We start from the raw sequence: 57,671 nt of genomic DNA on the forward strand, positions 1-57,671 counted from the left end.
AGATTATTTATTCACAATAGAAGAAGTACCACCAAATTTGACGAAGAACCCAAATCATTACTAGTGGACGTGCGTTTGGGAGGTGTCAAATTTGTTTATACGGGATATTAACCGTACATTTGTCTGTGGTAATAATCGCCCTACAAACACATGCAGGACAAATAAATTAATTAAGCAATGAGAATAACATTGGTAAGAGACGATGGCAAGGTGAACACTATGCGTACGTTAAGAATCGAACAGCTCGTAGAGCAAATGAAAGTGGAAACCAAAGCACAGTCTGTTTCAAAAATGAGAGAAGTCCTGCCTTTTATGCTTCCGGGTGATAAAAATGACTATGTGCAGAAAGTGCAGAAGGTGATACCTGCAGCGGCCTTTTTCCGCAAAGACGGAATAACGACCATGAGTGAATACAACGGAATTGTGATGATTCAGGTGAATAACTTATCCGGGAATATGGAAGCGGATGAAGTGAAAGAGCGGGTGAGGGAGCTGCCGCAAACTTATTTAGCTTTCACCGGTTCTTCCGGAAAGTCAGTGAAGATATGGGTCCGTTTTACTTATCCCAATGACCTTTTACCGGAAACCCGTGAACAGGCAGAGCTTTTTCATGCACACGCCTATCGGTTGGCTGTGAAATTCTATCAGCCCCAACTTCCTTTTGATATCGAACTGAAAGAACCTTCATTGGAACAATATTGTCGCTGGACTTTTGATCCGGATTTGTATTTTAATCCCGAAGCGATGCCTATTTATATGAAACAACCTGTGGCTATGCCGGGCGAAACCACTTATCGTGAACGGGTGCAAACGGAAACTTCACCATTGCAACGGCTTGCACCGGGGTATGAAAGATGTGATGCGCTTTCTGTTCTTTTTGAAGCAGCCTTCGCACGTGCACTGGATGAGGAGGATGGTTATCAACCGGAAGAAGGTGATAAACAGTCTTTGTTGATAAATCTGGCCGGGTATTGTTTTCGCGCCGGTATTCCTGAAGAAGATACGGTGCGATGGTGTCGGGCGCATTATCGTTTGCCAAAAGATGATACATTGGTTCGGGGGACTGTACGGAATGTATATCGGACTTCAGAGGGATTTGCGAGTAAGAGCAGCCTGTTGCCGGAACAATTATTTGTCATGCAGATGGATGAGTTTATGAAACGGCGTTATGATTTCCGTTTCAACCAACTAACGTCACAAGTGGAATGTCGCGAACGGAATAGCTTTAATTTTTATTTTCTTCCGGTGGATAAACGGTTGATGGCAAGCATTACAATGAATGCACAATATGAGGGGCTTAAACTTTGGGATAAAGATGTCGTGCGTTTCCTGAATTCGGATCATGTACCGGTTTATCAACCTATTGAAGAGTTTCTTTATGACCTTCCTCGTTGGAACGGTAAGGATTATATTGGCAATTTAGCCAAACGGGTTCCTTGTGACCATCCTTATTGGACTCAATTGTTTCGTCGTTGGTTTCTTAGTATGGTCGCACATTGGCGTGGGATGGGTAAGAATCATGCGAATAGCACTTCGCCTATATTGATAGGCCCGCAAGCTTATCGTAAGTCTACATTTTGCCGCTTGATCTTACCACCATGTTTACAGGCATATTATACGGACAGTATCGATTTCAGTCGGAAACGGGATGCTGAACTGTATTTGAATCGCTTTTTATTGATTAATATGGATGAGTTCGATCAGATTGGCATCAGTCAGCAGTCTTTTCTCAAGCATATTCTGCAAAAGCCTGTTGTCAATACGCGACGTCCGAATGCTTCGGCAGTGGAGGAACTCCGCCGGTACGCTTCTTTTATAGGCACAAGTAATCATAAGGATCTGTTGACGGATACTTCCGGCAGTCGCCGTTTTATCGGTGTCGAGGTGACGGGAGTGATAGATGTGGTCCGCCCTATTGATTATGAGCAGTTATATGCACAGGCAATGGCTGCATTGCGGAGTAATGAGCGCTATTGGTTTGATGAAAAAGAGGAGGCGATTATGACGGAGGCTAACCGGGAGTTTGAACAGTCGCCGGCGATTGAACAATTGTTTCAGGTATATTACCGGGCAGCGGAAGAGGAAGAAGAGGGAGAATGGTTGCTTGCTGCGGATATATTGCAGCGGATACAAAAGGCAAGTAAAATGAAATTCTCTGCCGGACAAGTTAATTATTTCGGACGTATATTGCAGAGGCTGAGAGTAAAGTCGTTTAGGAAAACACGTGGGGTTTATTATCATGTGATGCCTGTAGAGTAAGGATGATGATGAAATAATGTATAGTAGATGGCTTTTATTATTTTATAATAATTATCTTTGCGTAATAACGTGAGATGTATGAAGACTATGATAAGAAATCCTTTTATAACAAGCGGATATGTCTCTGCTGATTATTTTTGCGATCGCCGTTTTGAGAGCGAACAGTTGGTGCGCGAGGTGATGAATGGGAATAATTTGGCTCTTGTCTCTACCCGGCGAATGGGAAAAACAGGGCTGATCCGTCATTGCTTTCAGTTTCCTGAAATTAAACAGGGTTACTATACCTTTTTTATTGATATATATGATAGCCGTTCATTGCGTGATTTGGTCTTTGCACTTAGTAAGGAGATTTTGGAAGTACTGAAACCTATGGGGAAGAAAGCTTTGCATGGCTTTTGGGAATGTGTAAAATCTTTGCAGGCTAGTATCTCTTTTGATGTGAATGGTATGCCTTCTTTGAATCTGGGATTAGGAGATATACAAGCTCCGGCTACTACGCTTGATGAAATCTTCCGGTATTTAGAGCAAGCGGATAAGCCTTGTTTGATTGCTATTGATGAATTTCAGCAGATTACTGGATATGTGGAGAAAAATGTAGAGGCTACTCTCCGGACTTATGTGCAGCATTGTAATAATGCGCGTTTCATTTTTGCCGGGAGCCAGCGACATGTGATGGGGAATATGTTTTTGACGCCTTCCAGACCTTTTTATCAAAGTGTGTCAATGATGCATTTGGAAAGTATTCCTTTAGAAGAATATATTCGTTTTGCAAGTATGCATTTCAAACGTGCAGGCAAAGAAATAGAGGAAAGTGCTGTTACCACAGTTTATCAACAGTTTGAAGGAATCACATGGTATATACAAAAAGTATTGAATACACTTTATGATATGACCCCGGAGTACGGAGTTTGTAAAGTGGGAATGGTGTCAGGGGCTATTCGGCAGATTATTGATTCATTCAGATATACTTATTCGGAAATTCTTTTTCGTTTGCCGGAGAAACAAAAGGAACTGCTAATTGCTATCACTAAAGAAGGAAGGGCTAAAGCTCTCACTTCCGGCACTTTTATTAAAAAATACAAACTGGCTTCTGCTAGTTCAGTTCAGGCAGCACTAAAAGGGTTGCTGGAAAAGGATTTTGTGACTCAGGAAATGGGTATTTGTCAAATATATGATCGTTTCTTGGGTATTTGGCTGAAAGAGAATTATTAAGTCATATTTCATTTATTGAAGAGGGCTTTTCGATAAATCGCGTTAATAATTAATAGAAACTGCTGCCTGTTAATCTGTTTTATTGTATCTTTGCGGTCTTAACTTTTTTAATGGTAAATAATGAAGGAATTTCTACAACTAATGCGACGTTTTGTGTCGCCTTATAAGAAGTATATCGGCTGGGCTATTTTGCTGAATATTTTGTCTGCTGTATTCAATGTGTTCTCATTTACTTTTTTGATTCCTATCTTGAGTATTCTGTTTAAAACAGAAGGAGCAGATAAGGTGTACCATTTTATGGAATGGGGTAGTGGCGATTTAGCAGATGTTGCCAAGAATAACTTCTATTATTACATCTCTCAGATGATTGTGGATAATGGTCCCACTGTAGCTCTTATTTTCTTGGGACTATTCCTGATGGTGATGACATTGTTTAAAACCGGTTGTTACTTTGCTTCTTCAGCCGTGATGATTCCATTACGTACAGGAGTGGTACGTGATATTCGTATTATGGTGTATGCTAAGGTAATGCGTCTGCCGATGTCTTTCTTCTCGGAAGAAAGAAAGGGAGATATTATAGCTCGTATGAGTGGTGATGTGGGGGAAGTGGAAAATTCCATTACCAGTTCATTGGATATGTTGATGAAAAGCCCGATTCTGATTATTATATATTTTGTGACATTGGTTACGGTTAGTTGGCAGTTGACTCTTTTTACTATCATTGTATTACCGGGAATGGGTTGGTTGATGGGAGTCGTCGGAAGAAAACTGAAACGTCAATCACTGGAAGCACAGGCTAAGTGGAGTGATACGATGTCACAATTAGAAGAAACACTGGGAGGCTTGCGCATCATCAAGGCTTTTATTGCGGAAGATAAAATGATTAACCGCTTCACCAAATGTAGCAACGAGCTCCGGGATGCGACAAACAAGGTTGCTATACGTCAGGCTATGGCTCATCCGATGAGTGAGTTCTTAGGAACGATTCTGATTGTAGCTGTATTGTGGTTTGGAGGTACATTGATTTTAGGAAAGAATGCAACCATCGATGCTCCTACATTCATCTTCTATATGGTTATCTTATATAGTGTAATCAATCCATTGAAAGACTTTGCTAAAGCGGGATACAACATTCCGAAAGGGTTGGCTTCCATGGAACGTGTGGACAAAATCCTGAAGGCAGAGAATAAGATTAAGGAAATTCCGAATCCGAAACCGTTGAAAGGTTTGAATGATAGAATCGAATTTAAAGATATCTCTTTCAGCTATGATGGTAAAAGAGAGGTGTTGAAGCATGTAAACCTGACAGTTCCCAAAGGAAAAACAATCGCACTGGTTGGGCAATCGGGATCCGGTAAATCTACATTAGTCGATTTGTTGCCGCGTTATCACGATGTACAGGAAGGTGATATTACCATTGACGGAACAAGTATTCGTGATGTACGTATTGCGGATTTGCGCAGTTTGATTGGTAATGTAAACCAGGAGGCTATTCTGTTTAATGATACATTCTTCAATAACATTGCTTTTGGCGTGGAGAATGCGACAATGGAACAAGTTATAGAGGCGGCGAAGATTGCCAATGCGCATGATTTCATTATGGAGAAACCGGAAGGATATAATATGAATATCGGTGACCGTGGCGGAAAATTGTCCGGTGGTCAGCGTCAGCGTATCAGTATTGCGCGTGCTATTTTGAAGAATCCTCCGATTCTGATTCTTGATGAGGCTACTTCTGCTTTGGATACCGAATCAGAACGTCTTGTACAGGAAGCGTTGGAACGTTTGATGAAAACACGTACGACGATTGCTATTGCCCACCGTCTTTCTACTATTAAAAATGCAGATGAAATCTGTGTACTGTATGAGGGTGAGATTGTGGAACGTGGTAAGCATGAAGAACTCATTGAGTTAAACGGTTACTATAAACGTCTGCATGATATGCAGCAGTTGTAATTCTTGATATTGCAATGATATTATTAAGTTTTGATACAGAAGAATTTGATGTACCTCGCGAGCATGGTGTAGACTTTCCGTTGGATGAAGCAATGAAAGTGTCAGTCTATGGTACAAATCGGATACTGGACTGCCTGAAAAACAACGGGGTGAAAGCTACTTTCTTTTGTACAAGCAATTTTGCAGAAAATGCGCCGGAAGTGATGCGGCGCATTATGGACGAAGGACATGAAGTTGCTGCGCATGGATGTGACCATTGGCAGCCACAGGCTTCGGATGTCAGTCGTTCAAAAGAAATTCTGGAACGTCTTACCGGCAGGACGATACAAGGTTATCGCCAGCCGCGTATGTTCCCCGTATCAGATACGGAACTTGAACGGATGGGGTATGTATATAACTCCTCATTGAATCCCGCATTTATCCCCGGAAGATATATGCATTTGTCGGAGCCCCGTACCTGCTTTATGACAGGTAAGTTACTTCAAATCCCGGCTTCTGTAACTCCGTGGATTCGCTTCCCGCTATTCTGGTTGTCTTGTCATAATCTGCCGATGTGGCTGTATCAACTCCTGGTAAACCGGGTATTGAAGCATGACGGATATTTTGTGACTTATTTCCACCCGTGGGAATTCTACCCGTTGGGTGAACATCCTGAATTTAAGATGCCTTTTATTATCCGCAATCATTCCGGTAAAGGAATGGAGGAACGTCTGGATATGCTTATCCGCAAACTGAAAGAAAAAGGATATGCTTTTATGACTTACTCGGAATTTGCACAGATAAAACTGGCTGAACTAAATAAACCGGACGAAAAATGATAAAATTGGCTATTGTATCCCCCTGCTATAATGAGGAGGAAGTGTTGGAAGATTCGGCCGCCCGTTTGACAGCCTTGTTTGATGAGTTGGTGGCGAAAGAAAAAATCAGTGCCGACAGCTTTGTGCTCTTTGTGAATGATGGCAGCAAAGATCGTACATGGAGCATCATTAAGAAATTGCACGGGACGAATCCTTATATAAAAGGAATGAATCTGGCACGGAACGTGGGACATCAGTATGCGATCATGGCCGGTATGATGACCGCTAAAGACTGGAGTGATGCCGTTATTACCATTGATGCCGATTTGCAGGATGATCTGAATGCGATTGAGGAGATGATCGATGCTTATACGCAAGGATATGATGTTGTATATGGAGTGAAAGTATCTCGTCAGGCAGACCCCGTATTGAAACGTCTTTCTGCAACAGCCTTTTATAAATTACAGCACCGGATGGGAGTGGAGACTATCTACAATCATGCGGATTTTCGTTTTCTAAGCCGGAGAGTGCTGGAACAGTTGTCTCATTATCAGGAACGCAATGTCTATCTGCGTGGTATTATCCCGTTGCTGGGTTTCCCTTCTACTACGGTAGATGATGTGATTCGGGAACGGACAGCCGGAACTTCCAAATATACAGTGAGAAAGATGTTCAGTCTGGCTTTGGACGGGATAACCTCTTTCTCGGTAAAGCCCATTTACGGAATTGTTTATCTGGGAGGTATCTTTGTTTTTATCAGTATTTTGATTGGAATCTATGTTCTTTACGCATTGATTTCGGGTACTGCGGAACATGGCTGGGCCTCTTTGATGTTGTCTATCTGGTTTGTTGGCGGGGTTGTTTTATTATCCATAGGAGCTGTCGGACTGTATATTGGCAAGATTTATAAAGAGGTAAAACGTCGTCCGCTCTATAATGTGGAAGAAGTGTTGTACGATGATCAGAATAAGTAAGGCTATACTTGAGAAGCACCCGGATTGGCGGGATAAGTTCTGGCAATTTGTTCGTTTTGGAGTTGTCGGCACTATATCTTCAGCCATTCATTACGGCGTATATTGCCTGGTCTTGTTGGTTGCGAATGCCAATATCTCCTTTACGGCTGGTTATGCTGTAGGATTTGTCTGCAACTACTTCCTGACTACTTTCTTCACCTTTCGTTCCAAACCATCCTCGCATAATGCGATCGGCTTTGGTTTTAGTCATCTGATTAATTACCTGCTTGAGATCGGCTTACTGAATCTCTTCCTCTGGATAGGGGCGGGTGAACTGCTTGCACCGATACTGGTAATGATTATCGTGGTGCCTATCAATTTCCTGATTCTTCATTTCGTTTATATCTATAAAGGGAGGAAATAACACTATTCAATCCCTTTCATTTAATTCATAAAAAGAAAAGGCTATTATGAAACGTTTTCTAAATCTTATTGTATATATACTTACCATACATGTTTCGGCTTTACTGATCGCAGGACTGTTTCGCCTGGTACTTTTTATCTCATCTTATCATCAGTTGACCTCTGAAGCCTTGTCGGATAAGACACTTCCGATGCTTGCTTTTGTGCATGGTGTCTGGTTTGACAATGTGATAGGCTGTTACATACTTCTGTTGCCTCTGGTAGTTGCGGTGGTATGTGGAGTTTGCAACTATTATGGGAAAGCGTTGTTCCGTTTCTTTACGATCTTTTTCAGTGTCTTTTATGGATTGGTTTATTTAATCAGTGCGTCAGACATTCCTTATTTTGCCTATTTCTTTAAACATATCAACTCTTCCATATTCGAATGGTTCGGTTATGCGGGAACTACCGCCGGAATGATATTGGGGGAAAGTGCCTATTATCTGTCCATCGGATTATTCCTTCTCTTTCTGGCCGGATTCGTAGTTTGGCTTATCTATCTGGCACGTTATTTCCATCATCGTAGCCTTACCATTTCCGCTCCGTTTCCTTATTGGAAGCGAGGAGGGGCGGTTCTGATCGGTGCTTGCTTAATCGGACTCTGCATCTTTGGAATCCGGGGGCGTACAGGCTATAACCCGATCAAAGTAAGTGCGGCATATTTCTGTCAGGATGCTTTTCTCAATCAACTGGGAGTAAGTCCTACTTTTAACCTGCTGACGAGTGTGATGGATGATATGAGGCCTGAAAATAAATACTTGCATCTGATGGATGAGCAGGAAGCCATCACCAAGGCGCAAGCTCTGCTCAACCGTCCGGGAGATGCGAATGTTTCCCCGTTGGCTGTTTACAGGCATGCTGCAAAAGCGGATAGCGTGCAACAACGCCGTCCTAATGTCGTCTTGATTATGATGGAGTCTATGTCCGCCAAGTTTATGAAGCATTTCGGGCAATCGGAGACTTTGACTCCTTTCCTGGATAGCCTGTATACCCGTTCTATTAGTTTCCGCAATTTCTATTCGGCAGGAATCCATACGAACCATGGTTTGTATGCCACCTTGTATTCTTTTCCGGCTATGATGAAACGGAACCTGATGAAAGGCTCTGTCATTCCCCGCTATTCGGGACTGCCTACCGTACTGAAAGAAAACGGCTATTACAACCTTTTCTTTATGACGCATGAAGGGCAGTATGATAATATGAACGCTTTCTTTCGGACGAACGGCTATGATGAAGTGTTTTCACAAGAAGACTATCCGGCTGATAAGGTTGTGAATAGCTTTGGAGTGCAGGATGATTTCTTGTATGACTATGCAATTCCGGTATTGAATCAGCGGGCTGCCACCGGACAACCGTTTTTTGCTACTTTACTGTCCATCAGTAATCATCCGCCGTATGTGATACCTCCTTTCTTCCATCCGAAAACAAGTGAACCGGAGATGCAGATCGTTGAGTATGCGGATTGGGCTTTGCGTCAGTTCTTTGAAGAGGCGCGTAAACAACCCTGGTTTGATAATACGATATTCGTATTGGAAGGAGATCATGGCAAACTGGTGGGAGACGCCGAATGTGAACTACCGGAATCTTATAATCATATTCCACTGATGATTTACTCCAGCCGTATTCAGCCGGAAGAGAAAACAGCATTTGGCGGTCAGGTAGATATACAGCCAACGATATTAGGGTTGTTGAATATTGATTATTTACAGAATAATTTTGGAGTGGACTTGCTGAAGGAAGAACGTCCCTGTATGTTCTATACTGCTGACAATATGGTGGTGGGACGCAATGACACGTTACTCTATCTTTATAATTACGAGACTCAGCAGGAACTTACTTATCATATCGGTAACGGCAAATTGAATGCTGTTCCAATGGATGATAGCTTTTTTCCTTTGAAAGAATATAGTTTTTCCATGCTCCAATCGGCGGAGTTCCTTGTGAAGCATGGAAAAACGCTTAATTCTATACCTTTTACTCAACAATAGGAGTCGTTTCGTTATTTTCAGGCTGTTGGTTTTTAACGAACTTGTATATCTTGGCTATTTGCCGGAGTACTCGTTTAGGGGATTCATATACCTCCTCAAACTGATACCCTTCTTTCTCGAATTCGGGAAGATATTTCTCTGCATCATTCGTGCCGATTAACAAGAAACCTTCCGAAGGACGTTTCTCATAGAAGTTGTCGAGACGATTGTGCAGATAGAAATTGAGTTCGAAATAATGTACGGGGTCACCTGCTGCATGCAGACTTTCTTCAATGAATTCGTACATCGTTCCTTCGCTTTCCGGCGCAACCTTTTCTATTTCTGTAGCAATGAATTTGACCGACTTCGAATTTAATGCTGCCGGCTGATAAGCACCGTCCAATGCAAGGTATAATCCCATTGTAAGCACAACGAGAGCGTATAGGAAGCGGTTGTTCAATGCATTTTTCCGTTGATAGAACCACCAGTAGATACCGAGAATGGTAGGAATGGCAATCAGGAATAAGGCTCCTGCTCCGCTGATATTCTGTATTGCACGCATGAAATTAATATTGTCCTGCGCGTGACGACCCTGGAAAATAGTTTCAGGGATGAGTCCGCATTTTAATACGATGAAGCAGGTGAACAGTAGCAGGCTGATTACTGCAAGAATACTTCCGTATACCTTGATGACTTTAGATTGCTTCTTGACCAGATAGAATAGATATTTGGCAAGGAAATAAGCAATGAAAGGATAGATCGGCATCAGATATACACTACGTTTGCTCTGCGGAATACAGTAGAAGACGAAGATTACAACGATACTGGTGAAAGAGAATAAATCCACCGGGTCCATATTCTTTATCCATGTGGTGAAGCGTTTCCACCAGGCTGCCGGTTGGATGCTGAATTTATGGTAAGTCAGGCTGAACAGGGAGAGCACGACTAACAGTGTCCAGGGAACGTATCCGGCAAATAGGGTCACAAAATTATAATGCCAGGGGTTCACGCATGAATTGTAACTCATGGTATTAGTCATACGACCGAAGTTTTCTTCCATAACTAATGCCAGGAACTCTTCTCCACCTTGTTGGTAAGCAGCGACATACCAGCAGAAAGGCAGGATGAGTGAAAGAATGGCCCAGGCGGAAAGTAACAAGAATGCTTTGAAGAAGTTGACACCCCGGAGTAACAAGAAGATGCCTACCACTAAACATGGAATGATAGTACCTACCGGTCCTTTAGTCAGTGTGCCGCAGCTCATCAGGAGAATGGCCAGCCAGGGAATACCTTTGAGTCCCTTCTCATACCATTTGTAGAGACAATACAGAGCGCCAACGGTGAGCGCTGTCAATACCATATCCACCCGGCAGTTTGCTCCGGCCCGGTGCAGCTCAAAATTAGTCAGGGTAATAAAGGCGGCCAACAACGCCAGTTCCACTCCTTTTCTTTTGGCAAAGAACAGAAAGCCGCAGAGGGTCATGGCGATCAGGGCGATGGCAGACGGCAAGCGGGAGGTCATTTCTGTGACTTGCCCTCCATTCACTGCTGCCGAAACAGCGGCTATGCTCCAGTGGAAGAAAGGCGGTTTGTAAGCCATTTCTCCTCCGTTGTTTCTGGGTAAAATCCAGTTTCCGCTATCCAGCATGGAGTAGGAGACAATAGATTCGCGAGGCTCCCCTTTGGTGTGGTACTCCGATAAACCGAGGAAAGGCAGGATAGTAACTACGCAAATGACTAGTAACAGCCAGAAAGCTTTGTTTGAAGTCAATGTTTTCATCTTTATCTTATATTGAAATTTATGTTCTTTTATTTTCTGCCGAAGTCGGCCGGAATTTCTCCCCATTCTTTCGTTTCCCATTTCAGAATACGGGTGGTATAGGTGTTTCCCTGCAACCATTTTTCTGCCCGTTCAATCAACAGAAAGAGTTCTTCTGTTTCCGGGGTTCGGGGGAGTTTGGTCTTGCACTTTTTCTGTCGCACCCAGCTGATGGCATTCGCGCTGTCACTGTAAATGGGCATATCGAAACCTTTCTTTTTCAGCAACGCCAAACCGTGTACGATGGCTAGAAACTCACCGATATTATTCGTGCCTTTCATCGGGCCGAAATGAAAAATCTCCTGACGGCTGGCAATGTGTACGCCGCGATATTCCATCGGTCCCGGATTACCGCTACAGGCTGCATCGACAGCCAGGCTATTGTCGATCACACAAGAAGGTAAAGTATCCGAAGAAGGTTTGGGACCTCCTGATTTAGCCTTTGCATTCTTGCCGATATAAGCATAGGGAGACATTGTCAACGCGCGTTCCGCTTCTTCGCGCGTGTCAAATGATTTGTATTTGGCAGCTTCATATCCTTTGATTTGAAGCTGGCAGTCTGTCCAGGAAGTATAAACTCCGGGGGTGACGCCTTCCCATACTACATAAAATTTCTGTTTAGCCATTTTTTCTGACGATAATTTTAGATAGTCAATGAATTGACGCTGCGAAGGTACAAATATATTCTCTAACTGAACAAGTTAGGGGGGCTACTTGTTATAAAAAAAAGAGAGTTTTAAGAATATAAAATAAGAAAGGAACTATGATGGAAAGATCTTTTAGTGAAGCTTTGAAACAACGTCGAACTTACTATTCAATTACTAATCAGTCACCTATATCCGATCAGGAGATCGAATGTATCGTTAATATGACCGTGCGCCATGTGCCGTCGGCATTCAATTCGCAATCTACCCGTGTGGTACTTCTATTGGGAGAATCGCATAAGAAATTGTGGCAGATTGTGAAGGACGCATTAAAGAAGATTGTACCGGCTGAAGCGTTTGTCAAGACAGAAGAGAAGATAGATCATTCCTTTGCCTGTGGTTATGGAACTGTACTGTTCTTTGAGGATCAAAAAGTGGTGAAAGGACTTCAGGAGGCTTTCCCGTCTTATCAGGAGAATTTCCCGGGATGGTCATTGCAGACTTCTGCCATGCACCAGTTAGCTATCTGGGTGATGCTCGAAGATGTAGGTTTCGGAGCGTCGCTGCAACACTATAACCCGTTGATTGATGAAGAAGTGCGCCGTGCATGGGATTTGCCGGAACATTGGCATCTGATTGCGGAAATGCCGTTCGGACTTCCTGTCGGCAAACCGGGTGAAAAAGAATTCCAGCCGCTTGAAGAACGGGTGAGAATCTTTAAATAAATCGGGAATGAAGAATGAATAATGAAGAATTGGATGGCATAATGGCTAAAATTCTTTATTCTTCATTCTTCATTCTTCATTAAATGATTAATTTTGTGAGCAAAATTAATCATTTATGGTTCGTATCTTCCTTACCGGCTATATGGGTGCCGGAAAAACGACGTTGGGTAAGGCTTTTGCCCGATATATGAATATACCGTTCATCGATCTGGACTGGTATATTGAAGAGCGTTTTCACAAAACCGTTGGAGAATTATTCATTGAACGAGGCGAAACAGGATTCAGGGAGCTGGAGAGAAATATGCTCCATGAAGTAGCCGAGTTTGAGAATGTGGTAATTTCGACGGGGGGTGGAGCGCCTTGTTTTTATGATAATATGGATTTTATGAACCGGACCGGAAAGACTGTTTTTCTGAAGGTGCATCCGGATGTGTTGTTCAGGCGCTTGCGTGTGGCTAAACAACAACGTCCTATTCTTCAGGGTAAAGAGGATGAAGAACTGAAAGCGTTCATTGTTCAGGCACTCGAGAAGCGTGCTCCTTTTTATCATCAGGCACAATATATCTTTAATGCAGACGAATTGGAAGATCGTTGGCAGATTGAAACATCGGTGCAATGTTTGCGACAACTTTTGGGATTGTAGAAGTAACAGTCGTTATATTTTGTGTAATCGTCATTTGGAAAGCTGTGAAATGTGTGTAATTTGTGCCTGATAATGAATGATTATTGGGAGGAATTTTGCTGTATTCAGAAATCAGGTAGTTGTAATGTTCTCTTTTTGTTGGAACTTCGTTTTTTTTGAGACTCTTGTTTGTGCATTCGGTCAATATTTGTACCTTGCACTCGTTATGAGATTTTTTATTGACTAGTAACACAAAATTAAGGTAAAGTTCTATATCATGAAAACTTTAAAAGAGAAATTTGGGGAGTTATCCGCTAAAATTAAAGCATCCGGACAGCCTGCAAGGGTATGGTTTCCGCAGTATACACCGGCTTCATTGTTAAGTGCGGAAAACTGGTGGGAAGCATTGGCTGTATGTGAATATGCTTTGGACACAAAAGAAGACGAGAAATTAACAGAAGATTTTTTTGAACTGATATTCAGTGCTTTTGACTGTAACGTAGAGGTGGAACTCAACGCGGAAGAATATGAATTCTGGTGGGAAAAGGTGATGCAGGTATGCGACCGTGTGGCAGAGTTTAGCGGTGCGGGATGGGCGCAGAAGGGTGCACAATATTCCGAAGCCCGTTATGGAAAGCGGGACATGAGTTATTTGTTTCCATACTACGAGAAGGCCGCCGATATGGGTTGGGCTGAAGCGGAAGCAACTGTTGCCTATTGGCGATACATGGGATTCTATTGCGAACAAGATAAAGAAGAGGGTGAACGGCGTTTTGCAGCTCTCACTTCTCCCGAAGCTATTTTATGGGGAAAGCATTATCGTGCTTTTGCCGAAGAATTTACAGGGGATAAAGCAAAGGCATTACAGATACGGAATGAACTGCTTGCCGAACTGCCTGAAGGAGAACGTTTGCGTGCTCATGTATATGCAGCGTTGGGGGATGCGCTCGACAGGGCGGAAGGTAACGTGGCAGAGGAAGCTGCTTATTACGAAAAAGCCCTGGAAATAGTTCCCAATCTTTATAGTCTTAAAAATCTGGCTACGCTTTATTTCCGTTACCCGGAACTGAATAAACCGAAAGAACTGAGCTTTGAACTTTGGGAAAAGGCTTGGCATGCCGGTGTGTGGTCTGCCGCCAATTTCCTGGGATATAACTATCAGGAGGAGGAATGGCTGGATATGCCTAAGGCGATTGAATGGCTGGAAAAGGGCATGCTTTATTGTGAACCCTACAGTGCGTATGAACTGGCATTGATCTACCTGTATAATGATGAATATAAGAACGTGGAACGTGGACTGATGTGTCTGAACCGTTGCGTGGAGGATGATTATATACAAGGTATCGAAGGACTGGCCAATATTTATTTCAACGGTGATTTGGTGCCGGAAGACATGAATCGCGCGAAAGAGTTGCTGGAGAAAGCCATTGAGTTGGGTTCGGGAAGTGCTGCTTATCGTTTGGGCTGGATGTATGAACGTGGCTTCTTGTCTGAAGAACCGGATTATGTGAAGGCTTTAGAGTTTTATGAAAAAGCGGCTTCACTGAATAATGCCGATGGGTATTGCCGTGTGGCTCTTTATCTGGCTAATGGATATAGCGGTGTGAAGGACCCTGTAAAATCAAGGGAATATTATGAAAAAGCGGCCGAACTGGGTGCTTGCTTTGCCCTTGTGGAACTGGCATTCTTATATGAGAATGGCGATGGAGTGGAGAAGAATTATGAAAAGTCATTTGAACTGATTAGCAAGGCTGCCGAACAGGGTTATCCTTATGCAATGTTCCGTGTAGGTCTTTATATGGAAAAGGGTGTTCTTGGTGAAGTGAAACCGGAAGAGGCTTTTACTTGGTATACAAAGGCAGCTGAAGCGGACGATAATGATGCGATCTTTGCTCTGGGGCGTTGCTATAGAGAAGGTATCGGAACGGAAGAAAACTGGGATAAGGCACTCGAATGGTTTAGTAAAGGGGCGGAAAAGAATGAAGCCCGTTGTCTGACGGAACTGGGGATGGCTTATGAGAATGGTAATGGCGTGGAAGAGAATCCACAGAAGGCAGTGGAATATATGATGAAGGCTGCCGAACAGGACTATGGCTATGCTCAGTTTAAGATGGGAGATTATTATTTCTTCGGTTGCGGTCCCTGTCTGGAAGATAATAAAACGGCAGTGGAATGGTATGAAAAGGCAGTGGCTAATGAGATTCCGATGGCTATGCTGCGTGTGGGTGAGTATTATCTGTATGACTATGATAGCCTGAATGAGTCGGAAAAGGCTTTTGCTTATTTCAAGAAAGCTGCCGAATATGAATGGTATAGTGAAGGACTGGGGATCTGTTATGAAATGGGTATCGGAGTGGAAGAGAATGAAACGGAAGCCTTTAAATATTATACACTGGCTGCGGATAATGGAAATACGACAAGTATGTATCGTACCGGACTTTGCTATTATAACGGAGTAGGTGTGAAACAGAATTATGCCGAGGCCTATCGCTGGTTCACGGATGCGGCGGGGAATGAGAATGTCGCTGCAATTTATTATCTGGGTAAGATGATGATGTATGGCGAAGGTTGTAACCCTGATCCGGAAACTGCGGTGCAATGGTTGCTGAAAGCTGCTGAGAAAAACAACGATAAAGCACAATTTGAACTTGGAAATGCCTATCTGACAGGAAATGGCGTCGAAGAAAACGATGAAATTGCAATGGAGTGGTTCGAAAAGGCCGCAGAGAATGGCAATGAGAAAGCTCTTAAAATCACCGGAAGGAGGAGGAAGTAAAAGAGGAACATGGAAAAAGAAGGGAATAATCTGTTTCAGGTCAATCTTAAAGGTATGATTGCCCTGTTATCAGAGCACATTTATAGTAACCCGAATACTTTTGTTCGCGAACTGTTGCAGAATTGCGTAGATGCCATCACGGCACTACGCAATATTGACGAGAATTATAAAGGTCGCATCGATGTCTTTCTGAATGAGGACAAGACAGTGGTATTTCGGGATAATGGTATCGGATTGAAAGAGGAGGAAGTTTATCGCTTTCTGACTGTTATCGGGGAGAGCTCAAAGCGGGATACTCCCGATGCGGACGATTTTATCGGAAGGTTCGGTATCGGATTGTTATCTTGTTTTGTGGTGACCAATGAAATCACCGTAGAGAGTCGTTCTGCAATGGGCGGACAGCCTGTTTGCTGGTGTGGAAAAGTGGATGGGACGTATCAGCTGACTTTATCAGACGAAGAACGGCCCATCGGGTCGCAGGTAGTATTGCACCCGAAAGGAGATTGGATGCATCTTTTTGAATATGAAACATTTAAGAAGATACTGGTCGGTTACGGAGAAATGCTGCCGTATCCTATCTATCTGCATTATCAGGGGGAAGAGGAGTTGGTAAATACGCCTTCGCCTGTATGGCTTGACCCGAAGGCGACTCGTAAGGAGTTGCTGGATTATGGGGCGAAAGTGTTTCAGTCGTCTGCTCTCGATGCTTTCCGGATCTATACTGAAAGCGGCAAGGTGGAAGGGGTGCTTTATGTCCTGCCTTTCCGTACACAATTTTCAGTGCGCAACTCTCATAAGGTCTATCTCAAACGTATGCTGTTGAGTGAGGATGATTGTAATCTGTTGCCGTCGTGGGCTTTCTTTATCCGTTGTCTGGTGAATGCGGACGGGTTGCTGTCTACCGCTTCCCGGGAGTCTTTGGTGAGTAATGACCAACTGAAAGATGCCCGGAAAGAGATCGGGGTGGCTATCAAGGATTATCTGCGGGGATTGGTGCAGAATGACCGTGCCATGTTCAACCGGATTCTGGATGTTCATCACTTTCATATCAAGGCGATTGCTTCGGAGGATAATGAATTGCTTCGTTTGTTTATGGATTATCTTCCTTTTGAAACCAATAAGGGTTTGCGTAGTTTTGGAAGTATTCGTTCGGCAAGCAATGTGATATGTTATACCAAGAATCTGGAGGATTTCCGGCAAGTGCGGCGTATAGCCGGAGCACAGGGTTGGCTGGTCGTGAATGCTGCTTATACGTTTGATGAAACGTTATTGAAAAAGTATGTCCGCCTGAATCCGGAACTTACTTTGGATGAAATATCTCCTTCACGGTTGCTGGAGCAGTTTGGTGAAGTGGAGGCGAACCAGGAGTTTCAGGCTTTTGAGGTGAAAGCGAACGAGTTGTTGAAGCGGTTTGGCTGTATCTGTCGTCTGAAGCATTTTACTCCGGTGGATATTCCGGTTATTTTTGTGGCGGAGGAAAAGGAGAATGCTGCTAAAAGTGCTAATAATCCGTTGGCGGCTGTACTGGGAGCTGTGAATACTACAAAGCAGATTCCGCCGACACTCACTTTCAATGCGGATAATGAAATGGTGCAGACCTTATTGCAAATACAAGGAGACAATAAACTGTTTCAGCATGTGGTGCATATATTGTATGTACAATCGCTTCTGCAAGGTAAATATCCGGTAAACAGCGAAGAAATGGAGCTTTTCAACCATTCGCTAAGTGAATTGATGACTTCGAAAATGAATGATTTTATAAATTTCCTGAATTAAAAAAGAGTATGAGATACACACTTGAAATACAAAAATTGCTGTTGCAGACACAGAATAACAACCTGCATCCCCGCGAAAAAGCCAATCTATTGAAAGAAGCTATCCGCATCGCCGATGAGAACGAAGATGTGGAATGGGCTACGGGGTTGAGACTGGATCTTATTTATGAACTGAATCTTCTTTCGGCGGATGCTGAAGAGATTACCGTGTTCTCTAAAATTCTGGATGATTACGAGAACCACAAGGATGTGATTAAGGAAGATGACTTGTTGTGGAAATATAAGTGGATATGGGCTTGTACGTTCGATCTTCCGGAGATCCCGATGGAGCAGGTACAGGCAATTGGGGAGGATTATAAAACCCGTATCCTCCGGAACGGATATTCTTTGCGGAGTTATTATCACCGCTGGTCTGTGGAATGTGTCTGGATGCGGCAGTATGACAAGGCGAAAGAATACATTGATAAAATGTTGAATGAGAAGATAGACGATCAGTCGTGTGAGGCTTGTGAATTGAACTTTATGCTGGATTATTATCTGGAAACGGGACAGTTTGATGAGGCTTACAGCCGCGCGCAACCGTTGATTAATAAGCAGGTCACTTGTTATGAAGCCAATTTGCGGGCCTATTTGAAGCTTGCTTATTATGCGCAGAAAGCAGGTAAACCGGAGATTGCCGCCGATATGTGTGCACGTGCCGAAGAAGCATTGGTGGGAAGAGAGAAGGATGAATATCTTTTGCTCTATCTGGGATTGTTTATTGCCTATTATATGATGACGAAGCCGGAAAGAGCTTGGGAATATGCCGAACGCTGTATCGGTTGGAGTTTGCGTACTAATACGCTGAAGAGTTATCGTTTCTCCTGTGATATGGTAGAGGCTCTGAAATATGAAACCCGTCCGGAAGTCTCGTTGTCTTTGCCGGAAGAGTTCCCGCTTTATCGTCCGGATGGAATTTATCAGGTAAACGAACTTCGCAATTATTTCTATCAACAGGCAGAAGAGCTGGCACGTCGCTATGACGCCCGTAACGGAAATAGTGGTTATATGGACCGTTTGAAAGATTTAATGTCTAATTAATTGCCAACATGTAGATTAATCCGTATTTTTGCCGTCCAATTATTTACTAAAAACACTGAATAACAGAAAATGAGAAAGTGGCGTATTGAAGATTCTGAGGAACTCTACAACATCACAGGTTGGGGTACCTCGTACTTTGGTATTAATGACAAAGGTCATGTAGTTGTTACACCTCGTAGAGACGGAGTGACTGTCGATCTGAAAGAACTGGTCGATGAGTTGCAATTGCGTGATGTGGCTTCTCCCATGTTGATACGTTTTCCGGATATTTTGGACAACCGTATTGAAAAGATGTCTTCCTGCTTTAAACAAGCGGCCGAAGAGTATGGTTATAAAGCCGAGAACTTTATAATTTATCCGATTAAGGTCAACCAAATGCGCCCGGTGGTGGAAGAGATTATCAGCCACGGAAAGAAGTTCAATCTCGGACTGGAAGCCGGTTCCAAACCGGAACTCCATGCAGTGATTGCGGTCAATACGGATTCTGACTCATTGATTGTCTGCAACGGATATAAAGACGAAAGTTACATCGAACTGGCTTTGCTTGCCCAGAAAATGGGTAAACGCATTTTCCTCGTTGTGGAGAAGATGAACGAACTGAAGCTGATTGCAAAGATGGCAAAACAGCTGAATGTGCAGCCTAACATCGGTATACGTATCAAACTCGCTTCCTCCGGTAGCGGAAAGTGGGAAGAGTCTGGAGGTGATGCCAGCAAATTCGGCTTGACTTCCAGTGAACTTCTCGAAGCGCTCGACTTCCTGGAGAGCAAAGGGATGAAGGATTGTTTGAAATTGATTCATTTCCATATCGGCAGTCAGGTGACAAAGATACGTCGTATCAAAACGGCTTTGCGTGAGGCTTCACAGTTCTACGTGCAGTTGCATTCGATGGGATTCAATGTGGAATTTGTAGATATTGGCGGTGGACTCGGAGTGGATTATGACGGAACCCGTTCGTCCAATAGCGAAGGCAGCGTGAATTATTCCATCCAGGAATATGTAAACGACTCTATTTCTACTTTGGTGGACGTGAGCGATAAAAATGGTATCCCACACCCGAATATCATAACGGAGAGTGGACGCGCATTGACGGCACATCATTCTGTTCTTATCTTTGAGGTACTTGAAACCGCTACATTGCCCGAATGGGATGATGAGGAAGAGATAGCTCCGGATGCACACGAATTGGTGCAGGAGTTATATGGAATCTGGGATTCGCTGAATCAGAATAAGATGTTGGAAGCATGGCACGATGCGCAGCAGATCAGAGAGGAAGCGCTGGACTTGTTCAGTCATGGAATCGTAGATCTGAAAACCCGTGCACAAATCGAGCGTCTGTATTGGTCTATTACACGTGAGATTAATCAGATTGCCGGCGGTTTGAAGCATGCGCCTGATGAATTCCGCGGACTGTCTAAGTTGCTTGCCGATAAATATTTCTGTAATTTCTCGCTCTTCCAGTCGCTTCCCGACTCTTGGGCGATTGACCAGATATTCCCGATCATGCCTATCCAGCGATTGGATGAGAAACCGGAACGTTCGGCTACTTTGCAGGATATTACTTGTGACTCGGACGGTAAGATTGCTAATTTTATTTCTACCCGTAACGTGGCTCATTATCTGCCTGTGCATACACTGAAGAAAACGGAACCTTACTATGTGGCTGTGTTCCTGGTCGGTGCTTATCAGGAGATTTTGGGAGATATGCATAATTTGTTCGGTGATACGAATGCCGTGCATGTTTCGGTGAACGAGAAAGGATATAATATCGAACAGATTATTGATGGAGAAACGGTAGCGGAGGTGTTGGACTATGTACAGTACAATCCGAAGAAGCTGGTACGTACACTCGAAACCTGGGTGACGAAGTCGGTGAAAGAAGGAAAGATCTCTTTGGAAGAAGGAAAAGAATTCCTTTCCAACTATCGTTCAGGGCTTTACGGATATACTTATTTGGAATAACCGGCAAGGTGCCGGAGCCGGATTCTCCATTCGGTGAACTTATTAGAAATCAAGAAATGAGAGAAAAACTAACAGTAATTAAGGTGGGTGGCAAAATCGTAGAAGAGGAAGCCACCCTTCGTCAGTTGTTAAATGACTTTGCCGCTATCGCCGGACATAAAGTTTTGGTTCACGGCGGCGGCCGTTCGGCTACAAAGATTGCCGCACAACTGGGTATTGAAAGCAAAATGGTAAATGGTCGTCGGATTACCGATGCTGAAACTTTGAAGGTCGTAACGATGGTATACGGCGGATTAGTGAATAAAAATATTGTGGCAGGTCTGCAGGCACGCGGAGTCAATGCACTCGGATTAACCGGGGCGGATATGAACGTGATTCGTTCGGTGAAACGCCCGGTGAAAGAGGTAGACTACGGTTTTGTAGGTGACGTGGAAAAGGTGGACGCTACTTTGTTATCCGATTTGATACATAAGGGAGTGGTTCCGGTAATGGCTCCATTGACGCATGACGGACACGGCAATATGCTGAACACGAATGCAGATACCATTGCCGGAGAAACGGCGAAAGCGTTGTCGGCCCTGTTTGATGTGACATTGGTATATTGTTTTGAGAAGAAAGGCGTGTTGCGTGACGAGAATGATGACGACAGTGTGATTCCCCAAATCACCCGTGCCGAATTTGAACAATATGTAGCTGATGGCGTTATTCAGGGAGGTATGATTCCCAAGTTGGAGAATTCTTTTGAAGCAATAAATGCAGGAGTATCTGAAGTGGTAATCACCTTAGCATCAGCGATTAATAACTCTGGTGGAACAAGAATAAAAAAATAATTCAAAAAAAAGTAGTGGGCGACTGTAACTTTTCATATCCTAGCCCGTCATTATTATAGAGATGCAAGAAATCAGCTTCCGAAACGATATTTTGCCGTTGAAGGATAAACTTTTTCGATTGGCTCTCAGAATCACCCTGGATAGGGCCGAAGCCGAGGATGTCGTTCAGGACACCATGATAAGAGTGTGGAATAAGCGTGATGAGTGGTCTCAATTTGAATCGGTCGAAGCCTATTGCCTGACAGTGGCAAAGAATCTGGCGATAGATAGAAGTCAAAAGAAAGAAGCTCAAAACGTGGAACTCACCCCCGAGATGGAGGAAGAACCTGATGCAAACAGTCCGTATGACCAGATGATTCATGATGAAAGAATGAACATTATTAATAGACTGGTAAACGAACTTCCCGAAAAACAGCGGCTTATCATGCAACTGAGGGACATTGAAGGTGAAAGCTATAAGAAAATTGCAGGGTTGCTGAATCTGACAGAGGAACAAGTTAAAGTGAACCTCTTCAGAGCCAGACAAAAAGTAAAACAAAGGTATTTAGAAATTGACGAATATGGATTATAAGGATATAGAACAGCTCCTGGAGCGATACTGGCAATGCGAAACTTCCGTTGAGGAGGAAGCAACATTGCGCGACTTCTTCGCAAAGGAGGAAGTTCCTGCTCATTTGCTTCGCTATAAAAACCTGTTTGTTTATCAACAGGTTCAGCAGGAAGTAGGACTGGGCGAAGACTTTGATACACGTATTCTGGCAGAGGTGGAGCCTACGGTCGTAAAAGCGAAACGCTTGACACTGACCGGTCGTTTTATTCCTCTGTTCAAAGCCGCTGCCGTGATTGCAATCATCCTTTCTTTGGGGAATGTGGCACAACATTCTTTCTCCGGAGATGACGGAAGTGTATTGGCAACGGATACCATTGGTAAACAAGTAACAGCACCATCGGTCGCTATTTCAAATGATGTGAAAGCGGAACAGGTTCTAGCCGATAGTTTGGCGAGGGTTAACCACAAGGTGCAAGTTATAAACGAATAGACATTTTCATTTGCTTTAAACATATAATATAGTTAGTGTGCTTAATTAAAACAACAACGAAGGCGAAACTGTGAAGTTTTCAATTCTCTCAAATTTTTAGATTAAAACTAACTAAATAAATGGGCTACCGCGCGATGCAGTAGCCCTTTTATGCTTTTAGACTGTATTTGTTCAAATTGTCTTTATTTGATCTGCCGTATGTTTTTCCGTGGAGCATCCACTTCTTGTGGATTGCCTTTATAGGCAATATCGCCACTTCCTTTCACGCGGGCAACCAGTTTTTGACTTGCATAACAACTGATGTTTCCGGATCCACTGATACTTGCATCCGTATTCTCTGCTTCTAAATCTGCAGCCTGAATGTTTCCCGATCCGGCAATAGCATATTTTGCTTGAATGGCTTTACCTTTAAGATTAATATTACCCGAACCTGAAATTCCTGCCTGACATTCCTGGCTCTCTATTTGTTGCAGTCTAACATCTCCCGATCCGTTAATTGAAACAGCCATTCTTCGGCAATTAAGCCCTTCTCCCTGAATGTTCCCCGAACCATTTATATGGAACTCGATATCTTTAGAGGTTTGTATTCCATTGATTAATTTTATATTTCCCGATCCGTTGATTGACAGCTTATTCAGTTCCGGAGCAAAAACTTTTATTTCCAGTTTTCCTTTCCATATACTGACATTCTTCTTGAATTTTATCATTAATGTATTACCGTCTACATACGTTTCTACAAGTGGTATAATGTTGTCGGAACCATGTATCTCCACGTGACTGCGTGTGTCTTGGTGATAACTGATATTGGCACTTCCCAATAGTTTGATTTCATTGAAATGATCGGCTTTTACTTCTTGGGAGATGTAGTTTTTGCTGCCTACTACGTGTTTTCCCTGCAAGCAAGAGCCGGCAGTAAGTACTAGAGACAATCCGGTGACTAATACGAGCAATAAACTTGTTTTCATAATTATGTTTTTCTATGATTGATATGACAGTTAGACGGAAGAAACTGATATAAAGTTGCATCTTCCGCGAAGTTTTTCATTGGAATCTTCTTTTTTATTACTTTTGTGGCTGTTGATAGGAGGATTATAATGGATAAGATCGTAGAAGATGACGAATTAGGACGTCTGATAGTGCGTGTCAATTCACGTGCGAGGAGTCTTGTGTTTCGTACAAAGAGTGATGCTGTTTATGTTTCAGTTCCTCCCGGCACTACATTGAAAGAAGTGAAGCAGGCAATCGAGAATCTGCGTGGTAAACTTCTGGCCTCCCGTCAAAAATTAGCCCGGCCATTGATTGATTTGGACTATAAAATTGATGCGGAACACTTTAAGTTGTCCTTGGTGTCCGGTGAAAAGGATCAGTTTCTGGCTAATTCCCGGTTGGGGGTTATGGAAATTGTTTGTCCGCCTCATGCGGATTTTACGGACGAGAAACTGCAAAGCTGGTTGCATAAGGTGATTGAAGAATCGTTGAGGCGGAATGCGAAAAGTATCCTTCCTTCACGTTTGGCTTCCTTGTCCAAGCAATGCGGACTTCCTTATTCGAGTGTGAAAATAAACTCCAGTCAGGGCAGATGGGGCAGTTGCTCGGCTCGAAAGGATATTAATTTGTCCTATTACCTGGTTCTGTTACCTTCTCATTTGATAGACTACGTGTTGCTGCACGAATTATGTCATACGCGCGAGATGAATCATAGCGAACGATTTTGGGTATTGCTCAATCAATTTACAGAAGGAAAAGCATTGGCTTTGCGGGGGGAATTGAGAAAGTATCGTACGGAGATTTAGAATACTTTATTGCCAGGATAGTGCTATCGTGTTGGCACACTTGTGTCAACACGCTGGCACAGTCGTGACAATGCGATGGCATGGTTGTGCCAATATGGTGGCACAGACTTAGTTAATACCTTTATTACTTGGCTAATTGTTTAATCCCGTCTGATTCTTTTTCGAACTGATAAGTTCCTCCTTTTTCACTAAGATCAAACGTAGACACTAATTCTGTGTTATTATCTACAATCAACAAGGCGCTCTGTTCGGCAAAACGTCCTATTTCTACAGTGTAAGGTTCTTCCGACATGGTTTTGTTGGAGATCAGACTGTCGTTGACAAATAAAGAGATAGAATCTCCGGCAAAACCTTTTACCAGACTGATCGTATAGCTTTCGATGAAATGACGTTCTTCCTGCTTTTCCCGTTGTAGCCGCATGCTCATATAGACAAAAATAACCACGACAAAAATGACGGCAAAAGCAAGAATTCCGTTACCTACCATAAACTGTTTATTTGTGTTGAGACGATGTGCCATAGTCGTTATTTTTTGAATTACGGCGTAAAGATACGAATATAGCACTGTTAATTCATACTTTTTTTCTTTAATGTTTTGTAGTCGAACAGATTATTTATATCTTTGCAACCGAAAACGGATGAAAGGTGGAGGGGCAATTAAGCTCCTTTTTTTGTTCTTATATAGCTAATAAATGATAGAAAAGAAAACTGTTTGTCAGATTGTAGAAGAGTGGCTGGAAGGAAAAGACTACTTTTTAGTAGAGGTAACCGTGAGCCCGGATGACAAGATTGTGGTTGAAATAGACCATGCAGAAGGTGTTTGGATTGAAGATTGCGTGGAGCTTAGCCGCTTCATAGAGTCGAAACTGAACCGCGAAGAGGAAGATTATGAACTGGAAGTAGGGTCGGCTGGGATCGGACAACCCTTTAAAGTTCTGCAACAGTATTATATCCACATCGGACAAGAGGTGGAAGTGCTGACCGGAGACGGACGGAAGCTGGCCGGTATACTGAAAGATGCCGATGAAGAGAAGTTTACGGTAGGCGTACAAAAGAAAGTAAAAACCGAAGGATCAAAGCGCCCGAAATTGGTAGAAGAGGACGAAACCTTCACTTATGAGCAAATAAAATATACTAAATACTTAATTAGCTTTAAATAGTTATGGCCAAAAAAGAAGAAACAATCAGCTTGATTGATACATTTTCGGAATTTAAGGAACTGAAGAATATCGATAGAACGACAATGGTTAGCGTACTCGAAGAGTCGTTCCGTAGCGTAATCGCGAAAATGTTTGGCACCGATGAAAATTACGACGTAATCGTGAACCCGGACAAGGGTGACTTCGAGATATGGCGTAACCGTGAAGTTGTGGCCGATGAAGATTTGACTAACCCGAATATGCAGATTTCGTTGAGCGAAGCACAGAAAATTGATGCTTCTTACGAAGAAGGTGAAGAGGTGACTGACGAGGTTATCTTTGCCAAGTTCGGACGTCGTGCGATCCTGAATCTTCGCCAGACACTGGCTTCCAAGATTCTGGAACTCGAAAAAGACAGTATTTATAATAAATATATAGATAAGGTAGGTACTATCATCAATGCAGAAGTATATCAGATCTGGAAAAAAGAGATGTTGCTTTTAGACGATGAAGGAAACGAATTGCTGTTACCTAAGACCGAACAAATTCCGAGCGACTTTTATCGTAAAGGTGAAACGGCCCGTGCAGTAGTTGCTCGCGTGGATAACAAGAATAATAATCCTAAGATTATCTTGTCACGTACTTCTCCCGTTTTCCTGCAACGCCTGTTCGAGATGGAAGTACCCGAAATTAATGATGGTTTGATTACCATCAAGAAGATTGCCCGTATCCCCGGCGAACGTGCCAAGATCGCGGTGGAATCTTACGATGACAGAATCGACCCTGTAGGAGCCTGTGTAGGTGTAAAGGGAAGTCGTATTCATGGCATTGTTCGTGAACTTCGCAATGAGAACATCGACGTAATCAATTATACATCGAACATCTCATTGTTTATACAGCGCGCTTTAAGCCCGGCTAAGATTTCTTCTATTCGTCTGAACGAGGAAGAGAAGAAAGCAGAGGTATTCCTCAAACCGGAAGAAGTTTCGCTGGCTATCGGTAAAGGCGGTTTGAATATCAAACTGGCCAGTATGTTAACTGAGTACACTATCGACGTGTTCCGTGAGTTGGATGAGAATGTAGCTGACGAAGATATCTATCTCGACGAGTTTAGAGACGAAATCGACGGATGGGTGATCGACGCTATCAAAGCTATCGGCATCGATACAGCGAAGGCTGTGTTGAATGCTCCTCGTGAGATGTTGATTGAAAAGACGGACTTGGAAGAAGAGACAGTGGACGAGGTAATACGCATTTTGAAATCGGAGTTTGAAGAAGAAGATCCTTCAATTGAAAATAAAGATGAAATTAAAGATTAAAAGTTGCGATACAATATAATGCAGCAGACTTTTATTTCTTAATTCTCAATTTTCAATTAAACAAGCTCCATTTATTCATTAATTTTAAAATATGACGATAAGGTTAAACAAAGTTACAAGAGATTTGAACGTAGGAATCGCGACGGTAGTTGAGTTCCTGCAAAAGAAAGGGCATACCGTTGAGGCTAATCCTAATACTAAAATTAGCGAGGAGCAATACGCTATACTCGTAAAGGAGTTTAGTACAGATAAGAACCTTAGACTTGAATCGGAGCGTTTCATACAGGAACGTCAGAATAAGGAACGTAATAAGGCGTCGGTATCGATTGAGGGCTTCGAAAAGCAGCCCGAAAAGCCGAAGTCGGAAGATGTGATTAAGACAGTCGTACCTGAGGATGCACGTCCGAAGTTTAAACCTGTCGGAAAAATAGATTTGGATAAATTGAACGGTCGTAAACCTGAAAAGGTAGAGAAAGAACCGGAACAGAAACAGGAAGAACCGGTTGTGGAACGGCCTGTCGTTAAACCCGAAGTGAAAAAGGAGCCCGAGAAGAGAGAACCCGAGGTGAAGGAGGAAGAGGTGGTGACACCTCCTGTTTCTGTAGTAGAGCCTACTCCAGTGGTGGTTGAACCCGTAGTAGTGCCGGAACCTGTAGTGGAGACGAAGCCGGTAGAAGTTGAAAAAGTAGTAGAAGAAGTGAAAAAAGAAGAGCCGAAGGTAGTAGTAGCTGCACCTGTGAAGGCGGAAGAACATAAAGAAGAAGAAAAGGTGGAAACTGCACAGGCTGAAGTAACCCCGGTAGCGGAAAAGGCTCCGGAGGATGATGGTGTTTTCAAAATCCGTCAACCGGAATTAGGCGCAAAGATTAATGTGATCGGTCAGATCGACTTGGCTGCATTGAATCAGTCTACTCGTCCCAAGAAGAAATCGAAGGAAGAGAAACGTCGCGAACGTGAAGAAAAGGAAAAAATCCGTCAGGATCAGAAGAAGTTGATGAAGGAAGCTATCATCAAGGAAATCCGTAAGGATGATTCTAAATTGGCGAAGAGCGGACCTAAGGACAGTGCGGAAGCGGCTGCTAACAAGAAGAAACGTAACCGTATCAATAAAGAGAAGGTGGACGTTAACAATGTTGCAACTTCCAACTTTGCTGCTCCAAGACCTAATGTACAGGGTAAAGGCGGCAATAGTAACGGTCAGGGTGGCCAGGCCAACGGACAGGGAAATAACAACAGAAGAAATAACAACAATAAAGATCGCTTCAAGAAACCGGTTATCAAACAGGAAGTGAGCGAGGAAGACGTAGCAAAACAGGTAAAAGAAACCCTTGCACGTCTGACAACCAAAGGTAAGAATAAAACGTCCAAATACCGTAAAGAGAAACGTGAAATGGCTTCCAACCGTATGCAGGAACTGGAAGATCAGGAAATGGCAGACAGCAAGGTATTGAAGTTGACCGAGTTCGTTACGGCTAACGAATTGGCAACGATGATGGATGTTTCTGTTAACCAGGTTATCGCTACTTGTATGAGTATTGGTATCATGGTTTCCATCAACCAGCGTTTGGATGCTGAAACCATCAATCTGGTGGCTGAAGAATTCGGATTCAAGACTGAATATGTAAGTGCGGAAGTGGCACAAGCTATCGTTGAAGAAGAAGATGCTCCGGAAGATTTGCAACCGCGCGCTCCGATTGTAACGGTGATGGGACACGTTGACCACGGTAAGACTTCTTTGCTTGACTATATCCGTAAGGCGAATGTAATTGCCGGTGAGGCCGGAGGTATTACCCAGCATATCGGTGCTTATAACGTGCAATTGGAAGACGGTCGTCGTATTACATTCCTCGATACTCCGGGTCACGAAGCGTTTACCGCTATGCGTGCACGTGGTGCCAAAGTAACGGATATTGCTATCATTATTGTGGCTGCCGATGATAACGTGATGCCACAGACGAAAGAAGCGATCAATCACGCGATGGCTGCCGGTGTACCTATTGTATTTGCAATCAATAAGGTAGATAAACCGACTGCAAATCCGGATAAGATTAAAGAAGAACTGGCTGCAATGAATTACCTTGTTGAAGAATGGGGTGGTAAATATCAGTCACAAGATATCTCTGCCAAGAAAGGTATGGGTGTGGAAGACTTGCTGGAAAAAGTATTGCTCGAAGCGGAAATGCTCGACCTGAAGGCAAATCCGAACCGTAATGCTACGGGTTCCATCATCGAATCTTCACTGGATAAGGGACGCGGATATGTAGCTACTGTATTGGTATCTAACGGTACTTTGAAAGTAGGAGACATCGTATTGGCGGGAACCAGCTACGGACGTGTGAAGGCTATGTTCAACGAACGTAACCAACGCGTCAAGGAAGCAGGACCTTCCGAACCGGCATTGATTCTGGGATTGAATGGTGCTCCTGCCGCAGGTGACACATTCCATGTAGTCGAAAGCGATCAGGAAGCTCGTGAGATCACTAATAAACGTGAGCAGCTGGCTCGTGAACAAGGTTTGCGTACGCAGAAGATCCTTACATTGGATGAATTGGGTCGTCGTATTGCTTTGGGTAACTTCCAGGAATTGAACATCATCGTTAAGGGTGACGTGGATGGTTCTGTGGAAGCGTTGAGCGATTCGTTGATTAAGTTGTCTACGGAACAAATTCAGGTAAATGTTATCCATAAGGGTGTGGGAGCAATTTCTGAATCTGATGTTTCTCTGGCTGCTGCTTCGGATGCGATTATTGTCGGATTCCAGGTACGTCCTTCGGGTGCTGCCGGTAAGATGGCCGACCAAGAGGGTGTTGACATCCGTAAGTATTCTGTCATCTACGATGCAATCGAAGAGGTAAAGGCTGCTATGGAAGGTATGTTGGCTCCGGAAGTAAAGGAACAGATTACTGCAACCATCGAAATCCGCGAAGTATTCAATATTACGAAAGTCGGTCTTGTAGCCGGAGCAATGGTGAAGACCGGAAAGGTGAAACGCAGCGACAAGGCTCGTTTGATCCGCGATGGTATCGTAATCTTTACCGGAAACATCAACGCATTGAAACGCTTCAAGGACGATGTGAAGGAAGTAGGTACAAACTTCGAGTGTGGTATCAGTCTGGTGAACTGCAACGACATGAAGGTAGGCGATATGATCGAGACATTCGAAGAAATAGAAGTGAAACAGACGCTGTAAATATAGTAAGGTTATAAGTGTATTATAATGTTATAATATAGCAGAGGTCATGATTGATAAAGAGGTGGTAATGTGGTACTGTTTGCAGAACACCACCTTACCACCTTATTTTTTATCATTCGGCACCTTCTCATTATAATCAGCTTATATACGACTTATTGGTTTATAGCTTATAACATAATAAACGTGGCAACGATTGATATAATTATCCTTATTGTAATAGGCGCCGGAGCGATTGTAGGTTTTGTAAAAGGCTTCATTCGTCAGTTGGCTTCTATTTTGGGGTTAATAGTCGGTCTGTTGGCAGCGAAAGCTCTGTATGCTTCTTTGGCGGAAAAGCTTTGCCCGACAGTGACGGATTCAATGACAGTTGCGCAAGTGTTGGCTTTTATCATGATCTGGATTGCCGTACCATTGATCTTTGTATTGATTGCCTCGCTATTGACAAAAGCAATGCAGGCTATTTCGTTGAACTGGTTGAATCGCTGGTTAGGAAGTGGGCTGGGAGCACTTAAGTTTCTGTTGTTAACGAGTGTAGTGATTGGTGCGATAGAGTTTGTGGACAGCGATAATAAGTTAATTAGTGCAACAAAAAAGGAAGAATCTTTGTTATATTATCCGATGGAAACGTTTGCGGGGATCTTTTTCCCTGCTGCGAAGAATATGACGCAACAATATATATTAGAGAATAAAGATAAAGATGCAACAAGAACCCAATAAAATGAAACCCAATCAGAAAGACGAACTTGAAAAGAAGACTGATAATGAGTTTGTCCGGAAATTTGCGGAGGAGAAATATAAATACGGTTTCACCACAGAGGTGCATACGGACATCATTGAGCGTGGACTTAATGAAGATGTCATTCGTCTGATTTCATCGAAAAAGGACGAACCGGAGTGGTTGCTGGAGTTTCGACTGAAAGCGTATCGCCATTGGCTGACGCTGGAAATGCCTACCTGGGCACATCTCCGTATCCCTGAAATTGATTATCAGGCGATTTCTTATTATGCCGATCCGACAAAGAAGAAAGAAGGACCGAAGAGCATGGAGGAAGTCGATCCTGAACTGATAAAGACGTTTAATAAACTGGGAATTCCTTTGGAAGAGCAAATGGCTCTTAGTGGAATGGCAGTGGATGCCGTTATGGACTCTGTTTCCGTAAAGACTACCTTCAAGGAAACGCTGATGGAGAAAGGAATTATATTCTGCTCGTTCAGTGAAGCCGTGCGGGAGCATCCGGATTTGGTGAAGAAATATATGGGCTCGGTAGTAGGTTATCGGGACAATTTCTTTGCAGCGTTGAATTCCGCAGTGTTCTCTGACGGCTCTTTCGTGTATATTCCGAAAGGAGTACGTTGCCCGATGGAGCTTTCCACTTATTTCCGTATCAATGCCCGTAACACGGGACAGTTTGAGCGTACGCTGATTGTAGCGGATGATGATTCGTATGTTTCTTATCTGGAAGGATGTACGGCTCCGATGCGGGATGAAAATCAGCTGCATGCCGCTATCGTTGAGATCATTGTGCATGACCGTGCAGAGGTAAAATACAGTACCGTTCAGAACTGGTATCCGGGAGATGCAGAAGGCAAGGGCGGTGTATACAACTTTGTGACTAAACGCGGTAACTGTAAAGGAGTGGACAGTAAATTATCCTGGACACAAGTGGAAACCGGTTCGGCAATCACCTGGAAATATCCTTCCTGTATCCTGACGGGCGATAACTCGACCGCTGAATTCTATTCCGTAGCTGTAACGAACAACTATCAGCAGGCAGATACCGGAACGAAGATGATTCATCTGGGTAAGAACACTCGTAGTACGATTGTAAGTAAAGGCATTTCTGCCGGACATAGTGAGAACTCCTATCGTGGGTTGGTACGCGTGGCCGAGAAAGCGGATAATGCCCGTAATTATAGCCAGTGTGACTCTCTGTTGCTGGGAGATAAGTGTGGTGCACATACCTTCCCGTATATGGATATTCACAATGAGACGGCAGTGGTAGAACATGAAGCTACGACAAGCAAGATTAGTGAAGACCAGATATTTTATTGCAACCAGCGCGGTATTCCGACAGAAGATGCTATCGGACTTATTGTGAACGGATATGCAAAGGAAGTGTTGAATAAACTTCCGATGGAGTTTGCGGTAGAAGCACAGAAGCTGCTTACCATCTCATTGGAAGGAAGCGTGGGGTGATGTTGACTTTTTAATAGTAAATCGTAAAATCGTAAATATAATCATGTTAGAAATAAAAGACCTGCATGCCAGCATTAATGGCAAAGAGATATTGAAAGGTATTAACCTGACGGTGAATCCCGGTGAGGTGCACGCTATTATGGGACCGAATGGTTCCGGTAAAAGTACGCTTTCCTCCGTATTGGTGGGTAATCCGGCTTTTGAGGTAACAAAAGGTTCGGTCACTTTTTATGGAAAGGATCTGTTGGAGTTGAGCCCCGAAGATCGTAGCCATGAAGGAATCTTCCTTAGTTTCCAGTATCCGGTGGAAATCCCGGGTGTGAGCATGGTGAACTTTATGCGTGCTGCTGTGAATGAGCAACGTAAATATAAAGGTCTGCCTGCACTGACAGCCAGTGAGTTTCTGAAACTAATGCGTGAGAAACGTGCGGTGGTAGAGTTGGATAATAAACTGGCTAACCGTTCGGTGAATGAAGGCTTTTCCGGTGGTGAGAAGAAACGGAACGAGATTTTCCAGATGGCTATGCTAGAACCGCGTTTGAGCATCCTCGACGAGACAGACTCCGGTTTGGATATTGATGCGCTCCGTATTGTTGCGGAAGGGGTGAACAAGTTGAAAACTCCTGAAACAAGTACAATCGTTATTACCCACTACCAACGTTTGCTCGATTATATCAAGCCTGATATTGTGCATGTCCTTTATAAAGGTCGTATCGTAAAAACTGCCGGACCGGAACTTGCTCTGGAACTGGAAGAAAAAGGATACGATTGGATCAAGAAAGAAGTAGGAGAATGACAAATATAAAACGATGATGGTTGAACAACAATATATAGAACTTTTCTCACAGACGGAAGCGATGATCTGTAAGCATAGTGCCGAAGTGCTGAATGCACCTCGTGCGTCAGCATTTGCCGATTTTGAGCGACTCGGATTTCCGACCCGTAAGATGGAGAAGTACAAATATACGGATGTGAGCAAGTACTTTGAACCGGATTTCGGTTTGAACTTGAATCGTTTGGCTATTCCGGTCAATCCGTATGAAGTGTTTAAGTGTGATGTGCCGAATATGAGTACCTCCTTGTATTTTGTGGTAAATGACACATTTTATAATAGAGCGCTTCCCACAGGAAATCTGCCGGAAGGTGTGATTTTCGGTAGCCTGAAAGAAGTGGCCGAGCAACACCCGGAATTGGTGAAGAAATATTACGGTCAACTGGCAGATACCTCTAAAGATGGTGTGACTGCTTTCAATACCGCTTTTGCACAAGATGGCGTTGTCTTTTATGTGCCGAAGAATGTGGTGGTGGAAAAAACAATCCAGTTGGTAAATATCCTGCGTGCAGATGTTAACTTTATGGTGAACCGTCGCGTACTGATTATCCTGGAGGATGGCGCGCAAGCCCGTTTGCTGATTTGTGACCATGCAATGGATAATGTGAACTTCCTGGCGACACAAGTTATTGAAGTATTTGCTGGTGAGAATGCGGTATTCGATATGTATGAACTGGAAGAAACACATACAAGCACAGTTCGTATCAGTAACCTGTATGTAAAGCAAGAGGCCAACAGCAATGTATTGCTCAACGGAATGACTTTGCATAATGGTACTACCCGCAACACGACCGAAGTGTTGCTGGCAGGAGAAGGAGCCGAAATAAACCTTTGTGGTATGGCGATTGCCGATAAAAACCAGCACGTAGACAATCATACAAGTATTGACCATGCCGTACCGAACTGTACCAGCAATGAGCTGTTCAAGTATGTGCTCGACGACCAGTCGGTAGGTGCGTTTGCCGGATTGGTACTCGTGCGCCCCGATGCACAACATACGAATTCCCAACAGACTAACCGGAATCTTTGTGCTACGCGTGATGCAAGAATGTATACACAACCTCAATTGGAGATTTATGCGGATGATGTGAAATGTTCGCATGGAGCAACAGTAGGCCAGTTGGATGAAGGCGCATTATTCTACATGCGTTCGCGCGGTATTGCAGAGAAAGAAGCCCGTCTGCTGTTGATGTTCGCATTTGTCAACGAAGTGATCGATACCATTCGTTTGGAAGCGCTGAAAGATCGTTTGCATCTATTAGTAGAGAAACGTTTCCGTGGCGAGTTGAATAGATGTCAGGGTTGTGCCATTTGTAAGTAACCACTAAAAAATAATGAACGTGGATATTCAAAAGATACGTGAAGATTTTCCGATATTGAGCCGTACGGTTTACGGTAAACCTTTGGTTTATTTCGACAACGGTGCGACAACACAGAAACCCCGTCTGGTGGTTGATGCGTTGGTGGATGAATATTATTCCGTCAATGCCAATGTGCATCGCGGCGTACATTATCTTTCCCAGCAAGCTACGGAACTGCATGAAGCTTCCCGTGAAACGGTACGTGAGTTTATCAATGCCCATAGCACGAATGAAGTTGTCTTTACACGCGGAACAACAGAAAGTATCAACCTGCTTGTTTCCAGCTTCGGCGACGAGTTTATGGAAGAAGGGGATGAAGTGATTGTTTCCGTGATGGAACATCATAGCAACATCGTTCCCTGGCAACTGTTGGCTGCCCGTAAAGGAATTGCCATAAAAGTCATCCCGATGAATGATAAAGGCGAACTTCTGCTGGATGAATATGAAAAACTATTTTCCGAACGCACGAAAATAGTCAGCGTAGTTCATGTATCGAACGTACTGGGTACAGTGAATCCGGTGAAGGAGATGATCGCAACAGCTCATGCGCATGGTGTACCTTGCCTGATAGATGCTGCACAGTCTATTCCTCACATGAAAGTGGATGTACAGGAGTTGGATGCCGATTTTCTGGTATTCTCCGCCCATAAGATATATGGTCCGACAGGTGTCGGAGTACTTTATGGAAAAGAAGAATGGTTAGATCGCCTTCCACCTTATCAGGGAGGAGGAGAGATGATTCAGCATGTCTCTTTCGAGAAGACCACTTTTAATGAACTTCCTTTCAAGTTTGAAGCCGGTACGCCCGACTATATCGGAACTACCGGACTGGCAAAAGCCCTTGATTATGTGAACGGACATGGCATTGAACAGATAGCCGCCCATGAGCATGAACTGACAACTTACGCTTTGCAACGTCTGAAAGAAATCCCCCATATACGTATATTTGGTGAAGCAGCCGAACGGGGAGCGGTCATTTCTTTCCTGGTGGGAGATATCCATCATTTCGACCTCGGCACGTTGCTGGATCGTCTAGGTATTGCCGTGAGAACAGGGCATCATTGTGCACAACCTCTCATGCAACGTCTTGGCATAGAAGGAACTGTACGTGCTTCGTTTGCCATGTACAATACCAAATCGGAAATAGACACTTTGGTGGCAGGAATTGAACGTGTCAGCAAGATGTTTTAAAGATATGAGCTGCTATTCCTGTGGAGTAGCGGCTTTTTTTATTCTTTAACTAAAAAAAGAGGGCCTCGAGTGCAGTGATTTGAGCTTTCGTGCGTCTAATAGGTAAAGAAACAAAATGTTCATTGAATATCAGGAGGGTCGTGAGACCATGCTTATATTATATAAATTCTCTCTCTTTAACATTAATGCAGCTATATCGTAAAAAGTTACGGTGTAGCTGCAACTTTTTTAGAGACTTCCTCCGTCTAATAGAATAGTTGTAACCATTGAAACAGCTGTTGCGATTGAAGATGAATTGAATATTATTGTATGTAAAAAGAAAGGGGAAACGCTGATAACAGCGAATCCCCCTTTTTTATCGATTATTTCCTTCCTTTTTATTCAGCAGTCAGCTCAATTACGCGGCTGAAAGCCTGATTTGTTGTGAAAGCATTGATTCCCACTTTCATCAGATAATCTCCTGAATAAGTTTTCTCATTGGCAGCCAGATTCGATTTGGAATTCGGCATCAGGTTGATTTCTTTCACCTTATACATTTTCTTCGCATCCAGTCCCTGAAGTTTTACCGGGAGCAGTTTCTCACCGAAACGTGGGTGGATATCGTAGGTATAAAGCACAGCTTTGTTCTTATCCGGTGAGGCATACATGAGAGACATGTGATTGCCATCGTAGGGAGAAACCAATCTGTATTGATCGCCGTCCAGAATCACTTTTTTCAGACGCGTCCAGTTGGCAACTGCATTCTGGCAGTAAGTCTGTTCGTCTGCATTCAGTTCCTTCAGTCCAAGGTCAAAGCCCAGTTTGCACATACTTGCCACATCCGTACGGAACTTCACGCTTGTGTTCTTGTTCCAGCTGGTTACGTGTGCACACATGGCTTTTGCCGGGAAGATTTGTGAGAATCCCCACTGGATAAACAGACGTTCTATCGGGTCTGTGTTGTCGCTGCACCAGAATTCTGTGTAATATTTCAGAGCTTCGTAGTCGCAACGGGCGCCACCGCCGGAGCAGAGCATCATTGGCACGTTTGGATATTTGTCTTTGATACGTTTCAATACATTGTATATACCACGTACATGGTCGATATAAAGCTGTCCCTGTTTATTTTTTAAATATGGAGAATAAACATTTGTAATTGGAGAGTTACAGTCCCATTTAAAGAAAGCCACTTCCGGATTCTCTGTCAGGATCTTATCCACTACACCATATACAAAGTCCTGTACTTTCGGATTGCTAAGATCGAGTACCAGCTGATTACGGTAATAATATGTTTCGCGGTTAGGCAGTTGGATAGCCCAGTCGGGATGTTTTTCGAACAACTCACTTTTAGGGTTAACCATTTCCGGTTCAATCCAGATACCAAATTTCACTCCGGCTTCTTTGGCAGACTGTACAAGGGCAGGAATACCGCCCGGCAGTTTGGATCTCATCACTTCCCAGTCACCCAGTCCGGCATTGTCACTGTTGCGTGGGTGCTTGTTGCCAAACCAGCCGTCATCCAGCAGGAACATATCTACACCAAGATGTTTAGCTTCCTTCATCAGTTCGGCAAGCAGTTCCTCATTGAATTTGAAGTAAGTATTTTCCCAGTTGTTTAATAAAGTCATACGGTCGCCTTGTCCGTCTTTCAGCTGATAGTTGCGTGCCCATGCGTGAAGGTTGCGGCTGGCTTCGCCCGTACCGTTGTTGCTGAAAGTAAAGATGAATTCAGGAGTTGTAAACACTTCATTCGGCTTCAGTTCATAATCAGATGCATAAGGATTGATGGCGGGGATTACACGGAGGTTACCTACGTTGTCCACTTCGAAAGTGAACTGGAAGTTTCCTGTCCATCCGATAGTACCTAGCATGGCACGTCCCTGCGCTTCCTGTGTCGGTTGTTCAAAACCAAGCTCAAAGAACGGGTGGGTGTGCATGGCAGCACGGCTTCCCAGTTTGGTGTCGATCACCTTTTTACCGAACAACAGAGGCTGTGTGCTCATTTGTGCTTCTTTTGCCCAATCGCTACTGAATTCTGTCAGGTAATATTCGTTTCCGGAGAAATAAAGCATGGTGGAAGCATAACGCCATAAGGTCACAGGCTTCTTTTCAGCATGTTTGATTTCGCTCCACGTCTTGATGACGTTTTCTTTCGGATAAGCGATGTAATGCAGTGTGACTTCTACCGGATACTGATTATCTTTTAGTTGAATAATCGTTTCCGTTCCGCCCGCCACTGCCTTCTGCTCGGAGGATATATAGCGGAGAATCGTACTCGGGTTCCCGTCATTGTGCGTGATAGCTACAGCCGGTTCAAAATAATCTTCGGCGCCGGAGCCCGGATATACTTCCCATCCGCGGGTGGATACGCTACCGTCACTTCCTCCTTTTACGTAAGGAGAAAAGTTGTTGATGTCTTTCTCGTTCAGTAACTTATCGCCCAGATAAGCCTGATAGAGTCGTCCGTTAGGAGCTACTTGGAGAATTAAGTCTGTGTTGTCCGTTGCGATGCGGATAACGTTCTTTTCCTGGGCGTCCACTTGCGTCAGGGTAAACAATGCCATAAGTAATACGAAAAGTTTCTTCATGGTTTTTTAATAATTAATTAGGTATTAGTTAGTTTGTGGGCATAGAATGCCGCAAAGATAATTATAATTCGTCAGGAATGAACTAGAATTTAATGCTTGCGCTAAATTCTACGGTAAATGGGCGTAAATAATTTCCACTCATATAGTTGCCTGCATACTGGGCAGCTTCTTCTTTGGTAATCAGTTCCGAACCGTTGATGGTTCCGCTGGCCCCCTTCTGATTCAGGAAGTTGATGACTGTTGCCCCTAAAGAAAGATGCTTGTTTACATTCCAGTTGATCCCCCCGAAAGTTTCCCAGCGACCGTTGAAATAGAGGGCTTCCTGGAGATTGGCGTAAGTCTTGCCGAAATAGCGGAAACTAAGCCAAAGGCGTAAGTCCTTCGTGATATTATAGCTTGGGTCGAGTTCGACAAGAATCTGCGGAATCTCTTTTACAATCATCCCATTGGCGTTGACAGACATTTCCGAACCATCGTTGAATGTGACGCTTGCGTTATAGTTCTTGTAAACAGGTTTCTGATACGTGAACAGAGCGTGCAGGTGAAAACCTTTGAACGGGTCGATTTCGGCAGATGTGGTCCATCCCAGTGTTTTGATATTATAAATAAGCAATACGGTCTTTCCTTCTTCCGTTCCCGGTTTCGTCAGGTTTTGCTGGTCAATATTATTAGATTTAGAGATATAGGTAACCATAGAGGTGAGGTTGATCCACTTGTTCTTGTAGAACAAACCGCCACGGATTAACGGTATGGTGACACGTTTGTATTGCTCTTCCGTAGGACCTGTTCCGGCATATTCGTTGATACGTGGGAAGCGGGTGGCTACTGTTCCGTCGGCAGTCAGGCCGAATTGCCCGCTTACGTTGTAAGTGGCGCGGAGCGTGGCGGCATAGTTCAGTTTATCCTTTACCACTTTGGCGGGATGAATGCTGCGTTGTGTGGCAATGATATTTCCTGTTTCTTCCTCTTTGCTATAAGTGGTAAAGTCGCCGATGCGGAAACCCGGGAAACGGGAAGCGGATATTTGATCGGCACTCATCCGGTAATATTCCAGGCGTCCGCCATAATAGATATTGAATTGGGGAGTTACTTGCCAGTTGTCTGTAAAGTAAAGGGCGAGTTTGTTCTCATATCCCTTTGTATATTCGGGACTAAGTTCGTTGTACCCGTATGTCTGTACGCGTTGACCGGTCAGAGTAGGGTCCAGGGAACTTGTAGTTGTGGAAGTCAGCAACTGTGGATAGTTCTGTACGGTGGCCATCCATTGCAGAGAAGAGGAATAATAATCAAGATGGTAATGCCATTCGTTCACTCCCAGACGCAGATCATGGTTGCCAAAGGTCTTGTTTAGCTCGGAAGTGATTAGGAAGTTTTTCACTTTGCCTACGTGCAACCAGGTGCGGCGACCTTCTGCCAGTCCCTCATACGGATCACCGTTTGATAACGTAAAACCATCGTTGGCGGTTACTTCGCTGATGGTGCTGCCTCCGAAGTCGACATAGTTGGCACGTGGAGCATCCATATATTTCAGATTGAATTTCCATAGCAGATCGTTCCTGAAACGATAATCGGAGATCAATGCAATCTCATTGGCACGGTTTTCAGAACCATTGCCCAAGTTCCATGTTTTCATCTTTCCGTCTCTTACGTCCATGTATGGGAAAGAACCGTTCTGCGGAACATAAGAATTTGTTCCCAGTTTGAAACCGTCTATCTCTTTGACCGAGCCGTCGCCGACATAGATAAAAGGAGCTGCATTGGCATAGCTGGCCGGATTTTCACTGCGGGAGTGTTTGTAGAGCAAAGATATTTTGCCGCGTCCGTTGTTGAAGAGACGGGTCAGGCCGGCATGATAAATCTCTGTGCGGTCTGCATAGTTCGTATATTCCAGGTCGAAACTTCCCGGGTCGAAGTTCTGGTAAATGCTTGCCGTGTAAAGCCATTGGTCATTGATGGCTCCTGAAACATTGAAGTCGAAGTTCTGCATACCGAAATGATTGGTGCGGTAGTTTAATATACCTTGGAAATCCTTTTGTCCCAGTTTGCTGAATGAGTTGACGGAGTAAGCAATATTACCGGTCGTGATGGCCGATTCGGAAGGAGATAAAAGTCCTACTTCTCCCAGGCTGCTGTCGCTACGCCAATGAGCGGCAAGTTTGTGAACGGTAGAGGAATATACGGCAGGAAGTCCATTCTCATAGACATTAACGTCCTCGCTGGGAAGTCCGATTTGAATTTCGCGGGGTTTGTTGGCGTCAGAAGCATTCAGCATCACATTGCGTTCGCCTTCTTCTGATTCTTTTTTAGTAGAGTTGGCAGGAATCGTATCCTGCTTCATTTCGGTTCGGTTCGTCTTTTTCTTGTTCACCTGAATGTTCGCTGCATTCCCGTTGGAAGGAATCAGTTGCAACAGGGTTGCTAGAGTAAGGCAACTAAAGGTTACTTTTTTCATCACTTGTATTCATTTAAAGATTTGGAAGTTCACATCGGTTGTGTCATTTTGACGAAGGCAAAGATAGGAGGAGGAGAAACAAGTGGCTATACTCTTTTTTGTCAAGATGTGCAAGAGATGTTTCAAGTGTGCGATAGCCCTTTGCAGTGCGACATTTATTGCCATCCGTGCAACAAATGTTTCATCCTTCCTATGCATTTAGCGTAAAAAAAACTATATTTGTCGCTATCTAATATCTGTGTATGAAAAGGAAATTGCTGCTTTTTCTCCTTTCTATTTGTTTTTTCCTTCCGGATTTTGCCGCGACGGGACAGTATAACTTTATCCGTGTAGATGGAGGAAGCGGTCTTTCGAACAGTCATGTCAAGTCCATTATTCAAGATAGTTACGGTTTTATCTGGCTGGGTACGCGCAACGGTCTTAATCGTTATGACGGCGTGTCGATGAAGCTTTATAACTGCTATGACGAAACTTTGCAGCATGGCAATCAGGTCATATCCGCTCTTTTTGAGGATAATCACCGTCAATTATGGGTAGGTACGGATGATGGTGTTTATATTCAAGAGCTTGCTACCGGGAAGTTTTCGTTCTTTGATGCCCGCACAGAGAGCGGAGAGCAAATCAGATACAACTGGATTGAAGATATTCTGGCAGATCATTCAGGAAATATCTGGGTGAATGCACCGAATCAGGGAGTTTTCCGCTATCAGGTGGAGACGGGTAAACTGTTCCGCTATATTCCCTGTCCCAGTAAGGATAAAAGCAAGGACTTTCCGCAGTCTATCTGTGTAGATAAAGAAGGTACGGTCTGGGTGGGTACGTATGGAGCGGGAATTTACCGTTACAGTCCGGAGCAGGATAAGTTTGTGCCCTATGCAACAGAAGCACTTAAAGGGGATTTCATCTTTACTCTGTGCGATTATGGAGATGAACTGATTGTCGGAGTGCATGAAGAGGAACTGAAACGGTTCAACAAAAAGACCGGAGAAGTGAGTATATTCCCTGCGCCCGAAGTACATCGAAAAATTATTCGCTACGCTGTTTGCTTCGGAGACGAGCTGTGGGTGGGTACGCAGAATGGCGTTTATGTGATTAATGAGAAACACAACAGTGTGCAACATATTCCTGCCGATGCCGGAGGGAAGTATGGGCTTGGAGATGCTATCGTCGATAAGATTTATCGTGATCGTGAAGGGGGAACCTGGATCTGTACGCAATTTGGAGGAGCCAGCTATCTGCCTGTACGTACGCTCGATTTTTCGGTTTATCTTCCGGGAGCGCCCGGTACAGTCAGCGGACGACGCATCAGTGAATTGGCGGAAGGAAAAGACGGAGTGGTGTGGGTTAGTACACAGGATGGCGGTGTTTGCTACTGGAATCCGGGAACACAGACTTTCACTAAAATTCCCCAGTCGCCTGACCGTCAGAATGTATTAAGCCTGTTCGCTTCGGATGATTTGGTTGGCGCAGGTTACTTTAAAGGGGGCATCGACCTGATTGTTCCTCAAGATCAGGTTCAGACGTTCTATCCCGCACAACTTGGTATCAGTGAAGGTTCCGTGTTTGCCCTTTACCGCGATCGTGGGGGAGCAATCTGGTTGGGTGATGGCTGGAACATCTTCCGTTCGGCCGACAAAGGACAGACTTTTGAGAAAATGGAGCAATTCGGGTATGCTTATATGCGTGATATTCTCGAAGATAAATCCGGCAATATATGGGTGGCAACGATGGGTAGTGGAATATTCCGGTATCATCCGCAGACAGATCAGATGGTCAGCTATAAATGTATACCGGGGGACAGCACTTCTATCGGAACGAATGAAGTGACAGGTATTTCGGAGGATAGTAAAGGCTTTATCTGGTTTTCTACAGACCGGGGTGGATTGTTGCGTTTTAACCCCGAAACCGGAAGATTCAGGACATACACCAAAGCGGACGGGCTTCCGGACAACGTAACATATAAAGTCGTGGAAGACCGGCAACATCGTATCTGGTTCGGAACAGACCGTGGACTGGTTTGTCTTTATCCGGAAACAGACAGCCTGCAAGTTTTCAACCGAAATGACGGGTTACCTGATAACCAGTTTAACTATAAATCGGCCTTGGCTGCCTCTGATGGTACTATTTGGATGGGAACTATCAATGGATTGGTCTCTTTTAATCCACAAATTGTCCACCCGAATACTTTTGTGCCTCCAGTCTATATCACCGGAATGTACGTGCAGGGACGTGAAACTCCTTTCACGGCGGATGGTGTGCAACTGCCTTACCGTTCTAACGTCAGCTTTGATTTTGTTGCTTTAAGTTATACCTCACCGGGTGCAAATCGCTATGCCTACAAAATGGAAGGGATAGATAATGACTGGAATTATACATCTGATGTGCATACAGCGTCTTATGCCCAGCTCCCGCCGGGAGACTACCTGTTCCGTGTGCGGGGCAGTAATAATAATGGTGTCTGGAATCAGGAAGAAGCTACTTTATCAGTGCGTATTCTTCCACCTTGGTGGCGTACAGTGTGGGCTTACCTTATCTATATCATTGTAGTGTCCGGCAGCTTTGTCTTGACTCTTCGCGCCTATCGCCGCCGGGAAGTACAAAAGATCCGTGAGCAGCAATTATTGGCAGAACTGGCGCGTGAGCGTGAATCCCATCGTACGCATGAGATGTTTATTAATCAGATCACTTACGGAGCTTGTACTCCGCAAGGGGGTGCGATGTCACGGGCTGATGAACAACTGATGTCCCAACTGATAGCCAAAGTGCGTGAGAATCTTTCCGACGCCAATTATAATGTGGAAGCATTGGCTGCAGCCATGAATATGTCCCGCTCCAGCCTGCATCGTAAGATTAAGGCGCTGACCGATCTTTCTTCACTCGACTTTATCCGTATCATCCGATTAAAACGTGCGGCAGAACTATTGCAGGAGGGAGAATTGCGCATCAACGAAATCTCTGACAGAGTAGGTTTCCAGTCGCCTTCTTACTTCGCAAAGATATTTCAGAAGCAATTCGGAGTTACTCCTACAGAGTTTGCCCAACAAAATAAGCAGAGAATGGCAGAGGATTAGTAACTATGGGCTATTATTCGTTATTTTATCATGGGGTGGTGAACAGGTTTTAGCTCCTTTCGGTACTGGAATGAACTAATCTTAGTTCTTCTAAGATTTAATTGGTAATATGCGATGATTTAATATTCATCATATATAGATTTATTCGTCTGACAGTTGTTGAACTTTCGTCTGGCAATTGTTGTTCTTTCGTCTGACAATTGTCAGACGAAAAAGAAACAGCTGTCAGACGAATAAATTCATGTATCATTAGCCATAACCCCATTAGGTATCAAAAATAAATCTGCACAAGCTCGAAATTAGTTCATTTCCGTATAGAAATGAGGGAATGAAGTAAATAACTACAGTGTGCCCATTTTGTTTAAAGAGATTAAAAGATAGAATAATTCAGCTTTATAAATTCTTTCTTTTTTACTTGCTTATTTCATTTGATTTCCATACTTTTAGCCTCCGTAAACCCTTTAAAAATTGATCCTATGGACAACATTCTTTTCTGGCTGGTTCCAGTCGCTTCCGTGTTAGCCCTCTGCTTTGCTTATTACTTTCATAAGCAAATGATGAAAGAGAGCGAAGGTACACCCCAAATGATAAAGATAGCTGCTGCTGTGCGCAAAGGAGCTATGTCTTATCTGAAACAGCAATACAAAATAGTAGGTTGGGTATTCTTGGGATTGGTTATTTTGTTTTCAATTATGGCCTATGGCTTTCATGTACAGAACGCATGGGTTCCCGTTGCTTTTCTTACAGGCGGATTTTTCTCCGGGCTTTCCGGATTTTTAGGGATGAAGACGGCGACTTATGCGTCGGCTCGTACCGCTAATGCCGCCCGTAATTCTCTGAATGCAGGGTTGAGGATTGCTTTCCGAAGCGGCGCGGTGATGGGATTAGTTGTAGTTGGCCTGGGATTGCTCGATATATCTTTCTGGTATCTGTTGTTGAATGCAGTGATTCCTGCTGATGCGCTGACACCTACTCATAAACTCTGTGTGATTACTACTACCATGCTGACTTTCGGTATGGGTGCTTCTACGCAAGCACTCTTTGCCCGTGTAGGTGGTGGTATCTATACGAAGGCAGCCGATGTTGGAGCCGACTTGGTAGGTAAAGTAGAAGCCGGAATTCCGGAAGATGACCCTCGTAATCCTGCTACTATTGCTGATAATGTAGGTGACAATGTAGGTGACGTGGCCGGTATGGGAGCCGATTTATATGAATCTTACTGTGGTTCGATTCTGGCAACAGCTGCACTGGGTGCTGCTGCTTTTATCCATTCGGCAGATACAGTGATGCAATTCAAGGCAGTTATTGCTCCGATGTTGATTGCAGCTGTTGGTATTATCCTTTCTATTATAGGGATATTCGCTGTCCGTACTAAAGAGAATGCGACCATGAAAGACTTGCTCGGTTCATTGGCTTTCGGTACGAACCTTAGTTCCGTGCTTATTGTTGCAGCTACATTCTTAATCCTGCGGCTCTTGCAACTAGATAACTGGATTTGGATTTCTTGTGCCGTAGTAGTCGGACTGGTAGTAGGTATTATCATCGGACGTTCTACGGAATATTATACTTCTCAATCTTATCGTCCTACCCAGAAACTAAGTGAAAGCGGTAAGACTGGTCCTGCTACCGTCATTATTTCCGGTATTGGTTTGGGTATGCTTTCTACAGCTATTCCTGTAGTTGCAGTAGTGATTGGTATCATTGCCTCCTATCTGTTGGCTTCCGCAGGTGATTTCGGTAATGTAGGCATGGGATTGTATGGCATCGGTATTGCAGCTGTTGGTATGCTTTCTACCTTAGGTATCACATTGGCAACGGATGCTTACGGTCCGATTGCGGATAATGCGGGAGGTAATGCGGAAATGTCCGGCCTGGGTGCTGAAGTTCGCAAACGTACTGATGCGCTCGATTCATTGGGTAACACAACTGCCGCCACGGGAAAAGGTTTTGCAATCGGTTCCGCTGCGCTGACAGGTCTGGCTTTGCTGGCTTCTTATATTGAAGAAATCCGAATCGGTCTGACACGTCTTGGTAATGTAGACCTGACTTTTGCAGATGGAAGTTCTATCAGCGTAGCAAATGCCACTTTTATCGACTTCATGGATTATTACGAAGTACACTTGATGAATCCAAAAGTACTTTCGGGCATGTTCCTCGGTTCAATGATGGCTTTTCTGTTTTGTGGTTTGACAATGAATGCAGTAGGACGTGCGGCAGGTCACATGGTTGACGAAGTGCGTCGCCAGTTCCGTGACATAAAGGGTATTCTGACTGGAGAAGCCGAGCCGGATTACGAACGTTGTGTTGAAATATCGACAAAGGGTGCGCAGCGTGAGATGGTTATTCCTTCCTTGATTGCTATTATTGCTCCGATTCTTACAGGATTTATCTTTGGCGTTCCCGGCGTACTCGGCCTACTGATTGGTGGTTTGAGCAGTGGTTTCGTATTAGCTATCTTTATGGCTAACGCCGGAGGTGCATGGGATAACGCAAAGAAATATGTGGAAGAAGGTAACTTTGGTGGAAAAGGCGGTGAAGTGCATAAAGCAACCGTAGTAGGAGATACAGTAGGTGATCCGTTTAAAGATACCTCCGGTCCGAGTTTGAATATTTTGATAAAACTTATGAGTATGGTGGCCATTGTGATGGCAGGACTTACTGTGGCCTGGAGTTTATTCTAAAAAAGCAGAAGGGAAAGTAAGAAAAAGGAGACAATACAAGTCTCCTTTTTTAATTTGAATTACCTTTGTATCAAAATAGAAGCGATAAATATGTTATTACCTTATTTGAACGAGAATCTGATTGAAGCCGGATGTGATGAGGCCGGTCGTGGATGTTTGGCGGGAGCGGTTTATGCTGCTGCAGTTATTCTTCCGAAAGATTTTAAAAATGAACTGTTGAATGATTCCAAACAACTGACGGAAAAGCAACGTTATGCATTACGCGAGGTAATAGAGAAAGAAGCGATTGCTTGGGCGGTTGGCATTGTGTCACCGGAAGAAATTGATGAAATAAATATCCTGCGGGCTTCTTTTCTGGCGATGCATCGTGCAGTGGATCAGTTGACCACCCGTCCCCAACATTTACTGATCGATGGTAATCGTTTCACTAAATACCCCGGTGTTCCCCATACTACAGTAGTGAAAGGAGACGGGAAATATCTTTCAATAGCAGCAGCTTCAATTTTAGCCAAAACATATCGAGACGATTATATGAACCGTCTTCACGAAGAATTTCCATATTATGACTGGGACCACAATAAAGGTTATCCAACTAAAAAACATCGTGCCGCCATTGCCGAACGTGGCACTACTCCTTACCATCGCATGACGTTCAATCTGTTGGGAGATGGCCAGTTGACTTTGAGCTTCTAAAGTCGCTTTGTTTCATTTTACACACATTTTCTACAATTTTTTGCAGAATAAGCACGATTTTGTTACGGATAACCGTGAAATTGTTCCGTTTAGGCTAAAAAAGTGTTGCCTAGTGCTTTTATTTGTTATTGAAATGCTATATCTTTGCGAACAATAATAAGAATTAAAAAGTTTAAAATCATGGCAACGAACAAGCTATTATGGTCTTCTAAGCTCATTGGGGTATTTTTTATTATGTTGGTTTGCACTCTTTCTGCAAATGCACAGTTTTTACGTACTTCCTATTTCATGGAAGGTACTCACTATCGTCAACAACTGAATCCGGCTTTAACACCGACTAAAGGTTACTTCAATCTTCCGGTGATCGGTGCTGTTAATGCAACGGTTGGTTCTACTTCGTTAGGCTATCAGGATATCATTGATATTATTGATGATGGCGATGATTTCTACACCAAACCGGATTTCATGAATCGTCTGAAAGATAATAATAAATTGAATGTGAACTTCAGTACAGAAATTCTTTCTGCAGGATGGTATAAAGGAAAAAACTTTTGGTCATTCAATATCGGTCTTCGTACAGATATCGGTGCTAACCTGACAAAGAATATGTTTACCTTCTTGAATGAGATGGAAACAGTTGAAGAAAACTGGAGAAATAGTAACTATGATATTAGTGGTCAGCAATTGAACATTAATGCTTATACTGAAATTGGTTTAGGACTTTCACGTCAGATTAATAGCCGTTTGACAGTTGGTGCTAGAGTGAAAGCTTTATTGGGTATTGGTAACATGGAGTTGAAACTTAATAGAGTTGCAATGAGCGCTAATTTACCTAGTGATCAACAAATAAATCAGTGGTCAAGTGAGAGCTATTGGAATTCTATGACCCCTTCACAGGCAGCACAGGCAGCACAAGAATTAAAGGATAAGTTTAATAACTATCATGCAAACTTGACTGTTGGTGCCGAACTGAAAAGTTCTTTCAAAGGCTTGGAATTGCAAGAAGAAGAGGGTAAAGATTATGTAACTGACTTTGATTTCGATAGCGGTAAATTGGGTATAGCTGGGTACGGTTTTGGTATCGATTTAGGAGCTTCTTATAAAATATTGGATAATCTGACTGTATCTGCTTCTGTTCTTGACTTAGGTTTTATCTCTTGGTCAAAATCAAGTACAAAGATTGCATCTGCTAATCCGGATCCGATTGATATTAAAGGAAGTACCTATGCAAATATGGTTGATCCGAATAATCCGAATACTGTTATGAACGCTGTAAATCAGTTGCAGAATGACGCTCAAGGATATATGGACCGTGTAACAAATGGTGATGTACTTGACTATGACATGTTGCAACTCGAAGTAAGCGATGCTAAAGAATCTCGTAAATCTCGTCTTGCTTCTACCCTAGTATTAGGTGCAGAATATGGATTCTTCAATAACAAATTAGCAGTGGGTGTATTGTCAACCACTCGTTTTGTACAGCCTGATGCTCTTACAGAATTAACATTCTCTGCAAACTACCGTCCGAAAAGCTGGTTCAATGTAGCACTTAGTTACTCAGCTATCCAGTCAGCCGGTAAATCTTTCGGTCTGGGTCTGAAATTAGGTCCTCTGTTTGTCGGAACTGACTATATGTTCTTAGGCAAGAACTCTAACTCTGTGAATGGATTCGTTGGAGTTTCTATTCCGTTGGGCGGAAGAAAAGCAAGTAAAGAAGGATAAGATATTTTAATTTCTCTCTCTAAACATTCTTTTTTAATTAATTCTCTATAGAATAAAAAACGTATAATTTACAGCTTACCGTCTTAGAATCCTCTAAAGGATCACAGATGGTAAGCTGTTTTTTGTATTAGAACCATTTTATCTTCCGGAATATCACAAACGCAAGAGTTGACAATCCGATGGAAAATAGTACGATCAAAGAGAAAGCAAAGGGTACCTCTTCCAGATGAATATCCACATTCATACCATAGAAACTGGCAATCAATGTCGGGAGCATCAGGACGATGGACAGACTTGTCATGCGTTTCATGATTGTATTCACGTTATTGGAGATAATGGAGGCAAAAGCATCCATCGTTCCCGTGAGAATGTCACTGTAAATATTCACCGTGTTAAGTGCCTGTTTCAATTCGATAATCACATCTTCCACTAGTTCAGTGTCCAGATAATCCGTATCCTGGAAAATAGTCCTTAATTTTCCTATCATTACTTCATTTCCACGGATGGAAGTATTGAAGTAGACCAATGTTTTCTGCAGTCTCATCAGCCGGAGCAGGTCCTCGTTGCGGATGCTTCGTTCCAGTTCCTTTTCTGCGGCGCTGATGTCTATGTTTATCTGCTTTAGGTATTTCAGGAACCATACGGCAGAAGAATAGATGATCCGAAAAATCAGATCCAGCTTGTTGCGTACAACAATCCCTTTTCGACGGGTATGCTCTATGAAATCCGGTAGCAAATCGGTGTTGTGATAACAGACGGACACAATAATCTCGTTATTGGTGATTATTCCAATCGGTACAGTGTCGAAGGGCAGGCTGCCGTTCTGCTTGTTCTGCACAGGGATACGAAGAATGGTCAATAACCAGTTACCTTCCGTATCCGTACGCGGACGTTCGTCCGTATCGGCTATGTCATTAAGAAATGATTCGGGTACGTTGAGAGTTTGAGTTAGAAATTCAAAGTCATCATTATTTGGGCATACTACATTTACCCAGCTGTTAGGAAGCCATTGAGCTTTTTCCACAAAGCCGGCTTCACAATAAAGATACGTTCTCATCTTATTGCCTCCTTTCGTTTGTTTTACACGAGCAGAGGCATCAGGTTTCAATGACTCTGTTCGCTTTAATTAATACTAGTTGTGCACGTTCGCGGGTTTGAATCGTCCATATTTCTATGATTTTAATTTAAAAGCGATGCAAAGGTACGGAAAAATGAAGAGGGTTCCGCCCTTTGTATCGCTTTTTTTGATATTCTTTTATTTGTGCCCTTTATTTAGAGGCTCCGATCCTATTCTGCTTTTCCTTCGAAATGATTATCCAGATATTTCCTGATATTGTAACTGCTTAAACGCTCTTTGGATATGCTGCCATCTTTTTCAACAAGTTCATAGTGTGGAATACCATTGAACTGGAATAGTTGACGCAGATAATTGAACTCTGCCTCCGAAACATAATAACAGGCTTCTCCTTTTAGATTCTTCCCTATATATTTTTTGTAGTCTTTCTCGGGCGAATCTTTCTGACTTGTGATATAGATGAATTGAAACTCCGGATGATCTTTATATTTTTTGCGTAAATCGGCAGTTGCCTCTATTCCTGCACGACAAGGGCCACAAGTCGTTGCCCAGAAATCGACAAACAGAACCTTACCTGAATGATTCTTTATGATGTTGCGGAATACTTCAGTCGCTTTTCCATCAGGCAACTGATAAGATCTTGCCCTATCTTTCGGGTGTGTCTTTTCCAGCACTCGTTCAGCTTCTGATGCGAGAAACGGTTCGGTGAATATTTGTTTGATGCTATCCACATATTCATGAGCTATTTGGCTGTCTTTGATATTTCCTAAATTAAAATTAAGGCTCCGCACTTTGGCTATTTGCCAGAGCAAAGGGTTGGGAGTAGGATATAATTGTGCAATGATGGAATCTTTCTTGAAATCATATTTCTGGTTCATTTTTATAAAGATTTTATCCTTATCCTGCTGGGATTCTTCCTTTTTCTCGGAATATAATGCCACATATTCTTGTATGAGTTTTTGTTCTTTTTCATAGAGCGATGCCATCTTCTCGTTCTCTGCAATTAACTGCCTCATTATAATTTTGGCAGTAGTTCCGGCCAACTTCTCCTGTCTAAGTCTTATTGCTTCCTGCTCCTTATTTAGTTTCACACCTTTTTCTTTAAGGAAAGTCAATAGAGGTTTCTTCGGATAAGTATAATCAATGCTGTCTGATGGAGAAAAAGACTGGTCGGAATATGCTTTCCGGAACAGGTCCATATATTCGAAACGGTTGATAAATGTACTTGCGTTTGTGTTTGCAAGTACGGTTACATCATTGAGTGGCATATTTTTCAAGAAACTGTAATAGGAATCGTCTTCCTTTACTTTCAGCGCCTGATTGGTGCTATCTTGCTTTGCGTAATAATCTCTGCTCATCAAGAAATCAAAAAGCATACTTCCGGCTTGCAAATCTACCTTGTTCTTTATCAGATGAACTGCCTTGAGAGAGGGCTGATAGATTTGGCTTACAGAGTCTGCAACCTGTTTCCATTGTGCAATGATAGGCTTCATGTGCTCCTTGTATTGGTCGGGAGTTAATGTCTTTTGTGATTTCGATAAGTCCTCATAGCGATAGGTTATCAGGTTATCAAAGTCTTTCAGCAGGTAGGAGAGAGAGGCGGATGGACCCATATATGCTGTGTTCCTGATAGGGAAGTAATGATCGCGTGCACGGCTGCGTGCCATTACAGCTTCCCAGTCGATATACATGGTGAGAGTTTGTCCGGGTTCAATATAGAATGGAATCCAGTTGTGTCCTAGTACTACCGATGATTCTATCGGATGATTAATGATAAATCGACAGCTAAAACTACCGTTCGGGGCTATCTGGATGACGGTCGGATAATCTTCACGGGTCAGTTCATTTGACAGATAAATAAGACCGGTGTCAAATCCTAAACGAGGATCGTATCCGTTTATATACCCTTGCAGATAAGTTGAATCCTGGCGGAAGAATTGCTTAAAATCAGGTTCTGCAGCAACCTGTGTAATCGGAGTTCTCTCCTTGCTGTACACTAATTCTTCCGCTCCTTTCTGCTGAATCTTACACGTGCCGTCTTTTTGCGGGGTGAATGATAAAGTCATTTCCTCCTGACTCTCTCTATCTTTTAAAGTCATTTCAATCCGCTTTCCCTTTTTTCGGATATTTTCATTGATGTATATCCGGTTATTCAGAATGCTGATGGAGTCGTAAACTCCATATTCCCATGAACCGGAACCGTCTGTCTTGAACCAATTGCATTTGATGGTGGCTAGTGGAGAAGAATCTTTCTTCTTTTGCAGGACTAGCGATATGTCATAAATATTGCCTTCGGGATCAGTAGGATTGAGAAAATGAATGGTCTGTGTTTCTGACGGTAACGGCTCGAAAACCAGCACATAATCCATTGTTCCTGAATCCGGCATATAGACTTCTTTTTTGAGTTCGATACCTTCAGCACTTTTGAACAGATATTTCTTGCCGGTTGCGGCATCTTCCAGATAGGTATCTCCATCCTCCATGATCCACCAGTGCGGGCGGAAGATAGCATGAATATATACTCTTGTGTTCTCGGGAGTGCGCTCTATGCGGGTGATGTTGGAAATACTTCCTGATCGGGCTTTGAAAGGAGGATGGTCGATTGTTTGTGCGGATACTATACCCGATAACAAAAGTAAGATACAAAATAAAGTTGTTTTCATAATAATAGTTTTTCGATCAACATATTGAAAGTAATTTTACAAAGTAAGAAAAATATTCATAGCCTGGTGCACTTCTGCCCTGTAACTTAACATAGATTAAACGTTTACGTAACCATCTTTTTTGTACCTTTGCGCCCGAAAATCAGAGTGATAATTTAAATATTGAAATATTATGAGTAAGAAAGCCCTTTTAATGATCCTCGATGGTTGGGGATTAGGTGACCAAAAGAAAGATGACGTAATCTTCAACACTCCCACTCCTTACTGGGATTATCTGATGACTACTTATCCTCACTCTCAACTTCAGGCAAGCGGTGAAAACGTAGGTTTGCCCGACGGGCAGATGGGTAACTCGGAAGTAGGTCACTTGAATATCGGTGCCGGACGCGTAGTTTATCAGGATTTGGTAAAAATCAATCGTGCATGTGCTGACAATAGCATCCTGAAAAATCCTGAAGTCGTTTCTGCTTTCTCTTATGCAAAAGAAAACGGAAAGAGTGTTCACTTTATGGGGCTGACTTCTAACGGTGGCGTACACAGCTCACTCGTTCATCTCTTCAAACTTTGCGATATCGCTAAAGAATATAATATCGACAATACATTTATCCATTGCTTCATGGATGGTCGTGACACTGACCCGAAGAGTGGTAAAGGCTTTATCGAAGAACTTTCTGCACACTGTGAGAAATCAGCAGGCAAGATTGCTTCTATCATCGGCCGTTATTACGCTATGGACCGTGACAAACGTTGGGAACGTGTAAAAGAAGCTTATGACCTGCTTGTAAACGGCATAGGTGAGAAAGCTACCGATATGGTTCAGGCTATGCAGGAGTCTTATAATGCAGGTGTTACAGATGAATTCATCAAACCGATTGTGAATGCCAACTGCGACGGAACAATCAAAGAAGGTGATGTAGTTATCTTCTTCAATTACCGTAATGACCGTGCCAAAGAGTTGACTGTTGTATTGACTCAACAAGATATGCCGGAAGCAGGTATGCACACCATCCCAGGGCTGCAATATTACTGTATGACTCCGTACGATGCTTCTTTCAAGGGCGTTCATATCCTGTTCGACAAAGATAATGTATCTAATACATTAGGCGAATATCTTGCTTCTAAAGGCTTGAGCCAACTTCATATCGCTGAAACAGAAAAGTATGCGCACGTAACATTCTTCTTCAATGGTGGACGTGAAACTCCGTTTGATAAAGAAGATCGTATCCTTGTTCCTTCTCCCAAAGTGGCTACTTACGACTTGAAGCCGGAAATGAGTGCTTTCGAAGTAAAAGACAAATTGGTGGCTGCCATCAACGAGAACAAATATGATTTCATCGTAGTGAACTTCGCTAATGGTGACATGGTAGGTCATACCGGTATTTATGAAGCAATCGAGAAAGCTGTTATTGCTGTAGATGCTTGCGTGAAAGATGTAATCGAAGCTGCCAAAGCACAGGATTACGAAGCAATTATCATTGCCGATCATGGTAATGCTGACCACGCTTTGAACGAAGACGGTACTCCGAACACTGCTCACTCTTTGAACCCTGTTCCTTGTGTTTATGTAACAGAGAACAAAACTGCGAAAGTAGAAAACGGTCGTCTGGCAGATGTTGCTCCGACTATTCTCAAGATTATGGGTCTGGCTGCTCCGGCTGAAATGGACGGAAACGTTTTGATTAAGTAATTTAAATTTCTATAATTGGGAGGGCGGAGTAGAACTCCGCCCTTTTTGTCTCACATAAGGTTTAAAATGATACAAATAGGTGATGTAGTAGTGTCTCTTGATGTGTTTCAGGAGAAGTTTCTTTGCGATCTGGGTGCCTGCAAGGGCGCTTGTTGCATTGAAGGTGATGCCGGTGCTCCGGTAGAGCTGGATGAGGTGATGGAGCTGGAAGAGGTTTTGCCGGTTATCTGGGACGAACTGGCTTCGGAAGCACGTGCGGTGATTGAAAAGCAAGGGGTGGTATATACGGATCAGGAAGGTGATTTGGTGACTTCTATTGTCAATAATAAGGACTGTGTGTTTACTTGTTATGATGAGAATGGTTGCTGCTATTGCGCGATCGAAAAGGCCTATCGAGAGGGAAAGACTGCCTTCTATAAACCGGTGTCCTGCCATCTTTATCCTATCCGGATTGGAGATTACGGACCTTATAAAGCGGTGAATTATAATCGTTGGGACGTATGCAAAGCAGCGGTTTTGCTGGGAAAAAAAGAGAATCTTCCCGTATATCAGTTTTTGAAAGAGCCTTTAATCCGTAAGTTCGGTGAAGAATGGTACAAAGAGCTGGTCACTGTTGCCGAAGAACTGAAAAAGCAACAGTACATTTAAATTCTCTTCCGGTTCTTGCGTATGCAATATACCTGATATAGTAAAATACACAATGCGATAATAATTCCGCATGCCGGTATCATCCATACTTCCGGATGAATAATAATCAAGAAAATACAAGTGGCGATTACGCAGGAAGTCAATACAATAAGAAACAACCTGATCTTTGCAAATAACGGATTAGGAGCAGTAGTTTTCATTTTCATAGTTATGTTTTCTTTGCTTTTTATGCAAGATAGTGATTTTGTATGGAAAACGTTTCTGCTGTTAGGTTTTATTAAGAGATGGACGGTTGAACGATTTGAATATGAAAGCCCCTTTGGGCAAAAGAAAAACGCCGATCGAAGGATGTTCCTTCGCCATCGGCGTTTCCTCGTTGTAAGATGTGAGGTTGGTTTATAAAACGTAATTATTTAATTATGTATCGATATTTGCATACGTTGCATTCTCTTCAATAAACTCGCGGCGTGGCCCTACATCTTCACCCATCAACATAGAGAAGATATAATCAGCTTCTGCGGCGTTGTCAATATTTACTTGTTTCAGCATACGGTTTTCGGGGTCCATGGTTGTTTCCCACAATTGCTGAGCGTTCATTTCACCCAAACCTTTGTAGCGCTGTGTATGAATTGCATTTTCCGAACCGCCACCGTAAGTGTCAATAAACTTCTGGCGCTGTGCATCTGTCCAGCAATACTCTTCTACTTTACCTTTTTTGCAGAGGTAGAGCGGGGGAGTAGCGATGTACAAATAGCCATTCTGGATAATCTGTGGCATATAGCGGAAGAAGAATGTCATAATCAGTGTGTCGATGTGAGAACCATCGACGTCGGCATCGGTCATGATGATAATCTTATGATAGCGCAGCTTCTGTATGTTGGCTTCCTTGCTGTCTTCGTCAGTTCCGATAGTTACACCGAGAGCTGTGTAGATATTGCGGATTTCATCACTTTCCAAAGCCTTGTGATACATGGCTTTTTCCACATTCAGAATCTTACCGCGTAATGGGAGGATAGCCTGGAACATACGGTTACGTCCCTGCTTGGCAGTACCACCTGCCGAATCTCCCTCGACAAGGAATAATTCACATTTTGAAGGATCCTTATCCGAACAGTCGGCTAATTTACCCGGCAGACCACCACCCGACATCGGCGATTTGCGTTGTACCATTTCACGGGCTTTTCTTGCTGCGTGACGTGCGGTAGCCGCGAGAATCACCTTGTCTACAATCGTTTTTGCTTCCTTCGGATGTTCTTCCAGATAATATGCCAATACTTCACCCACTGCTTGGTCAACAGCACCCATCACTTCGTTGTTACCCAACTTCGTTTTAGTCTGTCCTTCAAACTGTGGTTCAGCTACTTTTACAGAAATAACGGCAGTCAAACCTTCACGGAAGTCATCTCCCGAGATTTCAACCTTCACCTTTTCCAGCATCTTGCTGTCTTCGGCGTATTTCTTCAACGTACGGGTCAGCGCACGGCGGAAACCTGCCAAGTGTGTACCACCTTCGATAGTGTTGATATTGTTAACGTATGAGTGAACGTTTTCGGAGAATCCGGTATTGTACATGATAGCCACTTCAATAGGAATTCCCTGTTTTTCCGAGTTCAGATAGATAACGTCGTTAATCAAGTGCTCGCGTGAAGACTCGATAAAACGTACAAACTCTCTCAAACCTTCTTCTGAATAAAACTGCTCACCCTTGAAGCTTCCGTCCTCGTTCACAACCCGACGGTCCGTCAGGGTGATACGGAGACCAGCGTTCAGATAAGCCAATTCGCGCAGACGTGAAGCCAGAATCTTGTAATCGTATACCGTTTCTGTAAAGATGGTATTATCCGGCCAGAATTGTTGGCGGGTTCCAGTGATGTCGGCTGTACCGACTTCTTTTACAGAGTAAAGCGGTTTACCGATCTCATACTCCTGCTGATAGATTTTACCATCGCGGAATACTTGCGTAGTCATGTGGGTAGACAGCGCGTTTACGCAAGACATACCTACACCGTGCAAACCTCCGGATACCTTGTAAGAACCCTTGTCGAATTTACCTCCGGCATGCAGTACGGTCATGGCAACTTCCAGTGCCGACTTCTTTTCTTTCTCGTGATAGTCCACCGGAATACCGCGTCCGTTGTCCTGTACTGTGATTGAATTGTCTTCGTTGATTGTTACTTCGATGTGGTCGCAATAACCGGCCAATGCTTCGTCGATAGAGTTGTCAACGATTTCGTATACCAAATGGTGAAGTCCCTTGACGCTGATGTCACCAATGTACATCGCAGGGCGTTTTCTTACTGCTTCAAGACCTTCCAATACCTGGATGCTATCCGCAGAATAAGACCCGTTATTGGGAGTGATTTGTTCTTCGCTCATAATTGCCTTTCTAACTTTAATAACAGAGCAAATATAGTGAAAATTGTCGACTTGGCGAAGAATAATCAGTGAAAAATAAAGAATGCGGGTTGATTCTCCGCTTTCTTGATAAGTTTGATATTCAGTTGGTTA

General features: G+C 43.4%; 41 protein-coding genes. 31 read left to right on the forward strand and 10 right to left on the reverse strand.

Annotation, left to right across the window (positions count from 1 at the left end):
* The first annotated feature begins 177 nt into the window (after positions 1–177).
* The 7 genes from DWZ47_RS15830 to DWZ47_RS15860 all read left to right on the forward strand — a co-directional run bounded on the left by DWZ47_RS15830 (position 178) and on the right by DWZ47_RS15860 (position 9,627).
* The gene (locus DWZ47_RS15830) at positions 178–2,259 is read left to right on the forward strand and encodes a BT4734/BF3469 family protein (protein ID WP_004309440.1); all 2,082 of its coding nucleotides are present in this window, start codon (positions 178–180) and stop codon (positions 2,257–2,259) included.
* Positions 2,260–2,337: 78 nt separating this feature from the next.
* Positions 2,338–3,471 (forward strand): AAA family ATPase, encoded by a 1,134-nt coding sequence (locus DWZ47_RS15835; RefSeq protein ID WP_004298276.1) that lies wholly within the window; start codon positions 2,338–2,340, stop codon positions 3,469–3,471.
* A 120-nt stretch (positions 3,472–3,591) separates the two neighbouring features.
* Positions 3,592–5,427: an ABC transporter ATP-binding protein gene (locus DWZ47_RS15840; RefSeq protein ID WP_004307414.1), complete on the forward strand. Its 1,836-nt coding sequence runs from the start codon at positions 3,592–3,594 to the stop codon at positions 5,425–5,427.
* A 14-nt stretch (positions 5,428–5,441) separates the two neighbouring features.
* On the forward strand, positions 5,442–6,245 hold the full coding sequence (locus DWZ47_RS15845; RefSeq protein WP_004307413.1) for a polysaccharide deacetylase family protein: 804 nt from the start codon (positions 5,442–5,444) through the stop codon (positions 6,243–6,245).
* On the forward strand, positions 6,242–7,198 hold the full coding sequence (locus DWZ47_RS15850; protein ID WP_004309442.1) for a glycosyltransferase family 2 protein: 957 nt from the start codon (positions 6,242–6,244) through the stop codon (positions 7,196–7,198). The genes DWZ47_RS15845 and DWZ47_RS15850 overlap by 4 nt, the downstream gene beginning before the upstream one ends.
* Complete coding sequence (locus tag DWZ47_RS15855) at positions 7,182–7,601, forward strand: GtrA family protein (protein ID WP_004298272.1); 420 nt, start codon at positions 7,182–7,184, stop codon at positions 7,599–7,601. The genes DWZ47_RS15850 and DWZ47_RS15855 overlap by 17 nt, the downstream gene beginning before the upstream one ends.
* Positions 7,602–7,647: 46 nt before the next feature.
* Positions 7,648–9,627: an LTA synthase family protein gene (locus DWZ47_RS15860; protein WP_117513745.1), complete on the forward strand. Its 1,980-nt coding sequence runs from the start codon at positions 7,648–7,650 to the stop codon at positions 9,625–9,627.
* Here DWZ47_RS15860 and DWZ47_RS15865 read toward each other — a convergent pair.
* Complete coding sequence (locus DWZ47_RS15865; RefSeq protein ID WP_004322482.1) at positions 9,614–11,386, reverse strand: ArnT family glycosyltransferase; 1,773 nt, start codon at positions 11,384–11,386, stop codon at positions 9,614–9,616. The genes DWZ47_RS15860 and DWZ47_RS15865 overlap by 14 nt on opposite strands.
* 29 nt (positions 11,387–11,415) lie before the next feature.
* Positions 11,416–12,051 carry a viroplasmin family protein gene (locus tag DWZ47_RS15870; RefSeq protein WP_004298269.1) on the reverse strand — a complete coding sequence of 212 codons (636 nt, stop codon included), beginning with the start codon at positions 12,049–12,051 and terminating at the stop codon, positions 11,416–11,418.
* A 140-nt stretch (positions 12,052–12,191) separates the two neighbouring features.
* Between DWZ47_RS15870 and DWZ47_RS15875 the strand changes: the two genes are divergently transcribed.
* From DWZ47_RS15875 to DWZ47_RS15915, 9 genes are all read left to right on the forward strand, one after another.
* The gene (locus tag DWZ47_RS15875) at positions 12,192–12,794 is read left to right on the forward strand and encodes a nitroreductase family protein (protein WP_032842880.1); all 603 of its coding nucleotides are present in this window, start codon (positions 12,192–12,194) and stop codon (positions 12,792–12,794) included.
* A 115-nt stretch (positions 12,795–12,909) separates the two neighbouring features.
* Positions 12,910–13,437 carry a shikimate kinase gene (locus DWZ47_RS15880; protein WP_117513747.1) on the forward strand — a complete coding sequence of 176 codons (528 nt, stop codon included), beginning with the start codon at positions 12,910–12,912 and terminating at the stop codon, positions 13,435–13,437.
* A 256-nt stretch (positions 13,438–13,693) separates the two neighbouring features.
* Positions 13,694–16,192 (forward strand): tetratricopeptide repeat protein, encoded by a 2,499-nt coding sequence (locus DWZ47_RS15885; RefSeq protein ID WP_117513749.1) that lies wholly within the window; start codon positions 13,694–13,696, stop codon positions 16,190–16,192.
* Positions 16,193–16,201: 9 nt separating this feature from the next.
* Positions 16,202–17,968: an HSP90 family protein gene (locus DWZ47_RS15890; protein WP_004309447.1), complete on the forward strand. Its 1,767-nt coding sequence runs from the start codon at positions 16,202–16,204 to the stop codon at positions 17,966–17,968.
* Between the two features lie 8 nt (positions 17,969–17,976).
* A complete protein-coding gene (locus DWZ47_RS15895) occupies positions 17,977–19,047 on the forward strand; it encodes a hypothetical protein (protein WP_117513751.1) in 1,071 nt (356 codons plus the stop codon).
* A gap of 69 nt (positions 19,048–19,116) precedes the next feature.
* The gene (speA, locus tag DWZ47_RS15900) at positions 19,117–21,009 is read left to right on the forward strand and encodes a biosynthetic arginine decarboxylase (RefSeq protein ID WP_004307404.1); all 1,893 of its coding nucleotides are present in this window, start codon (positions 19,117–19,119) and stop codon (positions 21,007–21,009) included.
* A 56-nt stretch (positions 21,010–21,065) separates the two neighbouring features.
* The gene (argB, locus tag DWZ47_RS15905; protein ID WP_032852239.1) at positions 21,066–21,839 is read left to right on the forward strand and encodes an acetylglutamate kinase; all 774 of its coding nucleotides are present in this window, start codon (positions 21,066–21,068) and stop codon (positions 21,837–21,839) included.
* Positions 21,840–21,900: 61 nt separating this feature from the next.
* Positions 21,901–22,410 (forward strand): RNA polymerase sigma factor, encoded by a 510-nt coding sequence (locus DWZ47_RS15910; protein ID WP_004298261.1) that lies wholly within the window; start codon positions 21,901–21,903, stop codon positions 22,408–22,410.
* On the forward strand, positions 22,400–22,879 hold the full coding sequence (locus tag DWZ47_RS15915; RefSeq protein ID WP_004298260.1) for a hypothetical protein: 480 nt from the start codon (positions 22,400–22,402) through the stop codon (positions 22,877–22,879). Before DWZ47_RS15910 ends, DWZ47_RS15915 begins: the two co-directional genes overlap by 11 nt.
* A 182-nt stretch (positions 22,880–23,061) precedes the next feature.
* Here DWZ47_RS15915 and DWZ47_RS15920 read toward each other — a convergent pair whose 3' ends face one another.
* A complete protein-coding gene (locus tag DWZ47_RS15920; RefSeq protein WP_004298259.1) occupies positions 23,062–23,844 on the reverse strand; it encodes a head GIN domain-containing protein in 783 nt (260 codons plus the stop codon).
* Positions 23,845–23,973: 129 nt separating this feature from the next.
* Between DWZ47_RS15920 and DWZ47_RS15925 the strand changes: the two genes are divergently transcribed.
* A complete protein-coding gene (locus DWZ47_RS15925; protein ID WP_004298258.1) occupies positions 23,974–24,672 on the forward strand; it encodes a SprT family zinc-dependent metalloprotease in 699 nt (232 codons plus the stop codon).
* 124 nt (positions 24,673–24,796) lie between these two features.
* On the opposite strand, the gene DWZ47_RS15930 is transcribed toward DWZ47_RS15925, so the two are convergent.
* Positions 24,797–25,192: a hypothetical protein gene (locus DWZ47_RS15930; protein WP_004298257.1), complete on the reverse strand. Its 396-nt coding sequence runs from the start codon at positions 25,190–25,192 to the stop codon at positions 24,797–24,799.
* A gap of 172 nt (positions 25,193–25,364) precedes the next feature.
* On the opposite strand from DWZ47_RS15930, the gene rimP reads away from it, so the two are divergent.
* From rimP to DWZ47_RS15970, 8 genes are all read left to right on the forward strand, one after another.
* Positions 25,365–25,832 carry a ribosome assembly cofactor RimP gene (rimP, locus tag DWZ47_RS15935; RefSeq protein ID WP_004298256.1) on the forward strand — a complete coding sequence of 156 codons (468 nt, stop codon included), beginning with the start codon at positions 25,365–25,367 and terminating at the stop codon, positions 25,830–25,832.
* A gap of 2 nt (positions 25,833–25,834) precedes the next feature.
* Positions 25,835–27,130, forward strand: coding sequence for a transcription termination factor NusA (gene nusA / locus DWZ47_RS15940; protein WP_004298255.1), 1,296 nt, complete (start codon positions 25,835–25,837; stop codon positions 27,128–27,130).
* Positions 27,131–27,221: 91 nt separating this feature from the next.
* Positions 27,222–30,320: a translation initiation factor IF-2 gene (gene infB / locus DWZ47_RS15945; RefSeq protein WP_008776069.1), complete on the forward strand. Its 3,099-nt coding sequence runs from the start codon at positions 27,222–27,224 to the stop codon at positions 30,318–30,320.
* Positions 30,321–30,506: 186 nt separating this feature from the next.
* Positions 30,507–31,040: a CvpA family protein gene (locus tag DWZ47_RS15950; protein WP_008776068.1), complete on the forward strand. Its 534-nt coding sequence runs from the start codon at positions 30,507–30,509 to the stop codon at positions 31,038–31,040.
* Between the two features lies 1 nt (position 31,041).
* Positions 31,042–32,520, forward strand: a complete 1,479-nt coding sequence (sufB, locus tag DWZ47_RS15955; protein WP_004307399.1) for a Fe-S cluster assembly protein SufB — start codon at positions 31,042–31,044, stop codon at positions 32,518–32,520.
* A gap of 43 nt (positions 32,521–32,563) precedes the next feature.
* Positions 32,564–33,316, forward strand: a complete 753-nt coding sequence (gene sufC, locus DWZ47_RS15960) for a Fe-S cluster assembly ATPase SufC (RefSeq protein ID WP_004298251.1) — start codon at positions 32,564–32,566, stop codon at positions 33,314–33,316.
* Positions 33,317–33,329: 13 nt separating this feature from the next.
* On the forward strand, positions 33,330–34,673 hold the full coding sequence (gene sufD / locus DWZ47_RS15965) for a Fe-S cluster assembly protein SufD (protein WP_004298250.1): 1,344 nt from the start codon (positions 33,330–33,332) through the stop codon (positions 34,671–34,673).
* 19 nt (positions 34,674–34,692) lie between these two features.
* Complete coding sequence (locus DWZ47_RS15970; protein ID WP_008776065.1) at positions 34,693–35,904, forward strand: aminotransferase class V-fold PLP-dependent enzyme; 1,212 nt, start codon at positions 34,693–34,695, stop codon at positions 35,902–35,904.
* Positions 35,905–36,281: 377 nt separating this feature from the next.
* On the opposite strand, the gene DWZ47_RS15975 is transcribed toward DWZ47_RS15970, so the two are convergent.
* Both DWZ47_RS15975 and DWZ47_RS15980 read right to left on the reverse strand, forming a co-directional pair.
* A complete protein-coding gene (locus tag DWZ47_RS15975) occupies positions 36,282–38,471 on the reverse strand; it encodes an alpha-galactosidase (protein WP_117513753.1) in 2,190 nt (729 codons plus the stop codon).
* Between the two features lie 82 nt (positions 38,472–38,553).
* Positions 38,554–40,923 (reverse strand): TonB-dependent receptor, encoded by a 2,370-nt coding sequence (locus DWZ47_RS15980; RefSeq protein ID WP_117513755.1) that lies wholly within the window; start codon positions 40,921–40,923, stop codon positions 38,554–38,556.
* Positions 40,924–41,165: 242 nt separating this feature from the next.
* On the opposite strand from DWZ47_RS15980, the gene DWZ47_RS15985 reads away from it, so the two are divergent.
* The 4 genes from DWZ47_RS15985 (at position 41,166) to DWZ47_RS16000 (ending at position 49,090) form a co-directional block, all read left to right on the forward strand.
* Positions 41,166–43,994, forward strand: a complete 2,829-nt coding sequence (locus tag DWZ47_RS15985) for a two-component regulator propeller domain-containing protein (RefSeq protein WP_004324371.1) — start codon at positions 41,166–41,168, stop codon at positions 43,992–43,994.
* A gap of 476 nt (positions 43,995–44,470) precedes the next feature.
* The gene (locus tag DWZ47_RS15990; protein ID WP_117513756.1) at positions 44,471–46,675 is read left to right on the forward strand and encodes a sodium-translocating pyrophosphatase; all 2,205 of its coding nucleotides are present in this window, start codon (positions 44,471–44,473) and stop codon (positions 46,673–46,675) included.
* Positions 46,676–46,765: 90 nt separating this feature from the next.
* On the forward strand, positions 46,766–47,368 hold the full coding sequence (locus tag DWZ47_RS15995) for a ribonuclease HII (RefSeq protein WP_004298244.1): 603 nt from the start codon (positions 46,766–46,768) through the stop codon (positions 47,366–47,368).
* Positions 47,369–47,548: 180 nt separating this feature from the next.
* Positions 47,549–49,090 (forward strand): DUF5723 family protein, encoded by a 1,542-nt coding sequence (locus tag DWZ47_RS16000; RefSeq protein ID WP_061448386.1) that lies wholly within the window; start codon positions 47,549–47,551, stop codon positions 49,088–49,090.
* A 127-nt stretch (positions 49,091–49,217) separates the two neighbouring features.
* Here the strand turns inward: DWZ47_RS16000 and DWZ47_RS16005 are convergent, their stop codons facing one another.
* Positions 49,218–50,147 (reverse strand): magnesium transporter CorA family protein, encoded by a 930-nt coding sequence (locus DWZ47_RS16005; RefSeq protein WP_008776058.1) that lies wholly within the window; start codon positions 50,145–50,147, stop codon positions 49,218–49,220.
* Positions 50,148–50,377: 230 nt separating this feature from the next.
* Positions 50,378–52,828: a TlpA family protein disulfide reductase gene (locus DWZ47_RS16010; RefSeq protein ID WP_117513759.1), complete on the reverse strand. Its 2,451-nt coding sequence runs from the start codon at positions 52,826–52,828 to the stop codon at positions 50,378–50,380.
* 172 nt (positions 52,829–53,000) lie between these two features.
* On the opposite strand from DWZ47_RS16010, the gene gpmI reads away from it, so the two are divergent.
* Together gpmI and DWZ47_RS16020 are read left to right on the forward strand one after the other, a co-directional pair.
* Positions 53,001–54,515, forward strand: a complete 1,515-nt coding sequence (gpmI, locus tag DWZ47_RS16015) for a 2,3-bisphosphoglycerate-independent phosphoglycerate mutase (RefSeq protein ID WP_032842877.1) — start codon at positions 53,001–53,003, stop codon at positions 54,513–54,515.
* Between the two features lie 66 nt (positions 54,516–54,581).
* Entirely contained in the window at positions 54,582–55,163 is a 582-nt protein-coding gene (locus tag DWZ47_RS16020) for a DUF3109 family protein (RefSeq protein WP_004298239.1), read from the forward strand.
* Here the strand turns inward: DWZ47_RS16020 and DWZ47_RS16025 are convergent.
* Both DWZ47_RS16025 and gyrB read right to left on the reverse strand, forming a co-directional pair.
* Entirely contained in the window at positions 55,160–55,369 is a 210-nt protein-coding gene (locus DWZ47_RS16025) for a hypothetical protein (protein ID WP_004298238.1), read from the reverse strand. The two genes, DWZ47_RS16020 and DWZ47_RS16025, sit on opposite strands and share 4 nt — an antisense overlap.
* Before the next feature lie 211 nt (positions 55,370–55,580).
* The gene (gene gyrB, locus DWZ47_RS16035; RefSeq protein ID WP_004298236.1) at positions 55,581–57,539 is read right to left on the reverse strand and encodes a DNA topoisomerase (ATP-hydrolyzing) subunit B; all 1,959 of its coding nucleotides are present in this window, start codon (positions 57,537–57,539) and stop codon (positions 55,581–55,583) included.
* Between the last annotated feature and the right edge of the window lie 132 nt (positions 57,540–57,671).

This window comes from Bacteroides sp. AF32-8BH, assembly GCF_003435205.1.
Taxonomy (GTDB): domain Bacteria; phylum Bacteroidota; class Bacteroidia; order Bacteroidales; family Bacteroidaceae; genus Bacteroides; species Bacteroides ovatus.

What these genes read in the sequence shown, in the direction of transcription:
- sufC (WP_004298251.1), top strand. Translation starts at nt 32,564, where the DNA reads ATGTTAGAAATAAAAGACCTGCATGCCAGCATTAATGGCAAAGAGATA.
- gpmI (WP_032842877.1), top strand. Translation starts at nt 53,001, where the DNA reads ATGAGTAAGAAAGCCCTTTTAATGATCCTCGATGGTTGGGGATTAGGT.
- DWZ47_RS15985 (WP_004324371.1), top strand. Translation starts at nt 41,166, where the DNA reads ATGAAAAGGAAATTGCTGCTTTTTCTCCTTTCTATTTGTTTTTTCCTT.
- DWZ47_RS15930 (WP_004298257.1), bottom strand. Translation starts at nt 25,192, where the DNA reads ATGGCACATCGTCTCAACACAAATAAACAGTTTATGGTAGGTAACGGA.
- argB (WP_032852239.1), top strand. Translation starts at nt 21,066, where the DNA reads ATGAGAGAAAAACTAACAGTAATTAAGGTGGGTGGCAAAATCGTAGAA.
- DWZ47_RS15910 (WP_004298261.1), top strand. Translation starts at nt 21,901, where the DNA reads ATGCAAGAAATCAGCTTCCGAAACGATATTTTGCCGTTGAAGGATAAA.
- DWZ47_RS15980 (WP_117513755.1), bottom strand. Translation starts at nt 40,923, where the DNA reads ATGAAAAAAGTAACCTTTAGTTGCCTTACTCTAGCAACCCTGTTGCAA.
- DWZ47_RS15890 (WP_004309447.1), top strand. Translation starts at nt 16,202, where the DNA reads ATGGAAAAAGAAGGGAATAATCTGTTTCAGGTCAATCTTAAAGGTATG.
- DWZ47_RS15880 (WP_117513747.1), top strand. Translation starts at nt 12,910, where the DNA reads ATGGTTCGTATCTTCCTTACCGGCTATATGGGTGCCGGAAAAACGACG.
- DWZ47_RS15920 (WP_004298259.1), bottom strand. Translation starts at nt 23,844, where the DNA reads ATGAAAACAAGTTTATTGCTCGTATTAGTCACCGGATTGTCTCTAGTA.
- DWZ47_RS15860 (WP_117513745.1), top strand. Translation starts at nt 7,648, where the DNA reads ATGAAACGTTTTCTAAATCTTATTGTATATATACTTACCATACATGTT.
- DWZ47_RS16020 (WP_004298239.1), top strand. Translation starts at nt 54,582, where the DNA reads ATGATACAAATAGGTGATGTAGTAGTGTCTCTTGATGTGTTTCAGGAG.
- gyrB (WP_004298236.1), bottom strand. Translation starts at nt 57,539, where the DNA reads ATGAGCGAAGAACAAATCACTCCCAATAACGGGTCTTATTCTGCGGAT.
- DWZ47_RS15915 (WP_004298260.1), top strand. Translation starts at nt 22,400, where the DNA reads ATGGATTATAAGGATATAGAACAGCTCCTGGAGCGATACTGGCAATGC.
- DWZ47_RS15925 (WP_004298258.1), top strand. Translation starts at nt 23,974, where the DNA reads ATGGATAAGATCGTAGAAGATGACGAATTAGGACGTCTGATAGTGCGT.
- DWZ47_RS15995 (WP_004298244.1), top strand. Translation starts at nt 46,766, where the DNA reads ATGTTATTACCTTATTTGAACGAGAATCTGATTGAAGCCGGATGTGAT.
- DWZ47_RS15975 (WP_117513753.1), bottom strand. Translation starts at nt 38,471, where the DNA reads ATGAAGAAACTTTTCGTATTACTTATGGCATTGTTTACCCTGACGCAA.
- DWZ47_RS16005 (WP_008776058.1), bottom strand. Translation starts at nt 50,147, where the DNA reads ATGAGAACGTATCTTTATTGTGAAGCCGGCTTTGTGGAAAAAGCTCAA.
- infB (WP_008776069.1), top strand. Translation starts at nt 27,222, where the DNA reads ATGACGATAAGGTTAAACAAAGTTACAAGAGATTTGAACGTAGGAATC.
- DWZ47_RS15990 (WP_117513756.1), top strand. Translation starts at nt 44,471, where the DNA reads ATGGACAACATTCTTTTCTGGCTGGTTCCAGTCGCTTCCGTGTTAGCC.
- DWZ47_RS15870 (WP_004298269.1), bottom strand. Translation starts at nt 12,051, where the DNA reads ATGGCTAAACAGAAATTTTATGTAGTATGGGAAGGCGTCACCCCCGGA.
- DWZ47_RS15835 (WP_004298276.1), top strand. Translation starts at nt 2,338, where the DNA reads ATGAAGACTATGATAAGAAATCCTTTTATAACAAGCGGATATGTCTCT.
- speA (WP_004307404.1), top strand. Translation starts at nt 19,117, where the DNA reads ATGAGAAAGTGGCGTATTGAAGATTCTGAGGAACTCTACAACATCACA.
- DWZ47_RS15850 (WP_004309442.1), top strand. Translation starts at nt 6,242, where the DNA reads ATGATAAAATTGGCTATTGTATCCCCCTGCTATAATGAGGAGGAAGTG.
- DWZ47_RS16000 (WP_061448386.1), top strand. Translation starts at nt 47,549, where the DNA reads ATGGCAACGAACAAGCTATTATGGTCTTCTAAGCTCATTGGGGTATTT.
- rimP (WP_004298256.1), top strand. Translation starts at nt 25,365, where the DNA reads ATGATAGAAAAGAAAACTGTTTGTCAGATTGTAGAAGAGTGGCTGGAA.
- DWZ47_RS15840 (WP_004307414.1), top strand. Translation starts at nt 3,592, where the DNA reads ATGAAGGAATTTCTACAACTAATGCGACGTTTTGTGTCGCCTTATAAG.
- DWZ47_RS16010 (WP_117513759.1), bottom strand. Translation starts at nt 52,828, where the DNA reads ATGAAAACAACTTTATTTTGTATCTTACTTTTGTTATCGGGTATAGTA.
- DWZ47_RS15865 (WP_004322482.1), bottom strand. Translation starts at nt 11,386, where the DNA reads ATGAAAACATTGACTTCAAACAAAGCTTTCTGGCTGTTACTAGTCATT.
- DWZ47_RS16025 (WP_004298238.1), bottom strand. Translation starts at nt 55,369, where the DNA reads ATGAAAATGAAAACTACTGCTCCTAATCCGTTATTTGCAAAGATCAGG.
- nusA (WP_004298255.1), top strand. Translation starts at nt 25,835, where the DNA reads ATGGCCAAAAAAGAAGAAACAATCAGCTTGATTGATACATTTTCGGAA.
- sufB (WP_004307399.1), top strand. Translation starts at nt 31,042, where the DNA reads ATGAAACCCAATCAGAAAGACGAACTTGAAAAGAAGACTGATAATGAG.
- DWZ47_RS15845 (WP_004307413.1), top strand. Translation starts at nt 5,442, where the DNA reads ATGATATTATTAAGTTTTGATACAGAAGAATTTGATGTACCTCGCGAG.
- DWZ47_RS15885 (WP_117513749.1), top strand. Translation starts at nt 13,694, where the DNA reads ATGAAAACTTTAAAAGAGAAATTTGGGGAGTTATCCGCTAAAATTAAA.
- DWZ47_RS15895 (WP_117513751.1), top strand. Translation starts at nt 17,977, where the DNA reads ATGAGATACACACTTGAAATACAAAAATTGCTGTTGCAGACACAGAAT.
- DWZ47_RS15855 (WP_004298272.1), top strand. Translation starts at nt 7,182, where the DNA reads ATGATCAGAATAAGTAAGGCTATACTTGAGAAGCACCCGGATTGGCGG.
- DWZ47_RS15875 (WP_032842880.1), top strand. Translation starts at nt 12,192, where the DNA reads ATGGAAAGATCTTTTAGTGAAGCTTTGAAACAACGTCGAACTTACTAT.
- DWZ47_RS15830 (WP_004309440.1), top strand. Translation starts at nt 178, where the DNA reads ATGAGAATAACATTGGTAAGAGACGATGGCAAGGTGAACACTATGCGT.
- sufD (WP_004298250.1), top strand. Translation starts at nt 33,330, where the DNA reads ATGATGGTTGAACAACAATATATAGAACTTTTCTCACAGACGGAAGCG.